This is a genomic window from Flavobacterium sp. LS1P28 (assembly GCF_003970335.1).
Lineage (GTDB): Bacteria > Bacteroidota > Bacteroidia > Flavobacteriales > Flavobacteriaceae > Flavobacterium.
The window spans coordinates 1-57671 of sequence record NZ_RYDI01000008.1 but is presented as its reverse complement, the minus strand read 5'-3'; the positions used below and the strand labels follow the sequence as shown (position 1 = coordinate 57671).

Genomic DNA, 57671 nt, shown 5'->3' with positions numbered 1-57671 from the left:
TTTTTTGAGTAAAATCTATTCTTTATTCAAAATAATAACACTGTTAGTTTGTCATAGCCCTGATGGAAGTGGAAAGCCTTTTGAAGTGAAATTACATTTTTTTTAGATAAAAAGAGCGACCAAAGGAAGCTCCTTTTTATCGTTAAAAAAATGTAATTTCACGAAAAAGCTTGAAACGGAGAGCAGGAAATAGCTCCAAAAAAAAACTCCCAAGTTTCCTTGAGAGTTTTGAAATAAATTATTTGAATGCTTATGCTTTTCCGGCAGCAGCAATCAAGTTTAAGGCTGAACCTGCAATGAACCAACCAATTTGTCCTGCGTTGTACGTGTGGTTTGCCAAGATAATATCTTTAGTTCCATCAGCGTGAACAAATTCTAATGTTAATGGTTTTCCCGGAGCAAAATCAATTAAGTCTGTGAAGTTGATGGTGTCATCTTCCTGGATTTTATCGTAATCCGCTTCAGTAGCAAATGTCAATCCTAAAAGGCCTTGTTTTTTAAGGTTTGTTTCATGAATACGAGCAAATGATTTTACCAATACAGCTTTCACACCTAAGAAACGCGGCTCCATTGCTGCATGTTCACGAGAAGATCCTTCCCCATAGTTGTGATCGCCCACAACAATCGAAGGAACACCTGCCGCTTTGTAAGCACGCGCTACAGCCGGAACTGCATCGTAAGTACCAGTCAACTGATTTTTAACGGTATTGGGTTTTTGGTTGAATGCATTGATGGCACCAATCAACATATTATTAGAGATGTTATCTAAATGCCCACGGAAACGCAACCATGGCCCAGCCATAGAAATGTGATCTGTAGTACATTTTCCAAAAGCTTTGATCAATAATTTAGCCCCTGTAATATTTTTTCCATCCCAAGGCAAAAACGGAGCTAACAATTGCAAGCGCTCTGAAGTTTCACTAACAGAAACCTGAACTCCTGAACCATCAACAGCTGGCGCTTGAAAACCTGGATCTTCGGCATCAAACCCTTTTGGAGGTAATTCATTTCCTGTTGGCGCATCCAGCATTACTTCTTCCCCATTTTCATTAATTAAGGTATCCGTCAATGGGTTGAAACCCAGATCTCCGGCAATAGCCAATGCGGTTACCAATTCAGGAGAGCCTACAAATGCCAAAGTGTTTGGATTTCCATCGGCACGTTTGGAGAAGTTACGATTGAAAGAGTGAACGATAGTGTTGCGCTCTTCTTTTTCAGCCCCTTCTCTATCCCACATTCCGATACACGGTCCGCAAGCGTTCGCAAAAACTGTTGCTCCCATTTTATCGAAAATATCGATAAATCCGTCACGTTCTATGGTATAACGAACTACTTCAGATCCTGGAGTAATGGTAAATTCAGATTTTATTTTTAAATTTTTATCTGTAACTTGTTTTGCCAATGAAGCAGCACGAGCGATATCTTCGTAGGAAGAGTTGGTACAAGAACCTATCAAACCTACTTCAATTTTCAAAGGCCAGTTATTTTTGATTGCTTCTTCTTTCATTTTAGAAATTGGAGTAGCTAAATCAGGGGTATAAGGACCGTTTAAATGGGGTTCTAATTCGTCTAAGTTGATTTCGATTACTTGGTCAAAATACAATTCTGGATTTGCATAAACTTCAGCATCACCTGTTAAGTACGGTGCAATTTTATCCGCTGCATCTGCTACATCAGCTCTATTAGTAGAACGCAAATAACGCCCCATGGAAGCGTCATAACCAAATGTAGAAGTAGTAGCACCAATTTCGGCACCCATATTACAGATCGTTCCTTTTCCAGTACAAGACATGGAAGTTGCTCCTTCGCCAAAATACTCCACGATAGCACCTGTCCCACCTTTTACAGTAAGAATACCGGCTACTTTAAGGATTACGTCTTTTGGCGCTGTCCAACCGGAAAGTTTTCCAGTTAATTTTACTCCAATTAATTTAGGAAATTTTAATTCCCAAGCCATTCCTGACATCACATCAACCGCATCAGCACCACCAACACCAATTGCTACCATTCCTAAACCTCCTGCATTAACAGTATGAGAATCAGTACCGATCATCATTCCGCCTGGAAATGCATAATTTTCAAGCACTACCTGGTGAATAATTCCGGCTCCTGGTTTCCAGAAACCAATTCCGTATTTATTAGATACTGAAGAAAGGAATTCAAACACTTCATTACTTTGTGTTTTTGCTCTGGCCAAATCAGTTACTGCATCCACTTTTGCCTGGATCAAGTGATCACAATGCACTGTTGTAGGAACCGCTACTTTAGTTTTACCGGCATGCATGAACTGCAATAATGCCATTTGAGCGGTTGCATCCTGACAAGCCACTCTGTCTGGAGCAAAATCAACATAATCAGCTCCTCGGGTAAAAGCTTGTGAAGGCATTCCATCCCAAAGGTGATTGTACAATATTTTCTCCGTTAATGTAAGCGGATGGCCAACTATTTCGCGTGCTTTATCAACACGAGTAGTCATGTTGTCATACACTTTTTTAATCATTTCAATATCAAAAGCCATATCTAATTATTTTCTGTTATTATATTTTAGAACCACAAGGTACAAAAAAAATGAAGACCTATTAAAATAAAAAAAGCCTGAGTCTGTCGAAAGACCCAAGCTTTTTAATAGTATTAACAAAAATTAATTATTACCTAACCAATAACTTATGAGATGGTGCAAACTGCGTTAGATTTATACCTTTTACTGCAGCTTTGTATTCCTCAAGAGTTGGGGTTCTGCCTAAAATTGTAGACAACACAACAACCGGTGTTGATGAAAGTAACGATTCTCCTTTTTTACCTTCCGTATCTTCAACAACTCTTCCTTGGAAAAGGCGAGTAGATGTTGCCATTACAGTATCTCCTTTTGCTGCTTTTTCTTGGTTACCCATACATAAATTACAGCCTGGACGCTCTAGGTATAGAATATTTTCATATCCTGTACGTGCCTCGCCTTTAGGAGCATTATCATCAAATTCAAAACCAGAATACTTTTGTAAAACTTCCCAGTCTCCTTCAGCTTTAAGTTCATCTACAATATTATAAGTAGGAGGCGCAACAACAAGCGGTGCTTTAAACTCTACTTTACCGTGTTGCTCATCTATATTTTTTAGCATTTGAGAAAGAATCTTCAAATCACCTTTGTGTACCATACAAGATCCTACAAAACCAAGATCTACTTTTTTTACACCACCGTAAAAAGAAAGTGGTCTAATGGTATCGTGCGTATAACGCTTAGAAACATCCGCGTTATTTACGTCTGGATCTGCAATCATAGGCTCAGCAACGATATCTAAATCGATTACAACTTCAGCAAAATATTTTGCATTAGCATCCGGTATCAAAGCTGGTTTATCACCTGATCTGATGGCTGCGATTCTATTATTAGCGATAGCAATTAATCCTTTAAGAACTTGGTTCTCGTTATCCATTCCTTTGTCAATCATGATCTGGATTCTGCCTTTGGCAATCTCTAATGATTCGATCAAAGTATCATCCTCAGAAATACAAATAGAAGCTTTCGCCTTCATTTCTGCAGTCCAATCTGTAAAAGTAAAGGCCTGATCAGCAGTGAGTGTTCCTAAATGAACCTCAATAATTCGTCCTTGAAATACATTCTCTCCACCAAATTGCTTCAGCATTTGAGATTGGGTAGCATGAACAACATCACGGAAATCCATATATTCTTTCATATCCCCTTTGAAGGTAACTTTTACTGATTCCGGAATTGGCATTGAAGCTTCACCCGTAGCTAGTGCAAGTGCAACTGTCCCCGAATCAGCCCCAAAGGCAACCCCTTTAGACATTCTGGTATGAGAGTCACCGCCAATAATAATCGCCCACTCATCAACAGTAATATCATTAAGAACTTTGTGAATCACATCAGTCATTGCGTGATAGTTCCCTTTAGGGTCACGAGCTGTAATCAAACCAAAGTCATTCATAAACTTCATCAATCTTGGAATGTTTGCTTTGGATTTATTATCCCAAACTGATGCTGTATGACAACCTGATTGGTATGCACCATCAACAATTGGAGAAATCACAGTAGCAGCCATAGACTCTAATTCCTGAGAAGTCATTAAGCCTGTAGTATCTTGCGAACCTACTATGTTTACTGTAACGCGCACATCAGAACCTGCATGTAAAACTTTACCTGGTGTTGAACCAACTGCATTTTTATTAAATATTTTTTCTACTGCGGTAAGACCTTGTCCTTCAATAGAAATTTCTTTTGACGGAGCAAATACCGATACGATATCAATTCCTAAAGTCTTTGATGCAAAAGTTTGTAGTTTTTTTCCAAATACAATAGCGTAAGATCCACCCGCTTTAATAAATTCCATTTTCTGAGGCGTAAATGCCTTAGAAATATCAATTAATTCTTTATCGCCGTTATAGAGCTTCTTAGTTTTTGTATTTATGGTCAGCACTGTTCCTGTTGCAATAGAATAAACTTCTTCCAGAATAGGCTCACCATTTTCATTGCGGACTACCGTTCCATTTGCATCTGTTTTCTTAACCCAGTTTTGAAGATCCAGACCAATACCACCCGTCACATCAACAGTAGTAAGGAAAATTGGGGAAATACCGTTAGTTCCAGCAACAATTGGAGCTATGTTTATGAATGGGACATAAGGACTTGCTTTTTTACCTGTCCAAAGAGCCACATTATTCACTCCTGACATCCTTGAAGAGCCTACACCCATAGTTCCTTTTTCGGCAATCAACATAACACTTTTGTCTGGGTGTTGCGCTTGAAGCGCTTTAATTTCATCTTGAGCTTCAGGCGAAATCAAACATTTTCCGTGTAGCTCACGATCAGAGCGTGAATGCGCTTGGTTACCCGGAGAAAGTAAATCTGTCGAAATATCTCCTTCACCAGCAACATAGGTAACAACCTGAATTTCCTCAACTACCTCTGGCAGCTTCGTAAAGAATTCCGCCTTAGCGTAACTCACTAAAATTTCCTTTGCAAACGCACTACCGTTTTTAAATGCCGCCTCTAAGCGATCGGTATCAGCCTCATAAAGAAATACTTGTGTCTTTAGAACTTCTGCCGCCACTTTTGCAATTGTGATTTCATTTCCTAAAGCTAAGTCAAGCAAAACTTTGATTGAAGGACCACCTTTCATCTGTGATAATAACTCTAATGCAAAAGCTGGTGTTATTTCATTCACTACTGATTCACCAAGAACAATCTCCTTCAAAAAAGACGCTTTTACGCCAGCTGCAGGTGTTGTCCCAGGAACAGTATTATAAATAAAAAACGAAATTGAATCCTTGCGATTTGCGTTATTTGAATCTTTAATTTGCAAAATGATTTCGCTTACTAAATCAGCGCTATCAATTGGCTTTGGATTAAGTCCCTGAGTTTTTCTGTCTTCGATTTCTTTCAGATAATCGTTATAAATGTTCATAGTAAATTGTTTTCAATGTTAAAAGCTATTTATTTTAATGTACTCAAAATTAAAAGCCATGATGCGTAGTTTTTATTCACGTCGCAAATTTAGCTCTTTAAGATGATATTTAAAAAAAATTAATAGATGTGGTTTTTTCAAATGATATTATTACTAAATACTGATTTTTACCCTTTATAATTAAATAATTTTAAAAAATTTAACTATAAACTGATTAATCCCTAAAGAATTAATTACATTCTAACTAGTATCAGATCATAAAAACCATTATAACTAAGAAAACGTTGTAGTTCCTGTCTAAAAATAAGAACCGAGTACCAAAAAAAAGTCAAACCAACTTAGCAATTATCATTTCTTCGGTAATTCCTTCGGCATCTGCTTTGTAATTTTTAATAATTCGATGGCGTAAAATCCCGGTGGCTACCGCTTTCACATCTTCAATATCCGGCGAAAATTTTCCATTGAAAGCAGCGTTGGCTTTGGCTGCCAAAATCAAATTTTGAGATGCTCGGGGCCCCGCTCCCCAATCGAGATAGTTTTTTACAAACTCATTTGATAATGGATTTTCAGGACGAGTTTTACTCACTAATGTCACGGCATATTCAATTACATTATCAGCCACGGGAATTCTGCGAATCAAATGTTGAAAATCAATAATTTCTTGTGCAGTAAATAATGGATTGATCGTGTTTTTCATGTCTGATGTCGTGCGTTTTACTACTTGAACTTCCTCTGCAAAAGAAGGATATTCCAGCTTTATAGCAAACATAAACCGATCCAATTGAGCTTCAGGCAAAGGATATGTTCCTTCTTGTTCTATTGGGTTTTGCGTGGCCAAAACAAAATAAGGCAAGGCTAACTTGTAATTCTCCCCAGCAATAGTAACAGCGCGCTCCTGCATGGCTTCCAGCAAGGCTGCCTGCGTTTTGGGTGGTGTTCGGTTTATCTCATCTGCCAGAACAATATTAGAAAAAATAGGCCCTTTTATAAATTTAAATTGACGGTTCTCCTCTAATATTTCACTGCCCAAAATATCAGAGGGCATCAAATCCGGTGTAAACTGAATTCTTTTAAAATCAAGACCTAATGCTTGTGCCAGCGTATTTACCATTAATGTTTTAGCTAATCCAGGCACTCCTACTAACAAAGCATGTCCCCCAGAAAAAATACAAAGCAAAATTTGATCTACTACAGCATCCTGTCCCACTATGATTTTTGCGATTTCCTTTTTCAGCTCATTCCTTTTTTGAACTAGGTTGTGTATTGCTGCTACGTCTGACATTTATAAAAATTTAAAATTAAAAAAGAGTTAGCGTTATGAAATCATAAAACTAACTCTTTTTATTTATTTTATTGAAAAAAAATATTTGCGATTCCTCTCACATAAGTAAGTCGAAAGTTTAAAAGTCGTAAAGTCAAAAGAATTAACTTTAAGTAAAACAGCTTTAAATCAGATTTTTACATGATTTTATCCTGATTTTAAAATACGACATTATACCATGGTTATTACTTAATGTGTTCTTGTGGTAAATTATTTCTTTATCCAGTTGTTTGTAAAAGCACAATCTCTGTATTCTCCAATGATTTTGATATACGTTTCTTTAATTTTATCTCCAAACCATTTCCCAATAGCTGTAATTTGCTTGTCTTTCAAAGCTAAATCTTTAATTTTGATGTAATCATTTGCGTAATCAGCAGTATGCTCTTCTATTCTATTGGTCACGGTAATCAATTTGAATTTCTTTTTACCTTCTTCACCTTGGTCTAAAATGGGAAGTGAAATCTCGCCTTCTTTCAAATTTGACACTTGACTGTAAAAAGCGGGGTCCATTTTCGTCAATTCAAAACGGGTATCTTGCGTTTTTGGATTAATCAATGCGCCTCCATTGGCTCTTGTTTCTTTCTCGTCAGATAAAGTTCTTGCTGCTTCCTCAAAAGTAATTTCTTTATCTTCGATTCTTTTTCTGATCAAAGTGATTTTTTCTTTAGCTTCATTCAAAGCTTCCTCTGTTACAGTTGGACTCAATAATATGTGACGCAATTCTACTTCTTGTCCTTTTATCTTTTCTATGTAAATAATGTGAAACCCAAAATCAGTTTCAAAAGGAGCGGATATCTCTCCCTCAGCCAGACTGAAAGCTACTTCTTTAAACTCTTTTACAAAAGGGGTCTTCCTATTCATTTTATAATAGCCTCCATTTGCTCTTGAACCGGGATCTTGAGAATACAATACGGCTTTAGTTGAAAAGCTAGATCCTTCTAATATTTCTTTTTTAAACAAATTCAATCGATCAATTACCTTTTGTTTATCGGCAGCTGAAACTTTGGGAGTAATTATAATTTGTGACACTTCCATTTCTGCTCCAAAAAAAGGAAGATCAGCGGCAGGTATCTTTTTAAAGAAATTACGAACTTCTTCCGGTGTAATTTCTACTGCTTCAATAATTTTCTTCTGCATTTCTGACGTGAGCTTATTCTCTTTTAGAATATCTGAGAAATAGGTTCTGAATTCTTCTTCCGAATCTTTTTTATAATACTCCACCACTTTTTCCAGCGACCCGATTTGCTCTGTCATATAGCTCAATCGTTCTTCCATCATACCTTTTACTTCGGCATCAGTCACTACGATACTATCCTGAATGGCTTGGTGCGCATACAATTTATCTTCTAATAACTTCCCTAACATTTGGCATCTTGTAATGTCTTTTACAGAACCTCCCTGACTAGAAATTTCAAGATATGACTTGTCAATATCCGAATCTAATATAATATAATCTCCTACGGTACCAATAACCCCATCAATTTTTTGCTTCCCAGTAGATTGCGTTTTTTTAATAGGAACGATTACAGTATCCTTAATGATTTCTTGTGCCTGTAAAAGGCCACTGGAAAATAGCAAAAGAAAAAAAGGAAGAACAATTTTATTAATAAATTTCATTTGTATGTGTTTTATTGGCATTTTTCTAGTTTATTTTTATAATGAAGGATTTATATTCCCGACTTTAAAGTATGGCTTGTAAAAGCAATATTAATTTTTGCCAAATATACACTTTTAAGCTTCAGGAAATGAATTGCATTTGCATTCCAAATTACTTCCTTTTTTTTAAATTTAAAAGAGACAAAAATAACAATTCAATTATATAATACAAGTTTCCGTACTACTATTAACAAAAATTTATACACCCAATTATTCCCTGTTTGTTTCCGCTTCTAAATCCTAAAAAAGAGACTTTTAAAGACCTAAATAAAGGACTCCCTATTCCTTACATTTATGCTATCGAAACGGCAATCAATTATTTTCTTCTTTTTCCCAGCTCTTACTAATTATGAAACCTCTTTACTCGCGCATCTGCTGTTCCGTTCAAACAATCTAAAAGATAAAACTTTAACCTTTTTACTTCAAAAACAAAAATCCAGCTTTAAAAACCTCATTATAAGGATCCTTATTTAAAAAGTTCTCAACACTACAACGTTATCGCTACAAATTAAAAGCACTGCTTTACGAGTCCTTTGATAATTTTTATAAATTAGCTAAAAATGATATTTATTTAAAAAATAAACTTAAAAAATATATTATCACTATTATTTAATGCTTTTTGTTTTGATTTAAATAAAATTATGATTTAAATCGCAATCTATTCTTTCATAATGAATCTTATAGACTTAATACGCATCCTAATCGATTTTAATTAAAATGTCCCAAATTTATTAACTACCTTAATTTATCGTTTTATGAAAAAACCAAATTTCAAAATTTATTTATTGACCGCTTTACTTGCTGGCTTGTACTCCTGTAATTCAAATGATGATCTGGCAGACAATCCAACTGAAACGGCAACACAATTCAAAGTGGTTAATGTCACTAATCACGACGGACGGCCATTCAGCACTGGAGCATCAACTAATATACCAACTGGAAGATATGTTGCAAATCCCGGAGGTGGTGTAATGATACAAGCTTTCTACTGGGATGTACCTGCCGGTGGAAACTGGTGGAATACTGTAAATACAAAAATAACAGATTGGTCAAATGCCGGCATTGGCTCTATCTGGCTTCCTCCGGTATCAAAAGCTCAAAACGGACCGTTTTCTATGGGCTACGATCCTACTGACTATTTTGATTTTGGGAATTTCAATCAAAATGGTACGGTAGAAACCAGATTTGGTTCCCGTGCTGAATTAGAAAGCCTGATTACAAAAGTACATTCTGAAAACATGCAGGTTTATGCGGATATGGTACTGAATCACAACAGTGGCGGACAATTAGAAAACAACCCTTTTACAGGAACACAAACCTACACAAACTTTACCGGTGTTGCTTCTGGAAAATTTCCAAGAACCAGTGCTGATTTCTATAAAAATGCGTACGGTAATAATGACGAAGGTTCCTTTGGGGGATTTCCAGATTTAGCCCATGTAGTACCAAATGTACAAGACTGGCTTTGGAAAAGAGCAGACGGAGTAGGGAAATACTATAAAAACACAATGAAATTTGATGGATGGAGATTTGATTACGTAAAAGGTTTTGCTCCGTGGGTCATAAAAGATTGGAATGCAAACGTTGGTGGTTTCTCCGTTGGTGAATTATGGGATTCTAACGTAAACATACTGAATGATTGGGCGAATAATGCCAACAGTTCCGTTTTTGATTTTGCGTGCTATTATAAAATGAACGATGCTTTCGACGGAAACAACCTAAATATTTTGAATGACGACATGATGTGGAAAAGAAACCCGCACAAAGCGGTTACTTTTGTCACCAACCATGACACTGATGAAATTTGGAAAAAAGAGCTAGCGTATGCCTACATCTTAACGCATGAAGGATACCCAACTATTTTTTACCGAGATTACGAAGAATGGCTTAATAAAACGAAAATGAATAACTTAATTTGGATTCATAACAATAAAGCTACTGGCAACACCTCTATTTTATATACTGATACTGATGAATACATCGCCCGTAGAAACGGATATAACGGCAATCCCGGATTAGTGGTTTACATCAATAATTCATCCACTTGGCAAGAACGATGGATTCAGACCAACTGGACTAATGCTCAAATCAAAGATTTTACAGGTAATTCAACTTGGCAGCCGACTACTCAAGCAGACAAATGGGTCAAAATACAGTGTCCCCCAAATGGATATTCCATCTGGTCGACAAACATGTAACCCAAACTATTTTAAAGGCTGTCTATTTTGACAGCCTTTTTTATACCTAATAGCGTCATAAGCTATCTAATAAAATTTAAAAAAATCGACTGAAATCCATTTTCAAAACCCACATCATTAATTAAGAGGATACATTTTTTTAATTGGCATTTATAAATAGTACTTTTGCACACTATTGATATAAATATGGGCTTTTTAGAAGAAATACAACGCAGAAGAACTTTTGGGATTATCTCACATCCTGATGCCGGAAAAACAACACTTACAGAAAAACTCCTCCTTTTTGGTGGTGCGATTCAAGAGGCTGGTGCTGTAAAAAACAATAAAATCAAAAAAGGAGCTACCAGTGACTTTATGGAAATTGAACGCCAGAGAGGAATTTCGGTTTCTACTTCGGTTTTGGCTTTCAATTATAAAGACAAAAAGATAAACATTCTCGATACGCCAGGTCACAAGGATTTTGCGGAGGACACTTTTAGAACCTTAACAGCTGTTGACAGCGTTATTGTTGTAATTGATGTTGCCAAAGGTGTTGAAGAACAAACAGAGAAATTAGTGGCCGTTTGTAGAATGCGAAAAATTCCAATTATCGTATTCATCAATAAATTAGACCGAGAAGGAAAAGACGCTTTTGACTTGATGGATGAAGTGGAACAAAAGCTAGGTTTAACAGTTACGCCATTAAGTTTCCCAATAGGAATGGGCTATGATTTTCAAGGAATCTACAACCTTTGGGAACAAAACATCAACTTATTTAGCGGTGACAGCCGTAAAAATATTGAAGAAACAATTGCTTTTTCCGATGTTAAAAATCCGGAATTAGAGAAAATTATCGGTCAAAAACCAGCTGACAGCTTGCGGGAAGAACTAGAGTTGATTGATGAAGTTTATCCTAAATTTGATCGTCAGGATTATTTAGACGGAAAACTACAACCTGTATTTTTTGGTTCGGCATTGAATAATTTTGGAGTTAGAGAATTATTGGACTGTTTTGTTCAAATTGCCCCATCACCAAGACCAAAAGATTCGGAAACCCGATTAGTAGATCCCAAAGAGGAAAAAATGACAGGATTTGTGTTTAAAATCCATGCCAATATGGATCCAAAACACAGAGATCGTCTGGCCTTTATAAAAATAGTATCCGGAACTTTCGAAAGAAACAAACCGTATTACCACGTGCGTCAGAAGAAAAACTTAAAATTTTCGAGTCCAAATGCTTTTTTTGCCGAAAAGAAAGAAATTGTAGACATTTCCTATCCAGGTGATATTGTTGGCTTACATGATACAGGAAATTTCAAAATTGGAGATACATTGACCGAAGGAGAAATTATGAGTTTCAAAGGAATACCGAGTTTCTCCCCGGAACATTTCCGATATATTAATAATGCTGATCCTATGAAAGCCAAACAACTGGACAAAGGAATCGATCAGTTAATGGATGAAGGTGTGGCGCAGTTATTTACTTTGGAAATGAACAACAGAAAAATCATTGGAACGGTTGGAGCCCTACAATACGAGGTGATCCAATACCGTTTAGAACACGAATATGGAGCAAAATGTACCTATGAAAATTTCCCCGTACACAAAGCATGTTGGGTAAAACCAAACGATCCAAAAAGCGAAGAGTTCAAAGAATTCAGAAGAATCAAACAAAAATTCTTGGCACATGATAAATACGGACAATTAGTATTTCTGGCTGATTCTGATTTCACAATTCAAATGACACAAAATAAATATCCAAATGTTAAGTTATTCTTTACTTCTGAATTTGAGTAATTCTTAATATAAAGTAAACACCTGCCTACTGGAATTAAATGGTGGTCTTGAATAGCACAGACATAAAAAATAAAGGCATAAAAAAACGCTAATTTTAGAAATTAGCGTTTTTTTTATGTTTTAAAATCGCATTATACTCAAGCAATCATGTTTTCTAAATTTACCGCTTTTTTCAAGAAAGCCTTGATTAGCAGCCTATTTGGAGCAACTCCTGATGTGATTATTTGTTTTTTAGCGTTTATTCCTTCTATAGAAATTGTGCTATTAGGATCTTGTTTTGAACCCATAAACCACAATATAAAATGCATACTGTTAGAATTTGAAGCAGAAACTGTTGAAACATTCTCTTGTTTTGTAGTTGTACCAACTACTACTGTATTCACATCAACTAAATTTTTCTCAGTTTGTGCAAAAACAGAAATATTTGTTACTAGAATAAAAACAAGCAAAAGGAAACGATTACTTCCTGCATTTTTAGTTGTTTTTAAAGATAAATAGTTCATATCTCTTACAATTTTACAATAGACAGAATGTGTTTTTTCCATCTCGAACACGAAAGTATATCATTTATAAATGAGTCGGAAATATTTTCGATGAAGTGCCATTATACCCGTTCAAAGTACAAATAGGTTCTGTATAACAAAGATTTGATGGTTGGATATACTAATTTATTCATAAAACCTACATACAAAAACAGCTAATTAACACCACGAATCAGAAATGAAATCAATAATTCTAGACTGAGAAAATAGCCTTAAATAAAAAAGGCTCCATTTCTGGAGCCTTTAAAGATATTATGCTTGTCCCGCAGGACCAAAATTAAGCGGAATCGGGGCTTGTTCAGTATCTTTTATTTCGCCATGAGCGACTTCAAAACGATGAATGTTTTCTCCGATTGCTTTCAACAATCTTTTAGCATGCTGTGGTGTCAAGACAATTCTTGCTTTTACCTTAGCCTTAGGTATGCCGGGCATGATGCTTACAAAATCTAAAACAAATTCAGAAGACGAATGATTGATTATAGCCAAATTGGAATAAATTCCTTCGGCAATTTTCTCATCCAACTCAATGTTGATTTGTTCTTGTTGTTGATTTGAATTACTCATACTTAATAAATATATTCTTCTTTATTAGCCATCATATCGTTGTAATCTTCTTTTGAACCTACAATTGTATTGTCATATTCTCTCATACCCGTTCCGGCAGGGATTCTATGTCCAACAATTACATTTTCTTTCAATCCTTCTAAGTAATCGATTTTACCTGCAACAGCAGCTTCGTTCAATACTTTAGTCGTTTCTTGGAAAGAAGCCGCTGATATAAATGATTTGGTTTGAAGAGAGGCTCTTGTAATACCTTGTAAGACTGGTGTTGCAGTTGCAGTAACGACATCACGAGCCACAACAAGATTTTTATCGGTACGTTTCAAAAGAGAATTTTCATCGCGCAACTCACGAGGCGTAATAATTTGTCCTTCTTTCAAAGCGCCAGAATCGCCAGCATCTTCCACGACTTTCATACCATATAATTTATCATTTTGAAAGATAAAGTCTTTTGTATGAATTAATTGATCTTCTAAGAACAACGTGTCACCTGGATCTTGCACTCTTACCTTACGCATCATCTGACGTATTACTACTTCAAAGTGCTTGTCGTTAATTTTCACCCCTTGCAAACGGTATACTTCTTGAATTTCGTTAACCAAATACTGTTGAACAGCGGCTGGCCCTTGGATTCTTAAAATATCATCCGGAGTAATAGCACCATCTGACAACGGTACACCTGCTCTTACAAAGTCATTTTCCTGAACTAGAATTTGGCTTGATAATTTAACCAAGTATTTTCTAATGTCACCAAATTTAGATTCGATAACTACCTCACGGTTTCCTCTTTTGATTTTTCCAAAAGAAACAACACCATCAATTTCAGAAACAACTGCTGGGTTTGAAGGATTACGAGCTTCTAACAACTCAGTAATTCTAGGCAAACCTCCTGTAATATCTCCTGATTTAGAAGAACGACGCGGAATTTTCACCAACACTTTACCGGCTTTAATTTTCTCGCCATTTTCAACCATCAAGTGGGCTCCAACAGGTAAGTTATACGAACGAATCAATTCATTGTCTTTACCGTAAACCAATAAAGTAGGAATTAATTTTTTAGCTCTGGATTCAGAAATTACCTTTTCTTGGAAACCAGTTTGCTCATCAATTTCAACCATGAATGATTGACCTTGCTCTAATTCTTCATAAGCAATCTTACCGGTAAACTCAGATACGATAACCCCATTATAAGGATCCCATTTACAGATCACATCTCCTTTAACAACAGACTGGCCGTCTTTAACGAAAATACTTGAACCGTAAGGAATATTATTTGTACTTAATAAAATACCTGTTCTTTCATCGATTAATTTCAATTCAGAAGAACGAGATACTACAATATCCACTGCATTACCTTCACTATCTTCTCCTTTAACAGTTTTTAAATCTTCAATTTCCAGTTTACCGTTAAATTTAGTAACGATACTAGACTCTTCAGAAATACCACCCGCAACCCCTCCAACGTGGAAAGTACGTAATGTTAACTGTGTTCCAGGTTCTCCAATAGATTGTGCTGCAATTACACCAACAGCTTCCCCTCTTTGTGTCATTTTTCCGGTAGCAAGATTTCTACCGTAACATTTGGCACAAATACCTTTTAGTGCTTCACAAGTTAACGGAGAACGCACTTCTACTTTCTCGATAGGAGAAGCATCAATTGCTTTCATGATAACCTCTGTGATTTGCTCCCCAGAATGAACTAAAATCTCACTGGTCAAAGGGTTGATTAAGTCTTGTAAAGCGACACGCCCTAAAATTCTTTCTCCAAGTGATTCTACAATTTCTTCATTTTTCTTCAATGCTGAAACTTCAACACCTCTTAATGTACCACAGTCTTCGATGTTTACAATAACATCTTGGGATACATCATGCAATCTTCTTGTTAAATATCCTGCATCGGCTGTTTTCAAAGCCGTATCCGCAAGACCTTTACGCGCACCGTGAGTAGAAATAAAATACTCAAGGATAGAAAGACCTTCTTTAAAGTTAGAAAGAATAGGGTTTTCAATAATTTCACCACCACCAGCAGTAGATTTTTTTGGCTTAGCCATCAAACCACGCATACCGGTTAACTGACGAATTTGTTCTTTGGAACCCCTTGCTCCAGAATCAAGCATCATATACACCGAGTTGAAACCTTGTTGGTCTTCTCTAATGTTTTTCATTGCAAGCTCTGTCAATTGTGCATTCGCAGAAGTCCATACATCAATAACTTGGTTGTACCGTTCGTTATTAGTAATCAAACCCATATTATAATTAGCAGAAATACCTTGAACTTGTTCTCTGGCATCTGCAATTAATTTAGGTTTTTGATCCGGAATTCTAATATCACCAAGAGAGAATGACAAACCACCTTTGAAGGCAAATTTGTATCCCATGTCTTTCATATTATCTAAGAAGACCGCAGTTGTAGGTACATCGGTAGCGCTTAAAACGTGTCCGATAATATCTCTAAGGTTTTTCTTAGTCAATACATCATTGATATATCCTGCAGCTTCTGGTACTACTTCATTAAATAATACACGGCCTGCAGTAGTTTTAATAATTTGGAAAACTAATTCTCCTGCTTCATTAAAATGTTTTGCTCTAATTTTCACTGAAGCATTCAATTCTAATCTGCCTTCATTCAAAGCAATATTTACTTCTTCCGCAGAATAAAAAGTGATCCCTTCACCTAAAATTTTAAGCTCAGGAGTAGATAAACGTTCTTTGGTCATATAATACAGACCCAAAACCATATCCTGAGAAGGTACCGTAATTGGAGCACCATTTGCAGGATTCAAGATATTGTGAGAACCCAACATTAATAGTTGCGCTTCCAAAATAGCTTCAGGTCCTAATGGCAAGTGAACTGCCATTTGATCCCCATCAAAATCCGCATTAAATGCAGTACATACTAAAGGGTGCAATTGGATTGCTTTTCCTTCAATTAATTTTGGTTGGAATGCTTGGATACCTAAACGGTGCAAAGTAGGAGCACGATTCAGTAATATTGGGTGCCCTTTGATCACATTTTCAAGGATATCCCAAACTACAGGCTCTTTCTTATCTATTATTTTCTTAGCTGATTTAACCGTTTTTACAATTCCTCTTTCTATCAATTTACGGATAACGAAAGGTTTGTATAATTCAGCTGCCATATCTTTAGGGATACCACATTCAGACAATTTCAATTCTGGTCCAACAACAATTACCGAACGAGCAGAATAATCCACACGTTTACCTAGTAAGTTTTGACGGAAACGACCTTGTTTTCCTTTTAGGGAATCCGAAAGTGATTTCAATGGACGGTTTGATTCTGTTTTTACTGCAGATGCTTTACGCGTATTGTCAAAAAGTGAATCTACCGATTCCTGCAACATACGTTTCTCGTTTCTTAAAATAACTTCTGGAGCTTTAATCTCCATTAATCTTTTCAAACGGTTGTTACGTATAATTACACGACGGTATAAATCATTCAAATCTGAAGTTGCAAAACGACCTCCATCAAGTGGCACAAGCGGACGTAATTCTGGTGGAATAACGGGTACCACTTTCATAATCATCCATTCCGGACGGTTCTCACGGTTCAAGTTAGACTCACGGAAAGATTCCACAACTTGTAATCTTTTTAATGCTTCCGTTTTACGTTGTTTAGACGTTTCATTGTTAGCATTGTGTCTTAATTGGTAAGACAATTGATCTAAATCAATTCTTGCCAATAAGTCCATAATACATTCTGCTCCCATTTTGGCAACAAATTTATTAGGATCAAAATCATCAAGATATTGGTTGTCAGCAGGAAGCGTATCTAAAATATTTAAATATTCTTCTTCTGTCAAAAAGTCTAATCTTTGTACTGATTCACCTTCTGCATTTTTAGCGATACCTGCTTGGATTACTACGTATCTTTCGTAGTAAATAATCATATCTAATTTCTTAGATGGAAGTCCAAGGATATAACCAATTTTGTTTGGAAGAGAACGGAAATACCAGATATGAGCAATAGGCACAACCAGATTGATGTGACCTACTCTGTCTCTACGTACTTTTTTCTCCGTTACTTCTACACCACAACGGTCACAGATGATTCCTTTGTAGCGAATTCTTTTATACTTACCACAAGCACATTCAAAATCTTTTACTGGTCCAAAAATACGTTCACAGAAAAGACCATCACGCTCCGGTTTGTGCGTTCTATAATTGATAGTTTCAGGTTTCAATACTTCACCTCTTGATTCTTTCAAGATCGATTCAGGAGAAGCAAGTCCTATGGAGATTTTATTAAACCTTTTTACAGGGTTTTTATCTTTATTGTTATTATTTCTATTATTCATCATAGTTTTTACTATTGATTTATTTGCAATTAAAAAATTAATTTTATTTCAGTCTTAAAGTCAAATGTCATAAAGTTTTTAAAGCCACGGATGACTTTAGACTTTAGACTTTCAAACTTTAGACTTAAACATTACCTCGAATTACTTCTCTAAACTTCAAATAAAAATTTTGAAGTGCTATTTATAAAACCAATTGGGTTTAAATAAAAAATCGGAACGGGTTACGGGTATAAATCCTAAAAACTCTTTTAAAAAAGTGTTCAGTATTCAGAATTTAGCGTTCAGTTTATCACTGATTACTAAATACTGAACACTGAATACTAAACTTCTATTCTTCTAGACGAATGTCAAGTCCAAGACCTTTCAATTCATGCATCAATACATTGAATGATTCCGGTAATCCTGGTTCTGGCATAGATTCACCTTTTACGATTGCTTCATACGTTTTTGCTCTACCGATAACATCATCAGACTTCACAGTCAAGATTTCTCTAAGTGTACTTGATGCTCCATAAGCCTCAAGTGCCCAAACTTCCATCTCTCCAAAACGCTGTCCTCCAAATTGAGCTTTACCTCCAAGTGGTTGTTGCGTAATCAATGAGTACGGACCTATAGAACGTGCGTGCATTTTATCGTCAACCATGTGTCCAAGTTTCAACATGTAGATAACTCCTACTGTTGCAGCTTGATGGAAACGTTCTCCTGTACCACCATCATATAAATATGTATGTCCAAAACGTGGTATTCCAGCTTCATCAGTCAATTCATTGATTTGATCAAGGGTTGCTCCGTCAAAAATTGGTGTAGCAAATTTTCTACCCAAGTTTTGTCCCGCCCAACCAAGAACTGTTTCATAAATTTGACCAATGTTCATACGTGAAGGTACACCAAGTGGGTTCAACACGATATCAACAGGCGTTCCGTCTTCAAGGAAAGGCATATCTTCATGACGAACGATACGAGCAACAATACCTTTGTTACCGTGACGTCCCGCCATTTTATCCCCAACTTTCAACTTACGTTTTTTGGCAATATATACTTTTGCTAGTTTCAAGATTCCTGCTGGCAATTCATCTCCAACAGTGATAGTGAATTTCTCTCTACGCAAAGCCCCTTGTAAATCGTTCAATTTAATTTTATAGTTATGAATTAAATCATTTACCATTTTATTAGTTGCATCATCAGCAACCCATTGACCTTTACTTAAGTGAGCAAAATCTTCAACAGCATAAAGCATTTTTTGAGTGTATTTTTTACCTTTTGGTAAAACTTCTTCACCCAAATCATTCATTACCCCTTGAGATGTTTTTCCGTTTACGATCAAGAAAAGTTTTTCCACTAATTTGTCTTTTAATTCAACAAATTTAACTTCAAACTCCATTTCAAGTGCTCCTAAAGCATCTTTATCTTGCGTACGTTTACGTTTATCTTTTACTGCTCTTGCAAACAGTTTTTTGTCTAAAACAACACCATGTAAAGAAGGAGAGGCTTTTAATGAAGCATCTTTTACATCCCCTGCTTTATCCCCAAAGATTGCACGAAGCAATTTCTCTTCCGGAGTAGGATCTGATTCTCCTTTTGGAGTAATTTTTCCGATAAGAATGTCACCAGGTTTAACCTCGGCTCCAATTCTGATCATACCATTTTCATCTAAATCTTTAGTAGCTTCTTCAGAAACGTTCGGTATATCGTTCGTCAATTCTTCGTTACCTAATTTAGTATCTCTAACTTCTAATGAATAATCATCCACGTGAATAGAGGTAAAAATATCGTCACGAACTACTTTTTCAGAAATTACAATCGCATCCTCAAAGTTGTACCCTTTCCATGGCATAAACGCTACTTTTAGGTTACGACCTAAAGCAAGTTCTCCATTTTGAGTGGCATAACCTTCTGACAATACTTGACCAAGAACAACTCTGTCGCCCCTTCTTACGATAGGTTTCAAGTTGATACTAGTACCTTGATTGGTTTTTCTAAATTTAATTAGATTGTATGTTTTCTCATCTGACTCAAAACTCACCATTCTTTCTTCTTCAGAACGATCGTATTTGATTGTGATAATATTAGCATCCACATATTCAACAGTTCCATCTCCTTCAGCGTTAATTAAAACTCTGGAATCCGAAGCAACCTGACGCTCTAAACCAGTTCCAACAATAGGAGCTTCAGGACGAATTAATGGTACGGCCTGACGCATCATGTTAGATCCCATCAAGGCTCTATTCGCATCATCATGTTCTAAGAAAGGAATCAAAGAGGCTGAAATAGAAGCAATTTGATTTGGAGCAACATCCGTATAATCCACTTTTGAAGGCTCAATTACTGGAAAATCACCTTCCTGACGGGCAATTACATTTTCAGCGATAATCTTACCTACTGCATCCATTTCTATGTTTGCCTGAGCAATCATCATTCCTTCTTCTTCTTCTGCACTCAAGTAAACAGGAGTAGACACTAGATCTACGACTCCGTTAGTTACTTTACGGTATGGAGTCTCAATGAAACCCATTCCGTTTACTTTAGCATAAACACCAAGAGAAGATATCAAACCAATGTTTGGTCCCTCAGGAGTTTCAATTGGACATAAACGTCCGTAATGCGTATAGTGAACATCACGTACCTCAAATCCGGCTCTTTCTCTCGAAAGTCCACCTGGTCCAAGTGCAGATAATCTTCTTTTGTGCGTAATCTCGGCTAATGGATTCGTTTGATCCATAAACTGAGACAACTGGTTTGTACCAAAGAAAGAGTTGATAACAGAGGATAATGTTTTAGCATTAATCAAATCTATCGGTGTAAACACCTCGTTATCCCTAACGTTCATTCGCTCTCTAATGGTTCTGGCCATACGCGCCAAACCAACACCAAACTGTTGTGACATTTGTTCTCCAACTGTTCGTACACGACGGTTTGATAAGTGATCAATATCATCAATCTCTGCTTTAGAGTTAATTAATTCAATCAAATATTTAACAATCGTTATGATATCTTCTTTGGTCAAGACTTGCTTTTCCATTGGAGTATCCAACCCTAATTTTTTATTTATTCTATAACGACCTACTTCACCTAAGTTGTACCGTTGATCAGAAAAGAATAATTTATCGATAATACCACGAGCCGTTTCTTCATCAGGCGGTTCAGCATTACGCAATTGTCTATAGATATGCTCAACAGCCTCTTTTTCAGAGTTTGTTGGATCTTTTTGCAACGTGTTATGAATAATCGCATAATCTCCTTGATTAGCATCTTCTTTGTGCAGCAAAATAGATTTAACGTTAGAATCAATGATTTCTTCCACATTATCTTTGTCGATAATAGTGTCTCTATCAAGAATTATTTCGTTACGTTCGATAGAAACTACTTCACCAGTATCCTCATCTACAAAATCTTCATGCCATGTATTCAATACACGAGCAGCTAATTTTCTGCCGATATATTTTTTAAGTCCTGTTTTAGAAACTTTAATTTCCTCAGCAAGATCGAAAATCTCTAGGATATCCTTATCTCTTTCGAATCCAATTGCACGGAATAAAGTCGTAACAGGTAATTTTTTCTTTCTGTCAATATAAGCATACATTACGCTGTTTATATCTGTAGAAAATTCTATCCAAGAACCCTTAAAAGGAATTACTCTGGCAGAGTACAATTTTGTTCCATTTGCATGAAATGACTGCCCGAAGAAAACACCAGGAGAACGGTGTAATTGAGAAACAACTACACGCTCAGCACCATTAATAACAAAAGTACCGCTTGGCGTCATATATGGAATTGTCCCAAGATAAACATCCTGAACAATAGTCTCAAAATCTTCATGTTCTGGATCTGTACAATATAGTTTTAACCTAGCTTTTAGGGGTACACTATGCGTAAGACCTCTTTCTATACATTCTTGAATTGTGTAACGTGGCGGATCTACAAAATAATCAAGGAATTCTAATACAAAGTTATTTCTTGTATCAGTAATTGGGAAGTTTTCCATGAAGGTATTGTAAAGCCCTTCGTCGCCTCTTTCGTCAGATTTAGTTTCTAATTGAAAAAAATCCTTAAACGATTTAACCTGAACATCTAGAAAATCTGGATAATCAGGAATATTTTTTGTAGAGGCAAAATTCAATCTTTCAGTTTGATTTGTTATCATCAATGGACAAAATTTTGATTAGAAAAGTAATTTTTTTGTATAAATAGTAATTTATTTATACCTTTTTTTTTAAACCATTACATCTTTAAAAACCAATTTAAGATAACTACTTTCTTATTATCTGTTAATTTTTTTTCCTCGTAATGGATAAAATGAATCTATTTTAAAAGACTAGTATGTACTAATACAACGTAGCCTTTTGTTATACGAAAAATGGTTTAGGTCTTTGGATGACTCCAAGACCTAAACCTTATTTTCAAAACTAGAGTGAACTATTTAAGTTCAACCTCAGCTCCAGCTTCTTCCAAAGATTTTTTAAGCGCTTCTGCTTCATCTTTAGTCACACCTTCTTTAACATTGCTTGGCGCGCTGTCTACTACATCTTTAGCTTCTTTCAAACCTAAACCAGTAAGTTCTTTAACTAATTTTACAACTGCTAATTTAGAAGCACCTGCTGCTTTCAAAACCACTGTAAATTCTGTTTGAACATCTTCAGCAGCAGCTTCGCCACCACCTGAAACTACTACAGCTGCAGCAGCTGGCTCGATTCCGTACTCATCTTTTAATATTGTTGCTAATTCGTTAACTTCTTTTACCGTTAGGTTAACCAATTGTTCTGCGAATTGTTTCAAATCTGCCATTTTTTCTATCGTTTTAAAATGATTTGTAAAAAATATAATTTATTTATTGTGCGCGTTTTATGTAATAAAATTAGAGTAAAACTCTTCTTTCATTATGCCTCCACTTCCTCTGTAGCCTCTTCGCTTTTGGCAAATTGGTTTTGAAGAGCAGAAATAACTCTTTGTGCTGGTGACTGCAATAATCCAATAAGTTCGCCGATAAGCTCTTCTTTAGATTTAATAGTTGCTAATGCATCTAATTGATCGTCTCCAATATAAATTTCAGAGTTGATATAAGCTCCCTTTAATACCGGTTTAGCTGATTTTTTTCTGAAATCTTTTATTATCTTACCCGGAGCGTTTGCTATCTCAGAAATGAATATAGCACTATTACCAGTCAAAACTGAAGGTAAATCTCCATAATCATTAGCTGATGCTTCCATTGCTTTTGCAAGCAATGTATTTTTAACTACTTCTAATTTTATACCTGCTTTATAACAAGCTCTTCTTAAGTTCGTAGTTGCTTCTGCATTCATTCCAGAAATATCAGATACATAAATAATATTTGTACCAGCTAACTGTGCAGTTAAAACTTCAATCGCGATTGATTTTTCTTCTCTAGTCATACTAAAAATTTTTAACTACCAATTATACTGCCTTAGGATCCAATGCAATTGCAGGACTCATAGTGCTAGTTAGGTAAATACTTTTGATGTAAGTTCCTTTAGCCGCAGTTGGTTTAAGTTTGATTAATGTTTGAATAATTTCGTGAGCATTGTCAACAATTTGTTCAGCTCCAAAAGAGACTTTACCAATTCCTGCATGCACTATACCAGTTTTGTCAACTTTAAAGTCAATTTTACCAGCTTTTACCTCTTGAACAGCTTTTGCAACATCCATAGTTACAGTACCTGTTTTAGGGTTAGGCATTAAACCTCTAGGTCCTAAAATACGACCTAATGGACCTAATTTACCCATAACAGAAGGCATTGTGATAATTACATCAACATCTGTCCAACCGTCTTTTATCTTTTGTAAATAGTCATCAAGACCTACATAGTCAGCACCAGCTGCCAAAGCTTCCGCTTCTTTGTCCGGAGTAACCAATGCTAATACTTTAACATCTTTACCAGTACCATGAGGCAATGTTACTACACCTCTTACCATTTGATTCGCTTTTCTTGGATCTACACCCAAACGAACTGCGATATCAATAGACTCATCAAATTTTGCAGAAGCAACAACTTTTATTAATGCCGCAGCATCTTTAAGAGAATATAATTTGTTCTTTTCAATTTTTGAAGCAGCCTCTTTTTGCTTTTTTGTCAATTTTGCCATGTCTTACCCTTGTTTTAGAGGAGAATCTCCAGTTACAGTTATACCCATAGATCTAGCCGTTCCTGCGATCATGCTCATAGCAGATTCGATAGTAAATGCATTCAAATCCACCATTTTATCTTCGGCGATTGTTCTAATTACGTCCCAAGTAACGTTAGCTACTTTTTTACGATTAGGTTCACCTGAACCAGATTTTAGCTTTGCAGCTTCCAATAATTGGACAGCAGCAGGTGGTGTTTTTACAACAAAATCAAAAGATTTGTCTTTATACACTGTAATTTGCACAGGGCAAACTTTGCCGGCTTTATCTTGAGTTCTTGCATTAAATTGCTTACAGAACTCCATGATATTAACACCAGCAGCACCTAAAGCAGGTCCAACCGGTGGCGATGGATTCGCAGCACCTCCCTTAACTTGTAGTTTAACTACTTTACTAATTTCTTTAGCCATTTTTTAAAAATTTAACACTACAATCTTTGGAAGCGATTGCAATGGATATTATAGATGTAACAAAATTATACTTTTTCAACTTGCATAAAACTCAATTCTAATGGTGTTTTTCTTCCGAAAATTTTCACCATTACTTCCAGTTTACGCTTTTCTTCATTAATTTTCTCCACAGTTCCGTTAAAACCATTAAAAGGACCATCAACAACCTTAATCGTCTCACCAATATTGAAAGGAATAGAACGTGTATCGGTATTAACCGCTAATTCATCTACTTTACCTAACATTCGATTCACTTCGGAAATTCTCAAAGGAACAGGTTCCCCTCCTTTAATCTCTCCTAAAAAACCAATAACACTTGTTATTGATTTAATAATATGAGGTATTTCACCAATCAGATTAGCCTCTATCATGACGTATCCTGGAAAATAAACCTTATCTTTAATTATCTTTTTTCCCTCTTTTACAGTAACTACTTTTTCAGTAGGAACCAAAACCTGTGACACATAATCACCCATCCCAAGTCGTGCGATTTCGGTTTCGATATAAGCTTTCACTTTATTTTCTTGACCACTTACCGCCCTAACGACATACCACTTTTTAATATTATTATCTGCCATAACAAAAAAATTATGCTTTTATCCAGTTAAAAAAACCAGCCAAAGCTTTTGCGAAAATTTCATCTACTCCCCAAGTTGCCAAAGCGAATAATACTGAAAAAACAGCCACAACAATCGTTAGACGCTGAACCTCAGCCCAAACCGGCCAAGTTACATTTGACTTTAATTCCTCAAATGCCTCTGATATGTAATTAACAACTTTTGTCATTATGATTTATTTTTTTGCACGGGCGGAGGGATTCGAACCCCCATCAACGGTTTTGGAGACCGCTATTCTACCCTTGAACTACGCCCGTTCGTTAATAAAAGCCAGCAACAACTTTACGGAGTTACTGGCTTTATACTTTTTTATCCTATTTGGATTATGCTACAATTTCAGTTACCTGACCTGCACCTACAGTTCTACCACCTTCACGGATAGCAAAACGTAAACCAACACTTAATGCAATTGCACTAAGCAACACAACATCAATAGTTAAGTTATCCCCAGGCATAACCATTTCTACACCTGTAGGCAAAGTAATGATCCCTGTTACATCCGTTGTACGTACATAAAACTGTGGACGGTAGTTATTGTGAAATGGTGTGTGACGACCACCTTCTTCTTTTTTCAAGATATAAACCTCAGCTTTAAAAGTAGCATGTGGTTTAACTGAACCTGGCTTACAGATAACCATTCCTCTTTTGATGTCTTCTTTTTGAATACCTCTTAAAAGAATACCTACGTTGTCTCCAGCTTCACCTCTATCAAGGATTTTACGGAACATCTCAACTCCTGTAATAGTAGAAGTCAATTTTTCAGCTCCCATACCAATGATTTCAACTGGATCTCCTGTATTAGCAACACCTGTTTCGATACGACCTGTAGCAACAGTTCCACGACCAGTGATTGAGAACACATCTTCAACAGGCATCAAGAAAGGTTTTGCAACATCTCTTACCGGCTCTTCGATCCAAGAATCTACAGCTGCCATCAATTCAAGAATTTTTGGTACCCAAGCTGGATCATTATTCAATCCACCTAAAGCTGAACCCTGAACAACAGGACCATTATCTCCATCATATTCATAGAAAGATAACAAGTCTCTGATTTCCATCTCAACTAATTCAAGTAATTCCTCATCATCAACCATATCCACTTTATTCATGAATACAACCATTCTAGGAATACCTACCTGGCGACCTAAAAGGATATGCTCACGTGTTTGTGGCATTGGTCCATCAGTAGCAGCTACAACAAGAATAGCACCATCCATTTGAGCAGCACCTGTAACCATGTTCTTTACGTAATCCGCGTGACCTGGACAGTCAACGTGAGCGTAGTGACGATTAGCAGTTTCATACTCAACGTGAGATGTATTAATTGTAATACCTCTTTCTTTTTCTTCTGGAGCATTATCAATTTGATCAAATGATTTTGCTTGACAATACCCTGCATCAGACAATACTTTTGTAATTGCCGCAGTTAATGTCGTTTTTCCGTGATCCACATGCCCAATTGTTCCAATGTTTAAATGGGGCTTGTTACGGTTAAAATTTTCCTTTGCCATTTTACTTAATTTTAAATCTTGTTATATATTAATTTCTATTTCCTACTTACTTGAGCCAATGTCGGGAATTGAACCCGAGACCTCTTCCTTACCAAGGAAGCACTCTACCCCTGAGCTACACCGGCAGAGAATTAATTTTAAATGTTGCATTTTAAATTAATTTAAAACTTTCATCGTGGGGAGAGCAGGATTCGAACCTGCGAAGTTTACACAGCAGATTTACAGTCTGCCCTCGTTGGCCGCTTGAGTATCTCCCCTACTTTTTATATTGCCAGACCTTTACAGTCTTGAGCCGGCGGAGGGACTCGAACCCACGACCTGCTGATTACAAATCAGCTGCTCTAGCCAACTGAGCTACGCTGGCGAATCAATAAAAAAAGTCCGCTATTTCTAACGGACTGCAAATGTATAGATTTTATCTCTCAATCAAAACTTTTTTTAAAAAAAAATCATATTAAATATGCGAACTTATTTTTTCTTTCCTTTTTACCAATAATCGTTCTAAAGATTCAGCAGAAAGTTCTAAGGCTTCTTCAAAAGTTTTACATTGCTTTTTAACTAAAAAATCATCCCCAGGAACATTCATTTTTACCTCAGCAATTTTATTTTCTTTATCACTAGTCTTCTCCACTTTCAAAAAAACATCGGCGGACACCACCTTGTCATAATATTTTTCTAACTTGTCCATTCTTTCTTGAACAAAATCTACTAGCTTTTTGTCAACAGTAAAGTTAACTGCATGAACACTTACCTTCATAATCATTTTTTTTAGTTAAACATTTTACGAATCATTTACGTCCTCGAGGATGCGCCTCTTTATAAATATTTTTAATTTCTGACAAACTGCTATGGGTATAAATTTGAGTTGAAGCCAAACTAGAATGCCCTAACAATTCCTTTACTGAATTTAAATCCGCACCATTATTTAATAGATGTGTTGCAAAAGTATGCCGCAGGATATGTGGACTTTTTTTTACTTTCTCAGACACACCACTAAAGTAAGAATTTATTAGCCGATACACAAAAGAATCATTTAATTTTAATCCTTTTTTTGTGAGAAAAAAATAAGCATTATCAGCGACTATTACCAACAAAGCTCTTTCCTTTAGGTACAAACAAAACTGAGCCGCCAGTACCGGCAAAACAGGAAGGATTCGTTCTTTACTTCGCTTGCCCAATACTTTAATTGTACTATTGGATAAGTCAATATTTGCTATTTGAAGCTGAATCAGCTCTGCGCGTCGCATTCCGGTAGTATACAACAAATCGATTATGAGTTTATTCCTCACTTCTTCAAATCCAATTGTATTTTGCATTTGATCTAAAACATTCAAAACTTCCTTTTCAGAAAAAGGAACCTGCAAAACCCTCGAAGCCTTCAATGCTTTATGCCCTGACAATGGACTAACCCGAATTTGCTTTGTTTTCAACAGGAATTTGTAAAATGCTTTTAAAGACGCTATTTTTCTATTAACAGAACCATTCGAGACCCCATCATCCACAAGTACTATAATCCAACTCCTGATTTGACTATACCCTGCCTGCTCTATGCCTTGCTCCTCAAAGTGAATTTTGTTGAATGATTCAAAAGAAGCAATATCCGCACAATATGCCGTTAAGGTATGAGGAGAATATTTTTTCTCCAACTGTAGATAATCCCGAAAAGCATCTTTATTAGTAGTCATAAAAAAACCGTTAGCATCAAAGTTATACAATTTTGATGACTAACGGTATTTTATTTAATAGATATTGACTAACTCTCTAAGTTATCTCTCATATTTTGGATATAAGCCGCTTTTTGAATTTTGATTCTATTTGTAACTGAAGGCTTAATAAAAGCAGTACGTGCTCTTAGTTGACGAACAGTTCCTGTTTTATCAAATTTTCTTTTGTAGCGTTTTAATGCTCTATCGATATTTTCTCCGTCTTTAATTGGTATAATTAACATAATATAGACACCCCCTTTCTTTAAGTGTGCAAAAGTAAACATTATTTTGAATTGGAAGTCATTAATTGTAAATTTATTTGAGCATGTTTGCAAAATATCAATTCCGTTTCACGAATAGGCTATCATGTGCTGCCAGCTATTCGCTATAATCTTATTCATTGCGAGGTATCGGGGTAAAATTCGCAGTACTATCCTTGACATAAAAAAAAGAGTCAATACACAAATTGACTCTTCTTTTTATAAAATACTTACTTTATTGAATCTAAAGCATCCCGTTAAGCAAAACTTATTCGCTCCAGAAACTACCTAATCAAAGTCTAAACTACTTTACCGCTGGCACATAATTTTGATTATCAATAATTAATTTTCCTAAAATCTCTTTAAGAATTTCTGAAGTTCCTCCGCCTATTGGACCTAAACGACTGTCCCTAAACAAACGTGCCAATGGATACTCCTCCATATACCCATAACCACCTAACATTTGCAAACAACTATAAATAGTATCATCTGCAACTTTTGTAGATTTCAGCTTAGCCATAGTGGACTCTTTTACGACGTATTCCCCTTTGTCTAAACGAGCGACAGCAGCATAGTTAAACACCTTACAGTGTTCTACCTCTGTTGCATGCTCAACAAGCGTATGTCTTAGTGCTTGAAACTTACTTATTTTTTTTCCAAATGCCTCTCTATGCGACATATAATCTATTGTATAATCTATTGCATATTCAGCTCTAGCATGTGCATTTATCGCCATGATTAAACGCTCCAAAGCAAAATGCTGCATGATGTAAGGAAATCCTTTCCCCTCTTCACCCATTAAGTTTTCTGCTGGGATCTCTACGTTGTCAAAGGCAATTTCAGCAGTATCAGATGCTCTCCAACCTAATTTATCTAGTTTGACAGCCGATATCCCTTTTAAACCAGTATCCATCAAAAAGATGCTAATCCCTTTGTTTCCAAGTTCAGAATTAGTTTTTGCTGCAACAATATAATAGTCTGCATAAACACCGTTTGTAATAAATGTTTTGGAACCATTAATAATATATTTATCTCCTTTTTTTACGGCATTAGTGCGCATCCCCGCAACATCACTACCCCCAAAAGGCTCTGAAATACATAAAGCTCCTATTTTCTTTCCGGCGATACTTGGCACTAAGTAATCTTGCTTTATCCTTTCGTCACCCTCAGCATTCAAATGGGTCATCGCTAAATACCCATGAGCCCACATGGCAGCAGCAAAACCTGATGACTTAATTTTTTGCAATTCTTCGAGAAAAATAACAGTATAAAATAAATCGAGATTCAGACCGCCATAAGCCTCTGGGTAGGCAATACCAAAGTACCCCATCTCGCCAAATTTTTCCCAAATAAAACGTTCTATTGTACCCGTTTTTTCCCACTTTTCGATATGCGGAACAACTTCTTTCTGCAGAAAATCTTTTAAACTTTCTCTAAATGCATGGTGTTCTTCCGTAAAATAAATTGAATTCATATAGTATATTTTTCTTAACAAATAGTATTAATTGAAGCATAATAAAGCAGTACTATTTCAAATTTCGTTTTTAAACGATTAAAAATAATCCGCTAATAAAAAAGTAACACCTCAATTTTAAAAGGCAATACAATTCTCTTGTCCGGGGCTTAAAATCTGACACTTCTAATTAAAGTCCAAATATAAGTCAATTATTTTTGCTTTATCAACAGGAAATCCCTTAATTTTTATTAAATCCTCAATATTATTAAAATCCCCCTTCATGCTTCTATAGGTTATAATTTCTCTGGCCAGTGCATACCTAAAATAATAAAACTGAGAAAGCTCCTTTAAAGAAGCGGTATTGACCTTGATTTTTTTAAATTGAGGCAGCGCCAAAACTTCAAAATGAGTATTCAAATTCTCAATTACTTCTGGTGACAACCCCCAAATATCCTGCATTTGATCCATAGAAACAAATCCGCCCAACGTTTCTTTTTGTTTTAAAATGCGAATAGAAATGGCCTCACCTATTCCATAAATTTTTACCAAATCTTCTTTTGTTGCCCTATTGATATCAATGACTAGGATTTTTTCTTTTTTGACGAAAGCTGGATTTGAATATTTTTTATATGTAATAAATTTAGTTTTCTGTTTTTTAGCAAGCACCCAATCCGGGAATTTAAAATAAGGCGCTAGCACATTTAACAATGAGTCTGAAACTTTAGTCACGTTCTGAAACTCCTCAGGAGAATTTACATATTTGTTTTGTTTTCTAAAAGCGAGCAAACGATCAATTTCCTGAAGAGACATTCCTAATCTATATCCTTTATAATCTGTGATAAAATTGGGATTAAAAAGATACACATTGGGCTTTTTATTTGCAGCTTCCATAGTAAGGGAATCCATTGCAGTTTGAAGAGAAAGCCATTTTTGTTTTTCAGGATACACTTTAGATACCGCTCTAAAATCAACAAAAAAATAAACCAGCTGCAGGACTACACTAATTACAAACAAAAAGAAAATACCGGTTCGTTGCTCCTTAGTGAACTTAAAATAAGTTAGAATCGTTTTAAAACTCATGGGGGTACGTATCGATTTGCTAGCATTAAAAATAATTCTAAATTTATAAATTAAATCAAGACCGTTCGCTTTCTGTAGATTTTTTTTCAAAAACAAATTAATACCCGCTACAAGCCTATTTGACAAAATAATTTCACCGGGAATCAATATTAAAAAAGACGACAAATCATTTTTTACAACTTAAAATTCAATTATTGTTTTTATTTTTTATAAAAAACAATACATTTGGAGCTTAATAACAAACAAAACCATATAACCCATGTCAATTTGGAAAACTAAACCCCTTTCGGTATTGCTAAATGAAGCATCAGAATCTGAAAAAGGATTAAAAAGAACTTTGTCTTCACGTTCATTAGTAGCGCTAGGAGTTGGAGCAATTATCGGAGCAGGATTATTTTCTTTAACAGGAATCGCAGCCGCAGATAATGCAGGACCCGCAGTAACGCTATCCTTCGTCTTAGCAGGGATAGGCTGTGCCTTTGCTGGATTGTGCTACGCTGAATTTGCCTCTATGATCCCAGTAGCAGGAAGTGCTTACACCTATTCTTATGCCACAATGGGGGAATTTGTTGCTTGGATTATTGGATGGGATTTAGTGCTTGAATATGCTCTTGGAGCCGCAACAGTAGCAGTGAGTTGGTCTCAATACGTAGATAAATTCCTTGCCAATTATGGACTCAATATTCCCCAAGAGATACTCCATGGACCATGGGATGAGAAACCAGGATTCATTAATTTACCCGCCATATTAATTATATGTGCCCTTTCTCTACTATTGATTAGAGGTACAAAAGAATCAGCTTTATTAAACAATATTTTGGTTATTTTAAAAGTAACTGTTGTTATTGTATTCATAGGTATCGGATGGGGTTTTATTGACGGAGCGAATCATACTCCATTTATCCCTGTAAATGAAGGCGAAGCCCTTTTAAGCTCAGGAAAGATGACATTTTTAAATTTCTTTAGTAGCGATTACTTTGGTCATTACGGTTGGAGTGGTATTCTAAGAGGTGCAGGAGTTGTGTTTTTTGCATTTATAGGATTTGACGCTGTTTCTACAGCTGCACAAGAGGCAAAAGATCCACAAAAAGGTATGCCAATTGGTATATTAGGGTCGCTCATAATTTGTACCGTTTTATATGTTCTATTTGCTTTTGTTTTAACTGGTTTAGAAAACTACCTTAACTTTAAAGGTGACGCAAGCCCTGTCACTACAGCGTTTGCTAAGACAGGTTATACATTCTTAAATTCAGCATTAACAATTGCGATTATTGCAGGATATACCTCTGTAATGTTAGTGATGTTGATGGGGCAAAGTAGGGTTTTCTACAGTATGAGTATTGACGGATTATTACCTAAATTTTTTAGTACATTACATGCAACAAATAGAACACCATACAAAACAAACCTACTTTTCATGGTTTTTGTTAGCATGTTTGCAGGATTTGTTCCTGTGTCAGACTTAGGTCATATGGTAAGTATAGGAACATTATTTGCGTTTGCTCTTGTATGTATTGGAGTTGTTGTAATGAGAAAAACTAATCCCGATGCAGTAAGAGGTTTTAGAGTGCCATTTGTACCAGTATTTCCAATTCTAGGAGTTATCATCTGTCTAATCTTGATGGCTGGATTACCTATTGAAAGTTGGGAAAGACTTGCCATTTGGATGATTATTGGAGTTGCTATCTATTTTGCCTACGGTAAGAAAAAAAGTAAACTAAACAATCCGGATAAATAAATTTACAGCATACAAAAAAGGGATTCTAAAATAGTTTAACTATTTTAGAATCCCTTTTTTTATTTAACTCTTTTTACAAATCAAAAACCGAAGTGCGTTTTGCACGAATTAAATCTTTCAACCGCATCCAAAAAGCCAAAGTTAAATACACGGCAAACCACAAGCCAGCTGTAACAAATGACAAGTAAATAAAAAATAGTCGGACGCTACTGGCACGCATTCCTAAGGTATCTGCTAAGCGGGAGGAAACATGAAAACCGTGTTTCTCAAAAAAGAACTTAAGCTTAATTACTGCTGACATTTTTCAGTTAGTGTATTAAATTCGTCAATCGCATATTTAAAAAACAAATTTACAACATTCTCCAGTAAACAAATCCAAAAATAATTGAATTAATTTTTTTTCAACAATTCCATTCCCACGGCACATTCTAAGCATTTACCTGCGTTGCAATACTCCATTTTTAATTGCAGTAATGATTGGGTATCAAAAGCACTTGCAGCGAGAACCCCAAAAGACTTGAATTTATCTATAATGGCATTTTTCTCCGGAGAAACTTCTTCTAACAGACGAATTAAATCCTCTGAAATTTCTTTTCCCTGACTTTTAGCAAAAGCAAATTGTAGCGGAATTATGGTATTTATGACGATCAAGTCAATGAAAGATTTTGAAAGCGATTTCCTTTTCTTTGGACTTTCTTTATCAAATTGGTAATGATTCAACCAATATTCAGAAGTCGAAACCTGAAACAGGTCGTAACTACTTTTTAATGAATTCAAAACACTTATTTTTGAAAATAAATGTACCTGACTGTGGTATAAATTTGCCAATTGAGAAAGACGTATCGTAGGAAAATTATCCGGGCGATGCTTAAAAAACTGGACTGGTGCCTGGCCACCTTGCTCCAATTGGTATTTATGTATCAAGTAAAAATACCTAAATTTTAAATCTTTGAAATAAGTATCCTCCTTATCACAATCCAATAACCCTGCGGTTCCAAAAATTAATGCTTCCAGATTCTCAATTTCAAAACTTTCCTTTCTAAGCACCGAAAAAGGAATGTTTTGTGCCATTTTAAAAAAGAGTTCTCCATTGGTATTTAATCCAAAATTTTTAGCCAAAAGGCAAAACAACACTGCTTCCCAATCGTGATTAGTTTGTTCTAACAAATCAAATATAGATTTTGCTTTTCTTTCCAGACGTTCAAAAAACAGACGTTCCTGCCAATTTTTAAAGACAAATCCATCAATTTTATTAATTTGCTTTTCGCAAAAAATCCATGATTTGGGTGCCATTAAAGATTGGTAATTTTCAAGGGTGGCCTTATCTACATATTTTTTGAGTTCCAAAACCGGAATTTCGCTGTTATTGCTTCTAAACACTTCCGTATCATGCTCCCAAACCACATGTAAAATAACGTTTTCATATCCTGAATCCTGTTCATGATGATGCACATACCAGTCTGACGATTTAAGATGAATTTCGACATTTCCTGCCCATTTTTGATTTGCAATCGTTATTTGTGCATTAAAAAAATCAGGACCGGCCAGTTCAAGATATTGGCCCACAGCAACAATTGTGATTTCCTCTCCATTGAAAGTTTTCAAATTCAAAGTATCAAATTTCTTGAATTTCCAAAGGTAATGGAGGAAATCTTCTTTCATATTGAAAATATTAGATTGAAGACTAATGTAGTAAAAAAAAATAGCAAATTATCTAAAATAAAAAAAATCAGAAATTTCCCTAAAATACCGAATGCTATTTTAGTAAAATAGGATGTTTTTATTTCAACAAATACAATTTGGCACAAGCCCGAGCATCAGATAACGCTTCGTGATGATTCAAAGCGATATTCATTTCCCGGCAACAATCGCTCAATTTAGTTGGTTTTAATCCTTTGGCTTTGTATATTTTTACGGTACATTCCCAACGAGAGGCAATATTCAAATCCGCATACTCTAAATTATAAAGAGCCATTGATTTTGCCAAAACATTCCGGTCAAAACTTTCATTGTGAGCTACAACCATCCTGTTTTGCAACCGTTTTTTAATTTCAGGATATACCTGAGCAAATGACTTAGCATTCATGGTATCCCGCGGATAAATCCCATGCACTTGAATGGTAAAAGGAGAATATAAATTATTTGGCGGTTTGATTAAACTAACAAACTCATCTGTAATTATTCCATTTTCTACGGTTACAATTCCTACAGAACACGGATGGTATGCGGTTGCTGTTTCAAAGTCTATAGCGGTGAAGGTCAATTTGATTTCAGATTTAGGGTTAACGATATTTGATTTCAGATTTACAAAAATACTGTCAATTATAGAAGTTCAATGTATTTGTTACCTTTTTTTTAGATGTTCTTGCAAACTTTTAGATTCCAAAAATTTTACAGCAACAAAGTAATTAAACCAAAAAACCTTGCAGGTTTTTTGATTCTTGTTGGAGTATAATTAGGAAATAAATTCCAGTTTTAATCTTATTTTATCGACCCAATAATATCATATTTAGTTATAATATGGTGATTTCCATTCTCTAATTCAATCAAAACGGCTTCATTCTCTTTCGTGAATAATCGAGAAACTTCTTCAATAGGAGTTCCGTGTTTCACTATTGGAAAAGGTTTTCCCATTACATCTTTAATCGGTTTATCAGCTACATTTTTGTCGGCTACGTAACTTTGAAACAAATCACTTTCATCAACAGAACCTACAAATCCGGTGGTATCAATGACAGGAATTTGAGATATTTTGTATTTACGCATTCTTTCTATGGCGTGTGAAACTAATTCTTCGGTACGCACCACAATCAATGGTTTGTCGATATGATCTTTGATTACATCCTCCGCCTTTGTGATTTCTTCTTCTAGAAAACCGCGTTCCCGCATCCAGTCGTCATTGAACATTTTACCTACATAACGGCTTCCTGAATCATGAAAAAGAACCACAACTACATCTTCCGGTTTAAAATGTTCTTTGAGTTGCAACAATCCTTTGATCGCCGCACCAGCAGAATTCCCTACAAATATTCCTTCTTCAAGTGCAATTTTACGGGTATAAACCGCCGCATCTTTATCCGTTACTTTTGTAAATCCGTCAATCAAAGAAAAGTCTACATTCATGGGTAATATGTCCTCACCAATCCCTTCTGTGATATACGAATAGATTTCATTTTCGTCAAAAATTCCTGTTTCATGGTATTTTTTAAATACAGAACCATAGGTATCGATTCCCCAAATTTTAATGGTTGGATTTTTCTCTTTCAAATATTTCCCAACTCCGGAAATAGTTCCTCCAGTGCCTACCCCCGATACAAAATGAGTAATTTTACCACTTGTTTGCTCCCAAATTTCCGGTCCCGTTTGCTCGTAATGCGCGATAGCGTTTGAAGGGTTGTCGTATTGATTCACATACCAGGAATTAGGCGTTTCTTTGGCCAATCGTTTAGAAACCGAATAATACGACCTTGGATCCGTAGGTTCTACATCCGTAGGACACACCACAACTTTAGCGCCTACGGCACGAAGAATATCCATTTTTTCTTTGGACTGTTTGTCTGAAATTACACAAATTAGTTTGTATCCTTTTATAATGGCGACTAATGCCAATCCCATTCCTGTATTCCCGGAAGTTCCTTCAATAATAGTTCCGCCTGGCTGTAAACGGCCATCAGCCTCCGCATCTGCAATCATTTTTACAGCCATTCTGTCTTTTACGGAATTTCCTGGATTGAACGTTTCCACCTTAGCAAGTACTAAGGCCTCTACTTCGGCAGTTACTTTATTGAGTTTCACTAATGGGGTGTTGCCTATGGTACCTAATATATTTTCTGCGTAGCGCATTGTATAATAAATTTAAGATTGTAATTTGTTGTAAATACTGCTACAAAGATAGTATTTTGTTATAAATTAATCTTGTTTACGGAATTTTGCGTTCGTGATAATAGCGACATCCTTTCCTTGTTTGCTGCCAAGCAAGGAAAGATATAGCGGATAGCGCGATAAAACGCCCAAAAAAAATGACTTAAAAAATTGAAATTTTAAAGAGCTATTAATTAAAGAAGTTCCAAATTAAACCAAATCGGATCGTAAAATCACGCGATGGATTATTGGGGGAGGCATAAAAATCATTGCCGGTGAGTGCCGAATTAAAATGTTCCGCTTTCAAATAGATCCTTGTTCTTTGAATTTTTGCATTGATAAAAAAATCAAGGTTAGGATGATTGCCGATTTGTTTGTCTTTTTGCACAAAAAATTCTCCTATGACCGGATTGTATTCATTGGCATAATAACTGGAAAAGTAATTGAGTGAAATCCCTGTTTGCAGAAATAAGGCTTTTTTAAACAAAAAATTCGAGTAGTAAAACGTATTTCGCGTTACAATTTCAGGCACGTTCAAGATGGCATCTTGTTGTTCTGTTTTTTGATATAAAACTGTATTATCTAACGCAAATTTTCCAAATTTTAATTCTCTGCTGATTTTGATCGATACATAATTTATTGTGCTATTGTATTGTGCCGGCGCAACAATTTGTGTGTTATCTGTTTTTTGCTGCGCAGTTGATGCTTCGGTAAAATACAAATGATCATTCAACACTGAAAACTGCAATTCCGCATCTAGCCAAGGAGAAATGGCATTAGCTTTTATTGTGTTTATTTTTTCATTCTTAAAATCATTAGACCAGTTGTACTGCACGTAACTGCTCTGGTGCAGATTGTAATTGTTATTGGGTAGTTTGTTTATGTTTTGATACTGAAATGCAAATTGAATTTCATCAGTGAGCTCATACTTCAATTTAGCATCTAAATTTGAAAGCGACTGGTTGGTAATGGATCTGGAATAAGAAAAAATACCGTTCCAATTGTTTTTTCGGTATTCATATTGACCTCCGGCACTATTAATGTTCTGGCTCAAGAAACTTGGGACTGTTTTCGCATCAAATATTAGGATCTGATTGTAATAATAATTAGATCTGAAATCGTCAGCAAAAAACTGAAATTTACCCAATGTTGTATTTTCATAAATCAAACCAATTCTATTGTACATCTTGTTGTAACGAGTTTGATCATTGATCCCGCTGTTTGCAAAAGAGTCCCCAAACCGGTCAACTATTGCCCCTCCTACGGCAGATGCTACTGTGGCCTGATTGTATTCAAAGAACTTATTTTCGTAATTAAACTGATGCGCGAGATACGCGTTATTGTCTCCTTTTTTTGTGTTAATTCTAAAATTGTGATCCACAAAAATTCTTTTTCCTTTCAGAAATGATTTGGCGTCATTAAGATACACTTCAAATCTTTGTCTGTTATCGTAGTTTGGATCACCACTTTCAAAATCATTAATAGTCGTAATTCCACCGTTTTCTTCATTTAAAATATCTTGATAGGTATAATGTGCATTAGCAAAATACCGTTTATTTTTAGTGTTGTAACTGGTGGTAAACCTGAAATTTCCTGTACTTGAGAGCTGATTGATGTATTCTCCTTCTGAACGTAGTCCTCTGTAGGCGATCGAAAAATTTAAATTTTTTGAGGTGTTCAGGGTAATAAAGGCATCTACTGACTGCCCCTTTTGTACGGTTGTTTTAAAATATAATTCGGTAGCAGGAGTTGCTACAGAGCTGTAACGGATTTGGTTTGCCTCCAAAAAATTAAAATGCTTTGCTTTAAAACCAAATTCGGGAAATACAACTACATCCGTCAAACCGTATTGTAAGGTATTGTATGTTTGTCCATCATTTGCAAAAGGTAAAAGTCCAAAAATGTCTTTTCGCAAATAGTTGTGGCTGTATTCTTTTTGAATATTGAGAGATGTGTCAATGTAAGTGGTATCCCGTTCTAAAGTGATGAACCGATACATATCAACAGTAGCCACTTTTTGTTCTTTTTGTTTATTGACCGTATCTGACGCACTTTGGTATTTACTGGCAGTATCTGTATTAGTAATATTTTTTTGAGAAAACAGCAGCATGGGCACTGCTAAAAAACAAAATAAAAATAATATTCTCATTTGACAGGATCTAATTAGTCGGTTACGTATACAGTTTTAACTCGGCAAAGATAAATGATAAAAACCTATAAATAAAAAAACATCTGACGGAAGTATGTGTTATACAAGAAAATTACTCACTGTCAATTTACTCTTTCGGTGCAGTTTTAAAGAGACCTGCAAGCAACAAATTTTCAAGAAACTCTCCTTTTTCGTAGCATTTTGCACCGCAAAACGACACATTAAAAAACGTGTCTGATACTAGCTACTGTCCTCGATAAAACAACACCGTGGTGATGGTCTTGAAAGCAATGTTCAAATCCAGGTAGATGCTGCAGTGCTTGATATAATACAAGTCATACTGCAGCTTGATCAGACTATCATCAATGGTTTCCCCATACGTATAATTGACCTGTGCCCAGCCAGTAAGCCCTGGCTTGATGATATGTCTGGTTTCATAAAAAGGCATTATTTCTGCAATTTCTTTTACAAAAACAGGACGCTCGGGACGCGGACCTATAACGGCCATATCTCCTTTTAGTATATTGATAAATTGAGGAAACTCATCGATTCTGGTTTTACGCAGAAATTTCCCAAACAGCGTTACTCGGGAATCATTCGTAGCGGTAAAAACGGCACCGTTCGATTCGGCATTTTTAACCATTGTCCTAAACTTTAAAATTTTAAATACCGCCCCATCTTTGCCTATCCGTTCTTGTGAATAAAACAACGACCCTTTATTTCCTATTGCATTTCCAAGCAAAATAAGCGGACACAAGAACACGCCTACAACAAGTCCAGACAAGGAAACGGTTATTTCAAATATTCGCATAACAATCAAATACAATTTATTCTGATTGCTTCGGCTAAAAGGAAAAAAACGATAAAAATCCCGTGACATGTACTGCACTGGTATGCGCTGGGTTTTACTTTCATATACCTGTGTATATTCCCGTATAATATTCCCAGCCTCTAATAAATGAAGCAATTGTTGGTACAAATCTGCTGTAATACCTCCCGTTTTTTGGGAAGCAATCACAATTTCAGAAACTCCGTTTTCATTCACAAAAGAGAACAAATCCTCTCTTTTGATGTGCTGCACATAATGGTACTCTTCCATTTGTTGTTCACTGGAATCTAGATTAACAAACCCAATTATTTTATAATGCGGATCAATATTTTCAAGTCCTAAAATCAACTCCTGTACCTGCTCCTGATCACAAATCAAGATTGCTTTCTGAAAAAATCGATTAGAGGCCAAAAAGGTTACATACAACATCCTCCAGAAAAACAACGATAAGAATACGACCAGAAAAAACAATAGAATTTGAAGGCGGTTTGAGGGCAGTTCCGGAGAAAAAAACGGCGTCAGTAAATAGACTAAAACAGTTGTTGAAACGGTAATAAGAGTACTTTTTAACACCTGAAACTCGTTGCTAGCCACCTGAAGATTATACATTTCAAAAATAGCTCCAAATACATTTAGGTAAACTGCCAAAACGATTGTCCAGTAATAATTAGTAGCTGAAACTTCAAAATAATCAAAAGCAAATACCTTTCCAGTTGCATATAAAGCCGTCAAAACAAAGAAAACATCAAAAAGTCGAAGAATCATCTTTCGTTCTGATATTTCAAAATGCATTTTGTCAACTGAAAACATGATAGGTATTTATGGTACGGGTGCAAATTTAATTTTTTTGTTCCAAATTAAACTTATAGTAGCACCTCTTTTTTTTAAGAACATCCACTTTTAACAAAGTGATTTTTTTAAGAGCTGCGAATTCCCTAAAAAAACCATGAAAAATATTGAAACGAATACGCACCACTTTCTTTATGGTTCTTCTCTACTCTTCTTTTACAACACTCGTTCTTCTGGGCGATCCCAACTGCACATTGAGTAAGGACAACGAGTATACAAAGGCCGGTGCGGCGGTACGCATGGCGGCATGATTAATGGTTAAAAACCAGAAGGCAACAAAACACAATAAAAACATATTGAACTTGTTTTCCAAGTACAAAACCAAGGGTGTAAAAAACAAAATCAGCAATGCTATTATCCCTAAAGACCCATGCTCGGCCAGCATCCGGGTAATTTCGTCGTGGGACAACACTTTGATCCCCGTTTCATCCTCCCGGACTTCCACCCCTTTCCCAACCCCTACTCCAAAAATAGGGTTCTTCAAAAACGTATTGATCTCATTTAGTGCCACATCCTCCCTGCCGGTAAACTGGCTCTCTTTAGCCCTTCCTGCGGCATCTTGATTGGCATAGCGCTTGTCAATAAGGCCGCCTGTCTGAAAGGAGGTGAAGGTCCAAGTGACAAACATTGCAAACACTAAGAATACGATAATATAATTCAATTTTGCCCTTCCGCCAAAATTAGATTTAAAATACAAGAACGCCAGCAACAAAACAATCATCAAGAATCCGGTAATCATTCCTCCTCGGGAGAAAGTAATGATTCCTCGATAAGTGATATTTAACGCAAGGATCAGGTTGATTATAATTTGGAATTTTGTTTTAGAATCCAATATTACTCTGGAAAAAAAAATAAACATCCCCAGTCCTAAAACCGTAGCCACCTGATTGGGGCCATACCCTCCAGAAGTTTGAAAATTAGATTCGGTTCCCGTTATGACTTCCTGTAAATCTGGTGTATAAAAAATCAGATATGCCACACAACTAATAATAGGAAGACCCATGCTCAGCAAGATTGTATTCATCTGATCCAATCCAATCTTTCGCCGAAAGGTGTACAAAGAAGCCAGTCCCAAACAAACGGGACCAGAAAGATTAAAGGCAATCGCTTTGCGAATATTCGTGTCAAAATTCAATACAAAAGTCGAAATAATAACACCGGGGATTAGTAACAATAGAAAGATCCAATACGGAATGGCTCCTTTAGAAAAACCGCTGTAATACATCCCGATAAGAACAAAGAGTACAACCCCGTATTTGGAAATTTCATAGAGTGGATTTCCACCGGTCATTCGCAAAAAGACTTCGCTCCCTACCACATAAGCCGCAGCAATCAGTGCTTCGTTATTTCTGTTTTGTTTTTTTACGATATAATAAATTCCAAAAATAAAAATAGAATAGCCGTATATTTTTGCTGTAAAAGGCAACAAATACCCCAATGCACCCACCACCACATGGAAAAGAATTAAATAGAGATAGGATCGATCTTCGTTTTTCATTTGTAACTATTTAGAATCGGATAGTTTTTCATAGTTCTTAATTAAAATATCGATCACTTTTTCTTTTGAATAATTATCTACAACTAATTGATGCAAATGTAGTGCAAAACTAATTCTTAAAGATTCCTTAGAAATCATTTTGTCTAATTGAACTTGAAGCTGAAAACTATCTAGTGGAGTAAACAACAAACCGCTAAAATTATCTTGGATAATCATTGGACAATGCCCGGTATTTGTTGATATTACTGATAATTTTGCCAAACCATATTCTAATAATGTTACAGGAAACCCCTCTGCTGTAGAGGCTAAAACACCAATTGTTGCTTGAGATAGTATGTATTTGATGTCAGTCTTAGAACCATAAATAAAAACATAATTTTCTAAATTATTTTTACTTATAAATTCCTTTAAAATAGCTGAATAGTCGTCCTTGTAATCTTTTCCGATTAAATGCAAACTCCAACCCAATTCCATTAAATTCATTTCCGCAAAAGCACGCAATATTGTTATGTGATTTTTAGGTTGTTTTAGATTTGCGATACATACTATTCGCTTCCCTTCTTCACTTTTCAGAATAGTTTCTTTTAAAACGTTGTCATCAAACGTAGCGAAATTTGGTAAAAAATAATTTTTTTTAGTTAATAGATTTTTATTAGCCCAAACTTCTAATTGATGATTTACTACAAATGTGCAAGAGAAAAAACAGGAACAAAAAGATAATATCAAATTATTCCATATTGATTCATTTGCCCTTGCTCCATAATGATCGTGCCAAATTAACTTAATCTTAGGATACGTCAATTTAAGTAATACCGCAGTAAAAAATGATGTCCCGTGTGCATGTGCGATTGTAATTTTATTCTGTTTTACAAATGATTTCAACTTTAAAACTGACCTTAAGTCGAAAGTGTGTTTTTTATTTAAATACAAATAAGAAACATCCGCATCAATTTGATGGAGCAGTGACCCTTCATTTCGGGTGACGATCAAACCTGCAAATTCAATTTTTTTCGCTAGCGCATTGGCATAACTGATCGCCATACGCTCCGCTCCACCTGCCTCGAGTGAATCTATAATTTGAATGATTCTCATGTTGTTGTTATCACTTATGTTACATATTAATCTACGCCCAATAGTAGCAAACCCACTCAAAGAGACGAGTTAAACTCAGCATCAACGTGCCAGTAATTTTTTGATTTCCGCTTCGAAAAAATCCATCGTATAGCCCCTGGACCATTCTGCTCCTCTGGTTTGTTTGTAATCAAAAAGGCTTTGATTACTCAAAACCGATTCGATTTGCAAAATATCTTTTTCAAGATCCATTTCCAGCAAAATCCCTCTGTCCCCATAATCCAGCATAAAAGGCACACATGAAACAGCTGTTGCCAGAGGAACACAACCCCAAAACAGACCCTCGGCAATCACTTTTGGCCACCCTTCACTCTCTGAAGGCAACACTATAAAATGACTGTCCTGATAGGCTTTTTGCAGGGTTTCTTTGGATTGATTTCCTTTCAAAAAAACAATGGACTCGAGCTGATGCGCTACAACATACTCCTCTAAGACTTTACGTTGTACTCCTTCTCCATACAGCCGCAAACGCACTAAATACCCTTTTTGATGCAAATTTTCGATCAATTGAACAGCATACAGCGGATGCTTCCCATGGACTAATGTACCTGCAAAAACAAAATCGACCACACCCTGTAACACTTTTGGAACCACTGCCAATTTATCTTTTTCAGAATAGGTAGCCGTAAAAAAAGGTTTAATATTTCCAGAACTGCCCTTCCACTCGCCATACACTAAAACCTGCATGTTTCGGGTCAAAAAAGTGTTGCTTAAAATCCATCGTTGCAGTTCGTAGGTCCAAGGGTGCTTGGATTCAGGATCCCAATTTCCGGCATATTTAGCTGTTTTTGGAGTATTCGGAAATAAAATTTGAACAAAACAACCCAATAATCCAATATTTCCGGGACACCGTAAATGAATGTGATCAGCAGATTTCATGGCTTTAAATAAAACCCAAAGCAATCCGGGAAGTTTAAATAAAGTAAATAAAATAGCTTGTATCGATAATAAATCAAAACTTGGAACAGGAATAAAGTGTATGTTTTGATGCTGGTAAGAACTGTCAATGGCTGTCGCCTTACCTAAAAAAAAAGGAGCCACAATCACTACTTGTGTTACATGGTTGCCCCAAACATTCATTTCTCTTACGTAGGGAGCGTACGCATAATATAAATTATTCACTTTCGAATGCGGCACGTGGGTAATGATTACGAACTTCATATTTAAAATACTGTTTATATCTTATTTTGGTTTTCTTATCCACAAACTCCACCAACCGACGGTTCTGCCTACTGCCTCTGTAAAAGCTTCTTTTTTACTACTGCTGGTAAAGGTATTGCTAAACCGAATACCAGTCAAAAGTAATGTAATTGTGTGCCATTTTAATTGATGTTCTAATGTTGGCTTAGGATTTTTCGTTCTCCAGACATACCAACCATTTCGCACGACCATTTTACCATATTGATATTGATTGGGTCTTCCTGCGGTATCGTGATAATGATACAATCTTGCAGCAGTGCTCAAGTACAATGCCCCTATTTTAGACACTCGTAAAGAAAAGTCGGCATCCTCATACAATCCATAACCTTCAAAATAAGTAGAAAAATGCAACGTATCAAACACCTTTTTTCTGAAAGAGGAAACACCTCCCATCAACATTTCAACTTCATACGTTTTACCACTCGGAGGCAAAAATCCCACACTACGACCGTGTGAATATAAGGAAGAATAACCCGGTGGACAATCACTGTCTAATCCTAATTTTTTTCTTAACACGAATCGGCTGCCATCTTTTCTTTTCCATCCATCAAAATAAAATTCATCACTTTTGGAGTGATACTTTTCACCAACAAATTCCGTTTTAGTTTCATCAATAATGTACCCGCCAACACCTAAAGCCTGCGGATAAACCTTATACGTTTGTAACAGTTCTTCAAAATAAGTAGCCGTCAAAACAATGTCATCGTCTAAAAAACAGATTATTTCTATATCAACTGCTACTCTTTCAATTCCGTAGTTGCGTTGCTTAGTCAGACCACGATGTTGTGGTGGAACGGCGAAATATTTTAAATGATCAAATCGATTATTCTTTATCATTACCGATGTATCTTGATTAGTTGACCCATCGATGATCATAATTTCATCAGGATACTTTGTTTGCTCTTTCACAGACTCTAATAGCTGTAATAAAGCTTCGGCACGCATGTAGGTACAAATTAGTAATGAAAATTTCATTGTTATTGGTGTCTAATTCCTAAATTCTGCAATTTTTGTGCATAAAAAACCGACTTCTTAAATTGAATATTCTTGTAAGGAAGTCGAAATAAACGATACAAAAAAGCAACTTTAGAACCCGTAAATAGATAATAGGTAAAATGTTTATACTTATACTCTCTCAATTGTTTAGGACTGTAATGCTTCATTATCCCATACATAATTGTTGGACTAGGAACCGGTTTTATGTTTTTCACAGGAGCATCCAGTTCCCAGGGTTGTGCTTTCCTTTTTTTTCCAACAATCTTAGCTTGAGTTCCCCAAAAACGATAGCCTCCGCTGGGTGGTTTTAAATGTAAATTAGCAGCAAATGGATTAGCTAAAACAGTTACTCCGATTTTACTTAACGACATTCCAAAATCACTGTCTTCGCCATAACCGCCATCAAAATTGACATCATTACCGACCAACTGATTTACAAACTCCCGTTTGACACAAGAATTCGCATTGCTAAACATTTGAGTACAGCCCGCAATAAATGGGGGTCGACTCAATTGTTCCAACTTAAGAGCCAAATCCTCTAAATTCTGTTGGTGGTGATCCGCACGGATATCCAGTCCGTTGCAGGCTCCAACCGAATAGGTTTGTAAGAACCGAATGTGGTTTTCGATGAAATCCGCAGGGATCCGAATATCATCATCACCAAAAACAATATAATCCCCCGTGCATAGAGCAATCCCCTCATTTCTGGCCCTACAACTACCCTTTGTCTGTTGCCAAATCACTTTTAATTCAAAGGGATACTGCTTTTGTTCGTAGGCCGTTTCATCTCTGTCGCTCAAGGGAGTGGCATCTACAACAATAACCTGGGTCGGTTTATAGTTTTGATTAGACAAATCATCTAACAGTTGTAAAGTGTATTCTTGACGGAACATCGTAGGTATAATATAACTTACTGTAGGATTACCTTGAATAGCAAGAAGCACCCGAGAAGGAATTCTAGCCGTTATGTCCCTTTTTTTATAGGTATTCTTGACTCTGAACAAAGTAATCCATTCTGAAATTTTCAAGAAACCTAATCTGTAAATCATAAAAATGGCATGGCTTATTTTATAATTTTTCCTAAAAAAAAGATGACGATCTCTTCTTGAAACTATCACCTTTTCTATAGCCGCATTTGTAAATAAATTTTTTACATATAATGGAACTCCTCCCAAAAAACGGTTGCATCGAAATCCAAAATCTAAAGCCTGCATTTGAATATTTTCAAAATCGGTATCAAAACCTTTTGTGAGGTCCCAAACTGATTTACGAACTGCAAAAGCATTGGGATTAATCCTCCAACTGACACATTGATCTAATCCATCAAAATCATTCAAATACCAAAAGAATACAGCAGTCTGATAGACCAATTCAGGGAAAGCATTTTTATAGCCCTGCTCAAAAGAACTATGCCAAATATCGCCTGCTCCAGTAGACAATAGCTCCAATTGTGAAAAATCAGGAGTACCGGCATACAATAGTACTTCACCTGACGTCGTTGTATATTCTTTTAATTGTATTCTTCCCATTTATCGTTTAAACTTAAATCTACCCGTTGGGTGTAATTAATAAAAATTTCAATTAATCTTAAATAAAAAAATTGAACCACACTTCGACCCGTTAATCTCTGTTAGCATCCTACGTTTTAATAATCCTTTCTATCAGGTCGGAAGTACATATTGAGCGTAGACGAATTGTAGTCGAAGTCATGCTTTTTTAACTTAGCTGTCTGATTCTAACCTAACACAAACTTTTTTATAAAACACTACACTCTGTTGCGCCACTTTCTCCTTACTAAATTTTTCTTTCACTTTCTTTTCTGCCGCTAAACCAAACGCTTTTTGCAAAACAGCATCATCTAACAGTTGAATAATTTTTGTTGCGTATTCCAAATGATTTTTAGGATGTACTAAAAACCCATTGATACCGGCATCAATCACTTCTTGTGCCCAGCCAATATTTGAGGCTACAATAGGTTTTTGCAGCGCCATGGCCTCAATCCAAGACACGGGCAAAGCCTCGGCAAAAGTAGGAAACACGCAAATTGTTGCCGTACTAATATGCTTTTTGATGTCCTGATATGGTACAGCCCCTAAATAAGTCACATTGAGCAGCGCAGCTGGAGAAAATATTCCTTGCATCATCTGCCAAGTGGAAGAATTCCCTGATATGATATCGGGAACATCTTTCCCTAACAAAATCAATTTAGCATTTGGATTTTTAGCGACCACTGCATTAAAAATAAACGGCAACTCTAACAATCCTTTTTTACGAATTAAACTCCCAAAATATAGAATCGTGTTCTTGTTTTCTTTGTTTTTATCATCCGGACTAAACGCATCAAGATCAATACCATTCGGAATAATCGTAAATTGCTTGTTTAAACCAAAGACCGCATTCGTAGTATCGGCCGTAAACTGACTTACTGAAAGCAAGCCATCTGCCTTTTTCAATGCTCTTTTTTCATGAAATTTATTAATCCACTTTACAGGCCGCCGATCCAAGTGACAAAAATAAGTATCCGAGCCATGCAACCGAATCACAACCTTACATTTTTTAGGAGAGATAAAAGAGGTGATTCCCGTCCAATCCGGAGCTTCTACCACATCAATTTTTTTATCCTCGTATAAAGTATCAATAATATTCTGCAGTTTTTTCCGGGTCAAATACCACGACAATCCCTTAAATTTGACATTCCTGATCTGCTGAATACAAATACCATTGTCATAAAAAACAGCTTCTTCTTTTTGGGCATACACTAAAACGCGTACCGAACAGCCTTCTGCCAAAAGTCCCATTGCCAGATTTTTGATACTGGTACCTATCCCGCCGGAGCTTCCTGTTTTTGGGTGTGGATATTCCGGGCTTAAAAAAGCTATTTTCCTCACCTCAACCTTCTCCAAAATAAAGGGAGCCACTGCTGAATATTCGTTTCCCATCTTATCTATTAAAAAAATCTTTTATAATTACACTGGTAAACCGTCGTGCTCCAGTATCATTCAGATGCCCGCAGGACGAAAAATACTGATCTCCTTCTACCGTATTTTCATAATTGTAAATTTCAGGATAGCGTTGTTGCACTTTTTCAAAATAATTTAATCCTTTAGTATTGGTGCACATCGGGGTCATGACAGCTATCAAATTGATGTTGTTGTCCTTGCAAAGCTGTTTAATTTCTTCATAATATTTGTTCCGTAACGGTTTTAAATTAGTCAGATTGTTTTTCATGTTACCCTTTTTTTTGACTAACGGATAATATCCTAAATGAGCCAAATTTGTAGTAGGCTCTTTCGATACCGTTTTATAGAGTTCTCTAAACCCAATCTTGGAATCAAATGCAACATACCTGTAAAAAGGAATGTAATACAATTCTTTAAAATCGGCCTCTTTTAAAAAATGATTTCTGATTGTTTTAGAATCATGGATAAAGGGAAGAAAACGAGAAGAAACACCCTCATCTCGCTTTTCATTTGATAAATTCAAATCAGCCTCGAGTATCACATTCTTTATAGTATACTTTCGTTCCACCATTAATTTCAACAGTAGGGAGGCTTCAAACAAATGTCCTCCGCTCATCCCGAAATTAAATGTTTTCAATCCTTTTTCTTCAAACATTGGAGCCACAAAATGATTGTTGGCTCTGGAAGATCCTAAAATTACCACATCATACTCGCGCGCTGCTGAATTGTAAACATAATCAATTTTCCCTCTATTCGACGACTGTACATAAACTGTTGTGTATAGAAAATCCAATACTACTAACAGTAAAAATAGTAGCACGAGGGTTTTGACTGTAAAAATTAAAAACTGCTTCATTGTTGTTTTGTTCTGTATTGTATTTATAGTTTTATTCTAAATAATTTCTTTTTCCGTCCCCATCCCTAAAGGGTGGGAAAAAGAAAGACTACGACCTACTAATCAAGAACGTCCTAAATTTTCGGCTCCCTTTAGGGTCAGGGTAAAACGGAAATTTATCCCGCAGCAATAAACGCTTTTATTTTATCTATAACTTCCGGCAACTGCGCTAGTACTTCCTCATTTGTAAATCGGATTACTTTTAATCCTTGAAATTCAATATGCTTTGTTCTTTCTTCATCTAATAGCTGTTGTTCTTCAGTCAGATGATATCCTCCATCAATCTCAATTACTAACTTTAAGGCATGACAATAAAAATCGGCAACGTAAAAACTAAGAGGATGCTGCCTCCTAAATTTAAATCCCTCTATTTGATAGTTTTTAACTGCTAACCAAAGTTTTTCTTCCGCTTCTGTTGCATTATCTCTTAATTTCTTTGCATTTGAAAAAATTTTCGGAGATGCACCTTTCCACATATTCTCAGACTGAAGCGAATTTTTATCCATAACTCAAACTATATTTTTATTTCAAAAACTCAAGATTCCTTTAGGGTTGGGGTAAAACGAAAATCAACCTCTCCTATTCCTTTTTTCCTTCCCCATCCCTAAAGGGTGGGAAAAAGAAAGACTACGACCTACTAATCAAGAACGTCCTAAATTTTCGGTTCCCTTTAGGGTCAGGGTAAAACGGAAATCAACCTCTCCTATTCCTTTTTCCTTCCCCATCCCTAAAGGGTGGGAAAAAGAAAGACTACGACCTACTAATCAAGAACGTCCTAAATTTTCGGCTTCCTTTAGGGTTGGGGTAAAACGAAAATACCACCCTAAAACTGAAAATAAATAAATTCTTTATAATCAGAATACGTTCCTAATGCCACAATTGCTGCAAGGCATAATCCCAACTTTAAATAACTGTAGCGCCCAGAAATAGGTTCCACTTGCGTTCGGCTATTCCATTCCACAACAATAAAAGCAAGTATTAAAATGATGATTTCATAATTGTATCGCTCGTTATCCAAATACTGTGATGCAAAATTTCCATTGGTAAAAATACGCCCAATATATTCAAAAGCATCTCCTATCGATTTTACCCGGAAGAAAATCCATGCCAGGCAAGTTAATGCGAATGTACTGATAATGCTAAAGAAAACTGTGACGGAGGCAAAATCCCGATGCAAGGACACTGTTTCAATATTAGATCGATTCCGCTTCAAGAGCAACAATGGCAAAAAATACAGGGCATTAATAAAACCCCAGGCAATAAAAGTCCAATTGGCACCATGCCAAAAACCACTGATTAAAAAAATAATAAAGGTATTGCGGATTTTCATTCCCATACCTCCACTGCTGCCTCCCAATGGAATATATACGTAATCCCGAAACCACGACGAAAGAGAAATGTGCCAGCGCCGCCAGAACTCGGCGATATCACGAGAAAAATAGGGGTAGTTAAAATTGCGCAGCAAATCGATTCCAAACAATTTTGACATTCCCAAAGCCATGTCAGAATAACCCGAAAAATCCCCATAAATCTGGAAAGCAAAATAAACGGCCCCAAGAACCAACGACAAAGAATTCATGGATTCATAATTATCAAAAATCGCATTGGCGTATGTAGCGCAGGTATCCGCAATTACCACTTTTTTGACCAATCCCCAGGCAAACTGAAAGATTCCTTCTTTGGCTTTTTGATAGTCAAAACTGCGTTTCACTTTCACTTGTGGTAATAAATGTGTGGCTCTTTCAATGGGTCCCGCCACAAGCAGTGGAAAATAACTGACAAACAACGAGTAATCGACAAAATTATATTCTGCCTTAATTCTTTTTAAATAAATATCAATGACGTATGATAATCCGTGAAACGTATAGAAGGAAATACCCACCGGCAAGATCACGTTGAGTAGTAAAGGACTCGTTTGTAACCCAAACCCATTCAACAACTCCGAGAAAGAATCTGCAAAAAAATTATAGTATTTAAAAATTCCCAGGAAGCCCAGATTTACACTGATACTCAGCCAAAACCAAAATTTTCGACTCCGTACCGTCTTGGCCTTTTCTATCCGAATACCGGTATAATAATCTAAAAACGTCGAGAACACCAACAGGAACAGAAAACGCCAATCCCAACAGGAGTAAAAATAATAGCTGGCTATAATGAGCACTGCATTTTGAGCACTTTTGGTTTTATTACAAACAAACCAATACAACACAAATACAATAGGTAGGAAAACGGCAAAGGATAAGGAATTAAAAAACATACGTACGGGAACGGATTTGACGGTGTAAAATTAAGATTTATTCTCTAATACCAATGCTAAATGGTACTCGACCATTCTTGCCAGTGAAAAACGGTTTTCAATGAGCGTTCTGGTATTCGTTTCAATTCTTTTATGACCCAAATAAACGGCTTCAAGAATATTCTTTAGAGCCATAACATCTTTTGCTTTATAAATAAACCCATTTCCCCCGGAAACAATAACCTCCTCATTACCACCAACATTTGTTGTGATTACAGGAACATTGGCAGCTAAACTCTCTAATATCGATAAACTGAAACACTCCATGTGGGTAGGTTGCAGCATATAATCATATTCCGAAAATAACGCTTTCAGGTTAGAAATGCTGCCCATAAAAGCAAAACAATGGGTTACATCATAGTATTTCATCTTTTCAACCAAAATACTTTTATAAGGCCCATCTCCGTAAAGATCAATTTTAATTTCCTTCTGTATCGATGTAGGAAGCAGTGCGACAGCAGCAATTAAATCCTGAATCCCTTTAGATTCACGTAGGTGAGATGCTGTCAAAAAGATGGGATGCAATGTGTTTCGATTCATTCGTTGTAAAATATTTTCTAGCACAACCCCGTTATAAATAGTCAATGTCTTCTTTTTCAAATGAGAACCAAAATCATGAATAATTTCATTGACGGTATAATCAGAAACCCCTACAAAAACAGCAATATATCTGGAAAATAAAACTCCTTTGATTCTTTTCTCGATTCTCTTTTTTAAAGGATAGCCGGAAAGAGGTCTTGGATTATGATCCACGGCAATTATTTTAGCGACGCTGAACTGCTTTATTTTATAAAAAAAAGGAGTACATAATTCGACAAAATGGGTAATGATATGCGTATACGCTGTTGCATTGGTGGTACAAAAACTAAGAAAATGATTTTCTACGGATTGATATCCACTCTGAAATATCGTTAAAGTAACATATTCGCCATGATCCGATTGATTCGGAAAAAACCAATCCACCTGAATATTATTTGCTGCACATTTCTTGTCAAACGCCCAAAAAAAATAATCCATTCCGCCTACTCTTTCGGGTAATAGTTCATAATTACAAAGCACTGCTATTTTTTTATTTTCGGTCATTCCATTGTGATAAAGTTGTAGCAATACGCTGACTGGTTCCGTTTAATTTTTTGCTTATTTGTAAGTCAATCATAGCCTTTCTTTCTTTAGTTCGTGCCAAAGGATTGATTAAAGCCTCCTTGATTTGGTCAATTAATTCGGTTGGATTTTTGGCGATGGTCACGGATTGGCTCTCGACTACTTTTTTGAAATGATCATATCCTAAAAAACGTTGGTCATCATACAAACCATTTTCAGGATTTCCAAAAACAGTATTAATTACCGGTTTGTCAAATAACATAAAATCTAAACTCATTGTAGAGCACATGTTAATATTCAAATCAACATATTCCAACAAAGAACGTAAATCCATGATATCCTCCTCACTAGGAATGCGTTGAGACCAGCTTTCAGCATGATTCTCCCGAGTCAAAATCCATTTGGGCGTATTCCAGATAATTTCAGGAAACTCTTTTTGTATCGCAGCAAAACGCTCTGGTTCTTCTGCTGGAGAAGTCCGTACAACAAGTTGACATGGAATTCCTATTTTATTTTCTCGCATGGCATTGGCAATAGTCCGAATCACAACAGGATCATTCGCTCCGATACTGGCATCAGCACAACTGAAACAAATTATTTTTTGACTCTCCTTTAAATTAAATTTAGCATAAAAATCTTGTTTTTCTGTTTTGTATTTGTCCATCACATAAGGCTCAAATTGAGGTGTTCCCACCACTCTTACCTGTTCCTCTTTTACATTCGGATAAAAATACAACAGCTCCTTTTTCATTAAATCACTCCAAACCAAAAAATAATCAAAAGTCCCTAACATCCTTCCTTTGGAGGCTAAATTATCCCAACTGAAAATAAAACTGCTGACTGGTATTTGAGATTGGATAGCTGCATATAAAAAAGGGGCTAAATACGAGGGTCTTTGATGGGTGAAAAAAATATGAGTCGGTTGGTCTTCTTGCAATAATCGAAGATACTCTTTTGCTATTCTATGTTTAGAAAAAGACAAAAACTGTAATTTTTCTACAAACAGAATACTGGCAGAAGAGTGCACTCTCTGCGTAAAAAAATAAATAATTTTGACTAAAAGAGATCGGGCAGAGATTGTTTTGGGATACCCGGATTTCAGGTTGTCTTTCATACCATAAAAAGACTTGTAGTGTTGTAGATGAGCTAGCTCTTTCCATTTCCTGAAAAACCAGGTCCATTTGCCTTCTACAAAAACATCCAATTCTTTTATAGTACTTGTAGACTGTAAATCCGCAGGATAAGCACTGATAGGCAACCCCGAATAAATGATAATAGTATCAAATTGGAGTCTGGCTTCTGTTAAAAAGTCACTCATTACAAAATTCCGGAATCCAACGCCATCAGTGATTACTATACCTAGTTTTTTCATTTATAAAATATTTAGCAACAGCTATTGTAGTTATTTATTCACCATTATTTGAAATCTCATCGTTATTCTTTTATATAATTTTCCAACACTTTTGATTATAAAAAAAGTTTTATGTTTAAAGACTATTGGGTTTTGTGTAATTTTATTTTCAAATTTAAGTAATTCCAGTATTTTGTTAATCCTAACCGTATGCTTTTTGTTGATACCGTAAGAACGGGCATACCATGTATGATACAACAATACTTTATCTTCAAAATATACAGCATTAGTAATTTTGTCTTCTTGAAAAGGCTGATTAGAATCCAGAAAAAGAAATTGTTTTTTATTTCTTCTCAACCAAATATAAAAACAATAATAGGGTTCATAAATACTAAACGTATCATAAGATCCTCTTAAATTTGACAAATCATCTTGAAATTCATTTTCGATACAATACTGATTTTTTAACACTTCTTTTTTGTTCCAAATAAATTCAATTTCCTTGAAATTGATTATTGAAAAAAAAGTATTTATTAGATAAGGATTGTGTATGCGATGCGAGACAAGGCCTCCATCACGAATACCACAAACCGAATAATTCTGGGATTCCATTTTTTTTATGATATCAAAAACCATTTTTGTGTTTTCAAACAAAACATCTTCATCTGCCATAATTAACCACTCAATATTTCTACCTCTTAGCATTTTCATCATATAAAAAACACTGTCAAGACCGTGCATACCGTTGATTCCGTCAATGACATATTTTTGAATGTTTGAAGGAAATAATTGCGAACTTTTTTTGTAAAGTTCTTTATTGATGACCGTGCTGAGTATTGCAATGTTAGAATTATCCATTCTTTACTTTGTTATTAACCAGATAATTTGACGGTTCATTATTATCTCCCTTATAAATAAAAATCATGTTGTGATAAAAATGCATGGATATAACATGCTCATCGTAATATGACGTTTCACAATTTGAAATCATAAATTCTTCATGATTTAAACTGTCAATTAAAGATTTAAAATAACAATAAATAGTACCTACTTTATTAAAATCAGTTGAACTTCCTCCATATTCTTCCCAATAAGAGGTCTGAGTATCTTCTATAACATAAATACCTCCTTTTTTCAACTTTGGAAATAAAAACTCAAAACTTTTAATAACGTGTTCATTGATATGACTTCCATCATCTATGATCAAATCAAATAATCCAGTTTGATTACATACATCCTCAAGAAAATCTAAATCCACCTGACTCCCTTTGAAAATTTTTATACGCTTCTCCTGAAGAAAAGCCTTATCAAATATGTCTAATGAGAAAATTTTTGCGAATGGAAAAAAGGTTTTCCACATGCGTAATGATTCTCCCCCCGATAATGGATTATCATATCCACCAACACCAATTTCTAAAAAGTTAATTTTTTTTATATTTGAAAGGCTTAAAATGTTTTTGATAATGTTGGGTATAAAAATGATATCTATTTTTATCGGTCTTATGTATCGTCGCTAATTTATCAAGATTTGACATAAAAAAAAGTGCTTTTAAACTTCTTAGTTTATATCTAATTTTCAAACGAGTTTCATAAGTTGTTTTTTCTTTAACTAATTCTAAAAAATTCATATATCTCTAAATTGTTTTTGATGATTGATGGCCCAAATTGCATCCGTTTCTATAGACTCCAGAAACAACTGCACACTGTTCCCTTTCCCAAAATCACTAGCCGTTGGAATGGTTTTTTGAATATCTATTAGCGCTAGTGCGGCTGTTATATTTTTTTGTTCATAATCCACGTTAATAATGTGCGCGTGAACCGCTCTGTTTTGCTGTCGTGTTCCAATATTAATAATAGGAATACCATAGCAAGGCGCTTCCCGAATTCCAGCACTACTATTCCCTATGATGTATTGTGCGTTTTTGAGCAAGGTCAGAAAATATTCAAATCGCAAAGAAGGAAATATTCGAAAACGGGTATTGTTTTCCAGTCTTTTATAGGCTTCCAAAATAGTGTTAGTTCCCAAATCATTATTAGGGAAAACAACAACATAATTATGTGTATCTTCCAGTAAAGCGGCAACAAAATGATTCGCATGATGCTGCATTTCGGCAGCTTCTGTGGTAACAGGATGAAACATGGCAATGGCATACGTATCAAAAGGAATTTGATAATAAGATTGGGCAACGCTCAAATTTGGTAACGCATCCGAAAACATAACATCAATATCAGGAGATCCAATGGTAAATATAGAAGACTTTTTTTCGCCCATTTGAATCAATCTTTTGGCTGCATCAGTATTAGAAACAAAATGGATATGACTTAATTTACTGACGCTATGCCGAATTAATTCATCTACCGTTCCGGATAACTCGCCTCCCTCGATATGCGCCACTAAAATATTATTAAGCGATCCTACTATAGCACCGGCAAGTGTTTCTACGCGATCTCCATGAACTATAATCATATCAGGAGGTACGGTCTTGATAAAGGCAGAGAGCCCTTCTATGGTTTTGGCCAAGGTCAAATCCATCGTTGTTTCATGGGTATGATTGATAAAAGTATGGATGTTTTTGAAGCCACAGCGTTCAATCTCCAATATCGTATAGCCGTATAGTTCCAGCATGTGCATCCCGGTAACAAAAACAAAAATTTCAAAATCCGGATGACGATCCAGAACAGCAATCAACGATTTTATTTTCCCAAAATCAGCTCGGGTACCCGTCAGGAATACGATTTTTTTCATTTAATGTATTTAATGATGATAAATCCTAGAAGTCTATTAATAAAAATATAAATCTTACTTTTCCTTTTTTGCGGTTTTATTTCATTAAAAAAATTTAAATCTATCTTATTTAAAGTCATGTCATCTTTATAATCTTTAACCACATAATCTAATTTATTACCAATATGATATATATACGACTTTAGGGTTGATAATTTAATTAAACCACTTTTATCTGACATAAAGTCTATAAATTTTTCTTCGTAAGAATTCTTAAACACTAAATCTGGAACTTCATATTCATTTCTAAAAATTTGCGTTCTATATGTACCTACTACATGGAACGAACCTATCACAGCAAATTCATTATTAGATTTTAATATGTATTGTTTTTCTTTCCAGTTAAACTCACTTTCCTCTCTTCTGTATAAAAAAGGCAAATCAACACCTTTACAATAAAAATCTATATCCTTTTCAGCAACCATACTACAATATTTAACTCTCCTAAAAAGGTAATTAAAACCAAATGATGATTTATTAACATAAAAAGAGGTGTAAGGAGATGGATAAGGGGAAACAGCTCCTACATTTTTAAAGTTTTTGAACAAATTAAATGTCGCAATTTCCCAGCCAGGATAAAATAATATATCAGCATCTGTAATAGTAATAAATTCTTCATATGCGGACCTAGCCTCGTTTAACACAGGATTAACTTTTCCTTTGTTACATGAATAATAAATATATTTATCTATATATTTCATATGTTTTGAAACTATTACTTCTGAATCCTTACTACTATTATTATTTATTAAAGTAATAGCTGTACATTCTAAATTAACTGTATTTATTAATGAGTTTAAACTTATGTCTAATATTTCTATCGCTTGTTCATAGTAATCATTTAAAGTATAGTCATGTGGAATATAAAAAACCATAATAACTCTATGTTTCTTTAAAGAAATTCTTACTCCCTTACTTTTTTCAGGATTTTGTCCTTCTCTCATTTTTAATAATTTTATTGAGGTGTTCATTTATTTACTTATTATAATATCTTGATATAAAACCTTTTGAGTTTTCATCATTC

At 35.6% G+C, this 57671-nt stretch carries 44 protein-coding genes and 4 tRNA genes; 3 read left to right on the top strand and 45 right to left on the bottom strand.

Annotated features, from left to right (window positions below; genetic code table 11):
* Window positions 1-250: 250 nt before the first annotated feature.
* From EKL97_RS08150 to EKL97_RS08135, 4 genes are all read right to left on the bottom strand, one after another.
* Window positions 251-2518 (bottom strand): aconitate hydratase, encoded by a 2268-nt coding sequence (locus EKL97_RS08150; protein ID WP_126561666.1) that lies wholly within the window; start codon window positions 2516-2518, stop codon window positions 251-253.
* 130 nt (window positions 2519-2648) lie between these two features.
* A complete protein-coding gene (locus EKL97_RS08145) occupies window positions 2649-5420 on the bottom strand; it encodes a bifunctional aconitate hydratase 2/2-methylisocitrate dehydratase (RefSeq protein ID WP_126568619.1) in 2772 nt (923 codons plus the stop codon).
* 328 nt (window positions 5421-5748) lie between these two features.
* A complete protein-coding gene (locus EKL97_RS08140) occupies window positions 5749-6702 on the bottom strand; it encodes an AAA family ATPase (protein WP_126561665.1) in 954 nt (317 codons plus the stop codon).
* Window positions 6703-6951: 249 nt separating this feature from the next.
* The gene (locus tag EKL97_RS08135) at window positions 6952-8358 is read right to left on the bottom strand and encodes a peptidylprolyl isomerase (protein ID WP_370272947.1); all 1407 of its coding nucleotides are present in this window, start codon (window positions 8356-8358) and stop codon (window positions 6952-6954) included.
* Between the two features lie 794 nt (window positions 8359-9152).
* On the opposite strand from EKL97_RS08135, the gene EKL97_RS08130 reads away from it, so the two are divergent.
* Both EKL97_RS08130 and EKL97_RS08125 read left to right on the top strand, forming a co-directional pair.
* Complete coding sequence (locus EKL97_RS08130; protein WP_126561663.1) at window positions 9153-10595, top strand: alpha-amylase; 1443 nt, start codon at window positions 9153-9155, stop codon at window positions 10593-10595.
* Between the two features lie 186 nt (window positions 10596-10781).
* Window positions 10782-12371, top strand: coding sequence for a peptide chain release factor 3 (locus EKL97_RS08125; RefSeq protein WP_126463130.1), 1590 nt, complete (start codon window positions 10782-10784; stop codon window positions 12369-12371).
* A gap of 137 nt (window positions 12372-12508) precedes the next feature.
* Here the strand turns inward: EKL97_RS08125 and EKL97_RS08120 are convergent, their stop codons facing one another.
* The 20 genes from EKL97_RS08120 to EKL97_RS08025 form a co-directional block, all read right to left on the bottom strand.
* A complete protein-coding gene (locus tag EKL97_RS08120; RefSeq protein ID WP_126561662.1) occupies window positions 12509-12874 on the bottom strand; it encodes a hypothetical protein in 366 nt (121 codons plus the stop codon).
* A gap of 291 nt (window positions 12875-13165) precedes the next feature.
* Window positions 13166-13477, bottom strand: a complete 312-nt coding sequence (locus EKL97_RS08115; RefSeq protein ID WP_126455867.1) for a DUF3467 domain-containing protein — start codon at window positions 13475-13477, stop codon at window positions 13166-13168.
* A gap of 2 nt (window positions 13478-13479) precedes the next feature.
* Entirely contained in the window at window positions 13480-17793 is a 4314-nt protein-coding gene (gene rpoC, locus EKL97_RS08110) for a DNA-directed RNA polymerase subunit beta' (protein WP_126561660.1), read from the bottom strand.
* A 325-nt stretch (window positions 17794-18118) separates the two neighbouring features.
* Window positions 18119-21931, bottom strand: a complete 3813-nt coding sequence (gene rpoB, locus EKL97_RS08105) for a DNA-directed RNA polymerase subunit beta (RefSeq protein ID WP_126463126.1) — start codon at window positions 21929-21931, stop codon at window positions 18119-18121.
* A 272-nt stretch (window positions 21932-22203) separates the two neighbouring features.
* The gene (gene rplL, locus EKL97_RS08100; RefSeq protein ID WP_126455872.1) at window positions 22204-22572 is read right to left on the bottom strand and encodes a 50S ribosomal protein L7/L12; all 369 of its coding nucleotides are present in this window, start codon (window positions 22570-22572) and stop codon (window positions 22204-22206) included.
* A gap of 92 nt (window positions 22573-22664) precedes the next feature.
* On the bottom strand, window positions 22665-23177 hold the full coding sequence (rplJ, locus tag EKL97_RS08095; RefSeq protein ID WP_126455874.1) for a 50S ribosomal protein L10: 513 nt from the start codon (window positions 23175-23177) through the stop codon (window positions 22665-22667).
* Window positions 23178-23199: 22 nt separating this feature from the next.
* Entirely contained in the window at window positions 23200-23889 is a 690-nt protein-coding gene (gene rplA, locus EKL97_RS08090; RefSeq protein WP_126455876.1) for a 50S ribosomal protein L1, read from the bottom strand.
* Window positions 23890-23892: 3 nt separating this feature from the next.
* Entirely contained in the window at window positions 23893-24339 is a 447-nt protein-coding gene (rplK, locus tag EKL97_RS08085) for a 50S ribosomal protein L11 (RefSeq protein WP_126455877.1), read from the bottom strand.
* A gap of 65 nt (window positions 24340-24404) precedes the next feature.
* Window positions 24405-24956 carry a transcription termination/antitermination protein NusG gene (gene nusG, locus EKL97_RS08080; RefSeq protein WP_126455879.1) on the bottom strand — a complete coding sequence of 184 codons (552 nt, stop codon included), beginning with the start codon at window positions 24954-24956 and terminating at the stop codon, window positions 24405-24407.
* 10 nt (window positions 24957-24966) lie between these two features.
* Complete coding sequence (secE, locus tag EKL97_RS08075; RefSeq protein ID WP_126455881.1) at window positions 24967-25164, bottom strand: preprotein translocase subunit SecE; 198 nt, start codon at window positions 25162-25164, stop codon at window positions 24967-24969.
* 17 nt (window positions 25165-25181) lie between these two features.
* Window positions 25182-25252, bottom strand: a tRNA-Trp gene (locus EKL97_RS08070).
* Between the two features lie 66 nt (window positions 25253-25318).
* Window positions 25319-26506, bottom strand: a complete 1188-nt coding sequence (gene tuf / locus EKL97_RS08065) for an elongation factor Tu (RefSeq protein ID WP_126455883.1) — start codon at window positions 26504-26506, stop codon at window positions 25319-25321.
* 53 nt (window positions 26507-26559) lie between these two features.
* A tRNA-Thr gene (locus EKL97_RS08060) sits at window positions 26560-26631 on the bottom strand.
* 51 nt (window positions 26632-26682) lie between these two features.
* A tRNA-Tyr gene (locus tag EKL97_RS08055) sits at window positions 26683-26763 on the bottom strand.
* A gap of 33 nt (window positions 26764-26796) precedes the next feature.
* Window positions 26797-26870: transfer RNA gene (locus EKL97_RS08050), tRNA-Thr, on the bottom strand.
* Between the two features lie 90 nt (window positions 26871-26960).
* On the bottom strand, window positions 26961-27263 hold the full coding sequence (hpf, locus tag EKL97_RS08045) for a ribosome hibernation-promoting factor, HPF/YfiA family (RefSeq protein ID WP_126455885.1): 303 nt from the start codon (window positions 27261-27263) through the stop codon (window positions 26961-26963).
* Window positions 27264-27294: 31 nt separating this feature from the next.
* Complete coding sequence (locus EKL97_RS08040) at window positions 27295-28191, bottom strand: tyrosine-type recombinase/integrase (RefSeq protein ID WP_126568618.1); 897 nt, start codon at window positions 28189-28191, stop codon at window positions 27295-27297.
* A gap of 68 nt (window positions 28192-28259) precedes the next feature.
* Window positions 28260-28454, bottom strand: a complete 195-nt coding sequence (rpsU, locus tag EKL97_RS08035) for a 30S ribosomal protein S21 (RefSeq protein ID WP_035670421.1) — start codon at window positions 28452-28454, stop codon at window positions 28260-28262.
* Window positions 28455-28776: 322 nt separating this feature from the next.
* Complete coding sequence (locus EKL97_RS08030; RefSeq protein ID WP_126568617.1) at window positions 28777-29946, bottom strand: acyl-CoA dehydrogenase family protein; 1170 nt, start codon at window positions 29944-29946, stop codon at window positions 28777-28779.
* Window positions 29947-30111: 165 nt separating this feature from the next.
* Window positions 30112-31008 (bottom strand): ComEA family DNA-binding protein, encoded by an 897-nt coding sequence (locus tag EKL97_RS08025; protein WP_126568616.1) that lies wholly within the window; start codon window positions 31006-31008, stop codon window positions 30112-30114.
* Between the two features lie 259 nt (window positions 31009-31267).
* Between EKL97_RS08025 and EKL97_RS08020 the strand changes: the two genes are divergently transcribed.
* Complete coding sequence (locus tag EKL97_RS08020) at window positions 31268-32746, top strand: amino acid permease (RefSeq protein ID WP_126554471.1); 1479 nt, start codon at window positions 31268-31270, stop codon at window positions 32744-32746.
* Between the two features lie 73 nt (window positions 32747-32819).
* Here EKL97_RS08020 and EKL97_RS08015 read toward each other — a convergent pair whose 3' ends face one another.
* The 21 genes from EKL97_RS08015 to EKL97_RS07915 all read right to left on the bottom strand — a co-directional run bounded on the left by EKL97_RS08015 (window position 32820) and on the right by EKL97_RS07915 (window position 57591).
* Window positions 32820-33047 (bottom strand): PspC domain-containing protein, encoded by a 228-nt coding sequence (locus tag EKL97_RS08015; protein WP_126451893.1) that lies wholly within the window; start codon window positions 33045-33047, stop codon window positions 32820-32822.
* 89 nt (window positions 33048-33136) lie between these two features.
* Complete coding sequence (locus tag EKL97_RS08010; RefSeq protein ID WP_126463120.1) at window positions 33137-34408, bottom strand: DUF2851 family protein; 1272 nt, start codon at window positions 34406-34408, stop codon at window positions 33137-33139.
* A gap of 118 nt (window positions 34409-34526) precedes the next feature.
* A complete protein-coding gene (locus EKL97_RS08005) occupies window positions 34527-35009 on the bottom strand; it encodes a 3'-5' exonuclease (protein ID WP_126451891.1) in 483 nt (160 codons plus the stop codon).
* A 218-nt stretch (window positions 35010-35227) separates the two neighbouring features.
* Complete coding sequence (locus EKL97_RS08000) at window positions 35228-36589, bottom strand: pyridoxal-phosphate dependent enzyme (protein ID WP_126451890.1); 1362 nt, start codon at window positions 36587-36589, stop codon at window positions 35228-35230.
* A 208-nt stretch (window positions 36590-36797) separates the two neighbouring features.
* The gene (locus EKL97_RS07995) at window positions 36798-38756 is read right to left on the bottom strand and encodes a putative porin (RefSeq protein WP_126563322.1); all 1959 of its coding nucleotides are present in this window, start codon (window positions 38754-38756) and stop codon (window positions 36798-36800) included.
* Window positions 38757-39000: 244 nt separating this feature from the next.
* Window positions 39001-40395, bottom strand: a complete 1395-nt coding sequence (locus EKL97_RS07990) for an exopolysaccharide biosynthesis polyprenyl glycosylphosphotransferase (RefSeq protein ID WP_126568615.1) — start codon at window positions 40393-40395, stop codon at window positions 39001-39003.
* Between the two features lie 184 nt (window positions 40396-40579).
* The gene (locus tag EKL97_RS07985) at window positions 40580-41932 is read right to left on the bottom strand and encodes an O-antigen ligase family protein (protein WP_126463112.1); all 1353 of its coding nucleotides are present in this window, start codon (window positions 41930-41932) and stop codon (window positions 40580-40582) included.
* Window positions 41933-41938: 6 nt separating this feature from the next.
* Window positions 41939-43024 (bottom strand): glycosyltransferase, encoded by a 1086-nt coding sequence (locus tag EKL97_RS07980; RefSeq protein WP_126554477.1) that lies wholly within the window; start codon window positions 43022-43024, stop codon window positions 41939-41941.
* An 81-nt stretch (window positions 43025-43105) separates the two neighbouring features.
* Entirely contained in the window at window positions 43106-44224 is a 1119-nt protein-coding gene (locus EKL97_RS07975) for a glycosyltransferase (RefSeq protein WP_126563324.1), read from the bottom strand.
* A gap of 21 nt (window positions 44225-44245) precedes the next feature.
* Window positions 44246-45238 (bottom strand): glycosyltransferase family 2 protein, encoded by a 993-nt coding sequence (locus tag EKL97_RS07970; protein WP_126568614.1) that lies wholly within the window; start codon window positions 45236-45238, stop codon window positions 44246-44248.
* 2 nt (window positions 45239-45240) lie between these two features.
* A complete protein-coding gene (locus EKL97_RS07965; RefSeq protein ID WP_199742825.1) occupies window positions 45241-46788 on the bottom strand; it encodes a glycosyltransferase family 2 protein in 1548 nt (515 codons plus the stop codon).
* 192 nt (window positions 46789-46980) lie between these two features.
* On the bottom strand, window positions 46981-48198 hold the full coding sequence (locus EKL97_RS07960; protein ID WP_126568613.1) for a glycosyltransferase family 4 protein: 1218 nt from the start codon (window positions 48196-48198) through the stop codon (window positions 46981-46983).
* A gap of 1 nt (window position 48199) precedes the next feature.
* On the bottom strand, window positions 48200-49039 hold the full coding sequence (locus EKL97_RS07955; RefSeq protein WP_317125235.1) for a hypothetical protein: 840 nt from the start codon (window positions 49037-49039) through the stop codon (window positions 48200-48202).
* Between the two features lie 191 nt (window positions 49040-49230).
* A complete protein-coding gene (locus EKL97_RS07950) occupies window positions 49231-49620 on the bottom strand; it encodes an endonuclease domain-containing protein (protein ID WP_233588566.1) in 390 nt (129 codons plus the stop codon).
* A 317-nt stretch (window positions 49621-49937) separates the two neighbouring features.
* Window positions 49938-51371 carry an MBOAT family O-acyltransferase gene (locus tag EKL97_RS07945; protein ID WP_126568612.1) on the bottom strand — a complete coding sequence of 478 codons (1434 nt, stop codon included), beginning with the start codon at window positions 51369-51371 and terminating at the stop codon, window positions 49938-49940.
* 30 nt (window positions 51372-51401) lie between these two features.
* On the bottom strand, window positions 51402-52493 hold the full coding sequence (locus tag EKL97_RS07940) for a glycosyltransferase family 4 protein (protein ID WP_233588565.1): 1092 nt from the start codon (window positions 52491-52493) through the stop codon (window positions 51402-51404).
* Window positions 52480-53883 carry a hypothetical protein gene (locus EKL97_RS07935; protein WP_126568611.1) on the bottom strand — a complete coding sequence of 468 codons (1404 nt, stop codon included), beginning with the start codon at window positions 53881-53883 and terminating at the stop codon, window positions 52480-52482. Before EKL97_RS07935 ends, EKL97_RS07940 begins: the two co-directional genes overlap by 14 nt.
* Before the next feature lie 30 nt (window positions 53884-53913).
* Entirely contained in the window at window positions 53914-54720 is an 807-nt protein-coding gene (locus EKL97_RS07930; protein WP_126568610.1) for a hypothetical protein, read from the bottom strand.
* Window positions 54713-55222 carry a class I SAM-dependent methyltransferase gene (locus EKL97_RS07925; protein ID WP_199742824.1) on the bottom strand — a complete coding sequence of 170 codons (510 nt, stop codon included), beginning with the start codon at window positions 55220-55222 and terminating at the stop codon, window positions 54713-54715. Before EKL97_RS07925 ends, EKL97_RS07930 begins: the two co-directional genes overlap by 8 nt.
* Window positions 55223-55486: 264 nt before the next feature.
* Window positions 55487-56608, bottom strand: a complete 1122-nt coding sequence (gene neuC, locus EKL97_RS07920) for a UDP-N-acetylglucosamine 2-epimerase (RefSeq protein ID WP_126568609.1) — start codon at window positions 56606-56608, stop codon at window positions 55487-55489.
* The gene (locus EKL97_RS07915) at window positions 56605-57591 is read right to left on the bottom strand and encodes a glycosyltransferase family A protein (RefSeq protein ID WP_126561644.1); all 987 of its coding nucleotides are present in this window, start codon (window positions 57589-57591) and stop codon (window positions 56605-56607) included. Before EKL97_RS07915 ends, neuC begins: the two co-directional genes overlap by 4 nt.
* Window positions 57592-57671: the final 80 nt, after the last annotated feature.

Excerpts from the sequence above, each read along its gene's own strand:
- EKL97_RS08150 (WP_126561666.1), bottom strand. The coding sequence starts at position 2,518 with ATGGCTTTTGATATTGAAATGATTAAAAAAGTGTATGACAACATGACT.
- EKL97_RS08145 (WP_126568619.1), bottom strand. The coding sequence starts at position 5,420 with ATGAACATTTATAACGATTATCTGAAAGAAATCGAAGACAGAAAAACT.
- EKL97_RS08140 (WP_126561665.1), bottom strand. The coding sequence starts at position 6,702 with ATGTCAGACGTAGCAGCAATACACAACCTAGTTCAAAAAAGGAATGAG.
- EKL97_RS08135 (WP_370272947.1), bottom strand. The coding sequence starts at position 8,358 with ATGAAATTTATTAATAAAATTGTTCTTCCTTTTTTTCTTTTGCTATTT.
- EKL97_RS08130 (WP_126561663.1), top strand. The coding sequence starts at position 9,153 with ATGAAAAAACCAAATTTCAAAATTTATTTATTGACCGCTTTACTTGCT.
- EKL97_RS08125 (WP_126463130.1), top strand. The coding sequence starts at position 10,782 with ATGGGCTTTTTAGAAGAAATACAACGCAGAAGAACTTTTGGGATTATC.
- EKL97_RS08120 (WP_126561662.1), bottom strand. The coding sequence starts at position 12,874 with ATGAACTATTTATCTTTAAAAACAACTAAAAATGCAGGAAGTAATCGT.
- EKL97_RS08115 (WP_126455867.1), bottom strand. The coding sequence starts at position 13,477 with ATGAGTAATTCAAATCAACAACAAGAACAAATCAACATTGAGTTGGAT.
- rpoC (WP_126561660.1), bottom strand. The coding sequence starts at position 17,793 with ATGATGAATAATAGAAATAATAACAATAAAGATAAAAACCCTGTAAAA.
- rpoB (WP_126463126.1), bottom strand. The coding sequence starts at position 21,931 with ATGATAACAAATCAAACTGAAAGATTGAATTTTGCCTCTACAAAAAAT.
- rplL (WP_126455872.1), bottom strand. The coding sequence starts at position 22,572 with ATGGCAGATTTGAAACAATTCGCAGAACAATTGGTTAACCTAACGGTA.
- rplJ (WP_126455874.1), bottom strand. The coding sequence starts at position 23,177 with ATGACTAGAGAAGAAAAATCAATCGCGATTGAAGTTTTAACTGCACAG.
- rplA (WP_126455876.1), bottom strand. The coding sequence starts at position 23,889 with ATGGCAAAATTGACAAAAAAGCAAAAAGAGGCTGCTTCAAAAATTGAA.
- rplK (WP_126455877.1), bottom strand. The coding sequence starts at position 24,339 with ATGGCTAAAGAAATTAGTAAAGTAGTTAAACTACAAGTTAAGGGAGGT.
- nusG (WP_126455879.1), bottom strand. The coding sequence starts at position 24,956 with ATGGCAGATAATAATATTAAAAAGTGGTATGTCGTTAGGGCGGTAAGT.
- secE (WP_126455881.1), bottom strand. The coding sequence starts at position 25,164 with ATGACAAAAGTTGTTAATTACATATCAGAGGCATTTGAGGAATTAAAG.
- tuf (WP_126455883.1), bottom strand. The coding sequence starts at position 26,506 with ATGGCAAAGGAAAATTTTAACCGTAACAAGCCCCATTTAAACATTGGA.
- hpf (WP_126455885.1), bottom strand. The coding sequence starts at position 27,263 with ATGAAGGTAAGTGTTCATGCAGTTAACTTTACTGTTGACAAAAAGCTA.
- EKL97_RS08040 (WP_126568618.1), bottom strand. The coding sequence starts at position 28,191 with ATGACTACTAATAAAGATGCTTTTCGGGATTATCTACAGTTGGAGAAA.
- rpsU (WP_035670421.1), bottom strand. The coding sequence starts at position 28,454 with ATGTTAATTATACCAATTAAAGACGGAGAAAATATCGATAGAGCATTA.
- EKL97_RS08030 (WP_126568617.1), bottom strand. The coding sequence starts at position 29,946 with ATGAATTCAATTTATTTTACGGAAGAACACCATGCATTTAGAGAAAGT.
- EKL97_RS08025 (WP_126568616.1), bottom strand. The coding sequence starts at position 31,008 with ATGAGTTTTAAAACGATTCTAACTTATTTTAAGTTCACTAAGGAGCAA.
- EKL97_RS08020 (WP_126554471.1), top strand. The coding sequence starts at position 31,268 with ATGTCAATTTGGAAAACTAAACCCCTTTCGGTATTGCTAAATGAAGCA.
- EKL97_RS08015 (WP_126451893.1), bottom strand. The coding sequence starts at position 33,047 with ATGTCAGCAGTAATTAAGCTTAAGTTCTTTTTTGAGAAACACGGTTTT.
- EKL97_RS08010 (WP_126463120.1), bottom strand. The coding sequence starts at position 34,408 with ATGAAAGAAGATTTCCTCCATTACCTTTGGAAATTCAAGAAATTTGAT.
- EKL97_RS08000 (WP_126451890.1), bottom strand. The coding sequence starts at position 36,589 with ATGCGCTACGCAGAAAATATATTAGGTACCATAGGCAACACCCCATTA.
- EKL97_RS07995 (WP_126563322.1), bottom strand. The coding sequence starts at position 38,756 with ATGAGAATATTATTTTTATTTTGTTTTTTAGCAGTGCCCATGCTGCTG.
- EKL97_RS07990 (WP_126568615.1), bottom strand. The coding sequence starts at position 40,395 with ATGTTTTCAGTTGACAAAATGCATTTTGAAATATCAGAACGAAAGATG.
- EKL97_RS07985 (WP_126463112.1), bottom strand. The coding sequence starts at position 41,932 with ATGAAAAACGAAGATCGATCCTATCTCTATTTAATTCTTTTCCATGTG.
- EKL97_RS07980 (WP_126554477.1), bottom strand. The coding sequence starts at position 43,024 with ATGAGAATCATTCAAATTATAGATTCACTCGAGGCAGGTGGAGCGGAG.
- EKL97_RS07975 (WP_126563324.1), bottom strand. The coding sequence starts at position 44,224 with ATGAAGTTCGTAATCATTACCCACGTGCCGCATTCGAAAGTGAATAAT.
- EKL97_RS07970 (WP_126568614.1), bottom strand. The coding sequence starts at position 45,238 with ATGAAATTTTCATTACTAATTTGTACCTACATGCGTGCCGAAGCTTTA.
- EKL97_RS07965 (WP_199742825.1), bottom strand. The coding sequence starts at position 46,788 with ATGGGAAGAATACAATTAAAAGAATATACAACGACGTCAGGTGAAGTA.
- EKL97_RS07960 (WP_126568613.1), bottom strand. The coding sequence starts at position 48,198 with ATGGGAAACGAATATTCAGCAGTGGCTCCCTTTATTTTGGAGAAGGTT.
- EKL97_RS07950 (WP_233588566.1), bottom strand. The coding sequence starts at position 49,620 with ATGGATAAAAATTCGCTTCAGTCTGAGAATATGTGGAAAGGTGCATCT.
- EKL97_RS07945 (WP_126568612.1), bottom strand. The coding sequence starts at position 51,371 with ATGTTTTTTAATTCCTTATCCTTTGCCGTTTTCCTACCTATTGTATTT.
- EKL97_RS07940 (WP_233588565.1), bottom strand. The coding sequence starts at position 52,493 with ATGACCGAAAATAAAAAAATAGCAGTGCTTTGTAATTATGAACTATTA.
- EKL97_RS07935 (WP_126568611.1), bottom strand. The coding sequence starts at position 53,883 with ATGAAAAAACTAGGTATAGTAATCACTGATGGCGTTGGATTCCGGAAT.
- EKL97_RS07930 (WP_126568610.1), bottom strand. The coding sequence starts at position 54,720 with ATGGATAATTCTAACATTGCAATACTCAGCACGGTCATCAATAAAGAA.
- EKL97_RS07925 (WP_199742824.1), bottom strand. The coding sequence starts at position 55,222 with ATGTGGAAAACCTTTTTTCCATTCGCAAAAATTTTCTCATTAGACATA.
- neuC (WP_126568609.1), bottom strand. The coding sequence starts at position 56,608 with ATGAAAAAAATCGTATTCCTGACGGGTACCCGAGCTGATTTTGGGAAA.
- EKL97_RS07915 (WP_126561644.1), bottom strand. The coding sequence starts at position 57,591 with ATGAGAGAAGGACAAAATCCTGAAAAAAGTAAGGGAGTAAGAATTTCT.